This window comes from Parageobacillus sp. G301 (genome assembly GCF_030268025.1).
In the GTDB taxonomy this organism is placed as follows: domain Bacteria; phylum Bacillota; class Bacilli; order Bacillales; family Anoxybacillaceae; genus Parageobacillus_B; species Parageobacillus_B toebii.
The window spans coordinates 57,672-115,342 of sequence record NZ_BSDB01000003.1 but is presented as its reverse complement, the minus strand read 5'-3'; the positions used below and the strand labels follow the sequence as shown (position 1 = coordinate 115,342).

General features: G+C 39.5%; 52 protein-coding genes and 1 riboswitch. Of the genes, 25 read left to right on the top strand and 27 right to left on the bottom strand.

Going from position 1 to position 57,671, the window contains the following annotated elements; all coding sequences use genetic code 11:
- The first annotated feature begins 25 nt into the window (after positions 1 to 25).
- From QSJ37_RS16435 to QSJ37_RS16420, 4 genes are all read left to right on the top strand, one after another.
- Positions 26 to 640 carry an NAD(P)-binding protein gene (locus QSJ37_RS16435; protein WP_285756277.1) on the top strand — a complete coding sequence of 205 codons (615 nt, stop codon included), beginning with the start codon at positions 26 to 28 and terminating at the stop codon, positions 638 to 640.
- Positions 641 to 723: 83 nt separating this feature from the next.
- A complete protein-coding gene (locus QSJ37_RS16430; protein WP_089097463.1) occupies positions 724 to 1,098 on the top strand; it encodes a GntR family transcriptional regulator in 375 nt (124 codons plus the stop codon).
- Position 1,099: 1 nt separating this feature from the next.
- On the top strand, positions 1,100 to 1,957 hold the full coding sequence (locus QSJ37_RS16425) for an ABC transporter ATP-binding protein (protein ID WP_143416094.1): 858 nt from the start codon (positions 1,100 to 1,102) through the stop codon (positions 1,955 to 1,957).
- 2 nt (positions 1,958 to 1,959) lie between these two features.
- A complete protein-coding gene (locus tag QSJ37_RS16420) occupies positions 1,960 to 2,607 on the top strand; it encodes an ABC-2 transporter permease (protein ID WP_143416093.1) in 648 nt (215 codons plus the stop codon).
- A gap of 88 nt (positions 2,608 to 2,695) precedes the next feature.
- Here the strand turns inward: QSJ37_RS16420 and bshB2 are convergent, their stop codons facing one another.
- Positions 2,696 to 3,349 (bottom strand): bacillithiol biosynthesis deacetylase BshB2, encoded by a 654-nt coding sequence (bshB2, locus tag QSJ37_RS16415; RefSeq protein ID WP_062754881.1) that lies wholly within the window; start codon positions 3,347 to 3,349, stop codon positions 2,696 to 2,698.
- A 16-nt stretch (positions 3,350 to 3,365) separates the two neighbouring features.
- A complete protein-coding gene (locus tag QSJ37_RS16410) occupies positions 3,366 to 3,710 on the bottom strand; it encodes a YojF family protein (protein ID WP_285756275.1) in 345 nt (114 codons plus the stop codon).
- Positions 3,711 to 3,871: 161 nt separating this feature from the next.
- On the opposite strand from QSJ37_RS16410, the gene QSJ37_RS16405 reads away from it, so the two are divergent.
- On the top strand, positions 3,872 to 4,642 hold the full coding sequence (locus QSJ37_RS16405; RefSeq protein ID WP_285756273.1) for an arginase family protein: 771 nt from the start codon (positions 3,872 to 3,874) through the stop codon (positions 4,640 to 4,642).
- 212 nt (positions 4,643 to 4,854) lie between these two features.
- Here QSJ37_RS16405 and QSJ37_RS16400 read toward each other — a convergent pair whose 3' ends face one another.
- The 11 genes from QSJ37_RS16400 to QSJ37_RS16350 all read right to left on the bottom strand — a co-directional run bounded on the left by QSJ37_RS16400 (position 4,855) and on the right by QSJ37_RS16350 (position 14,856).
- Positions 4,855 to 5,127, bottom strand: coding sequence for an acylphosphatase (locus QSJ37_RS16400; protein WP_285756272.1), 273 nt, complete (start codon positions 5,125 to 5,127; stop codon positions 4,855 to 4,857).
- 125 nt (positions 5,128 to 5,252) lie between these two features.
- On the bottom strand, positions 5,253 to 5,990 hold the full coding sequence (locus tag QSJ37_RS16395; protein ID WP_285756270.1) for a sirohydrochlorin chelatase: 738 nt from the start codon (positions 5,988 to 5,990) through the stop codon (positions 5,253 to 5,255).
- An 11-nt stretch (positions 5,991 to 6,001) separates the two neighbouring features.
- On the bottom strand, positions 6,002 to 6,781 hold the full coding sequence (cobA, locus tag QSJ37_RS16390; protein WP_285756269.1) for a uroporphyrinogen-III C-methyltransferase: 780 nt from the start codon (positions 6,779 to 6,781) through the stop codon (positions 6,002 to 6,004).
- Between the two features lie 33 nt (positions 6,782 to 6,814).
- A complete protein-coding gene (locus QSJ37_RS16385) occupies positions 6,815 to 7,033 on the bottom strand; it encodes a DUF3906 family protein (protein ID WP_285756268.1) in 219 nt (72 codons plus the stop codon).
- 12 nt (positions 7,034 to 7,045) lie between these two features.
- The gene (locus tag QSJ37_RS16380) at positions 7,046 to 8,671 is read right to left on the bottom strand and encodes a nitrite/sulfite reductase (protein ID WP_285756266.1); all 1,626 of its coding nucleotides are present in this window, start codon (positions 8,669 to 8,671) and stop codon (positions 7,046 to 7,048) included.
- The gene (gene cysC, locus QSJ37_RS16375) at positions 8,672 to 9,277 is read right to left on the bottom strand and encodes an adenylyl-sulfate kinase (RefSeq protein ID WP_285756265.1); all 606 of its coding nucleotides are present in this window, start codon (positions 9,275 to 9,277) and stop codon (positions 8,672 to 8,674) included.
- Positions 9,278 to 9,290: 13 nt separating this feature from the next.
- Positions 9,291 to 10,451 carry a sulfate adenylyltransferase gene (gene sat, locus QSJ37_RS16370; protein WP_285756264.1) on the bottom strand — a complete coding sequence of 387 codons (1,161 nt, stop codon included), beginning with the start codon at positions 10,449 to 10,451 and terminating at the stop codon, positions 9,291 to 9,293.
- Positions 10,452 to 10,506: 55 nt separating this feature from the next.
- A complete protein-coding gene (locus QSJ37_RS16365; protein ID WP_285756263.1) occupies positions 10,507 to 11,580 on the bottom strand; it encodes a sulfate permease in 1,074 nt (357 codons plus the stop codon).
- A 14-nt stretch (positions 11,581 to 11,594) separates the two neighbouring features.
- Positions 11,595 to 12,302 carry a phosphoadenylyl-sulfate reductase gene (locus QSJ37_RS16360; protein WP_285756261.1) on the bottom strand — a complete coding sequence of 236 codons (708 nt, stop codon included), beginning with the start codon at positions 12,300 to 12,302 and terminating at the stop codon, positions 11,595 to 11,597.
- A 124-nt stretch (positions 12,303 to 12,426) separates the two neighbouring features.
- Positions 12,427 to 12,535: riboswitch (SAM riboswitch) on the bottom strand.
- 152 nt (positions 12,536 to 12,687) lie between these two features.
- Positions 12,688 to 14,433 carry a PAS domain-containing sensor histidine kinase gene (locus tag QSJ37_RS16355; protein WP_285756260.1) on the bottom strand — a complete coding sequence of 582 codons (1,746 nt, stop codon included), beginning with the start codon at positions 14,431 to 14,433 and terminating at the stop codon, positions 12,688 to 12,690.
- 198 nt (positions 14,434 to 14,631) lie between these two features.
- The gene (locus tag QSJ37_RS16350) at positions 14,632 to 14,856 is read right to left on the bottom strand and encodes a DUF1128 domain-containing protein (RefSeq protein ID WP_012749148.1); all 225 of its coding nucleotides are present in this window, start codon (positions 14,854 to 14,856) and stop codon (positions 14,632 to 14,634) included.
- Between the two features lie 104 nt (positions 14,857 to 14,960).
- Here QSJ37_RS16350 and QSJ37_RS16345 point away from each other — a divergent pair, with 104 nt between their 5' ends.
- The 3 genes from QSJ37_RS16345 to QSJ37_RS16335 are packed head-to-tail and all read left to right on the top strand — an operon-like array spanning position 14,961 to position 16,568.
- Entirely contained in the window at positions 14,961 to 15,431 is a 471-nt protein-coding gene (locus tag QSJ37_RS16345) for a low molecular weight protein-tyrosine-phosphatase (RefSeq protein ID WP_062754859.1), read from the top strand.
- A 16-nt stretch (positions 15,432 to 15,447) separates the two neighbouring features.
- The gene (locus QSJ37_RS16340) at positions 15,448 to 15,717 is read left to right on the top strand and encodes a YtxH domain-containing protein (RefSeq protein WP_285756259.1); all 270 of its coding nucleotides are present in this window, start codon (positions 15,448 to 15,450) and stop codon (positions 15,715 to 15,717) included.
- A 17-nt stretch (positions 15,718 to 15,734) separates the two neighbouring features.
- Positions 15,735 to 16,568 carry a YihY/virulence factor BrkB family protein gene (locus QSJ37_RS16335; protein WP_285756258.1) on the top strand — a complete coding sequence of 278 codons (834 nt, stop codon included), beginning with the start codon at positions 15,735 to 15,737 and terminating at the stop codon, positions 16,566 to 16,568.
- A 677-nt stretch (positions 16,569 to 17,245) separates the two neighbouring features.
- Here the strand turns inward: QSJ37_RS16335 and QSJ37_RS16330 are convergent.
- The 4 genes from QSJ37_RS16330 to QSJ37_RS16315 form a co-directional block, all read right to left on the bottom strand.
- On the bottom strand, positions 17,246 to 17,392 hold the full coding sequence (locus tag QSJ37_RS16330) for a BH0509 family protein (RefSeq protein ID WP_062754855.1): 147 nt from the start codon (positions 17,390 to 17,392) through the stop codon (positions 17,246 to 17,248).
- Between the two features lie 175 nt (positions 17,393 to 17,567).
- Positions 17,568 to 18,449, bottom strand: a complete 882-nt coding sequence (locus QSJ37_RS16325) for an IS3 family transposase (RefSeq protein WP_285753359.1) — start codon at positions 18,447 to 18,449, stop codon at positions 17,568 to 17,570.
- 8 nt (positions 18,450 to 18,457) lie between these two features.
- Positions 18,458 to 18,754, bottom strand: a complete 297-nt coding sequence (locus tag QSJ37_RS16320; RefSeq protein ID WP_285753360.1) for a transposase — start codon at positions 18,752 to 18,754, stop codon at positions 18,458 to 18,460.
- 64 nt (positions 18,755 to 18,818) lie between these two features.
- The gene (locus QSJ37_RS16315) at positions 18,819 to 19,964 is read right to left on the bottom strand and encodes an MFS transporter (RefSeq protein ID WP_285756257.1); all 1,146 of its coding nucleotides are present in this window, start codon (positions 19,962 to 19,964) and stop codon (positions 18,819 to 18,821) included.
- A 265-nt stretch (positions 19,965 to 20,229) separates the two neighbouring features.
- Here QSJ37_RS16315 and cax point away from each other — a divergent pair, with 265 nt between their 5' ends.
- Positions 20,230 to 21,282, top strand: a complete 1,053-nt coding sequence (cax, locus tag QSJ37_RS16310) for a calcium/proton exchanger (RefSeq protein WP_285756254.1) — start codon at positions 20,230 to 20,232, stop codon at positions 21,280 to 21,282.
- Between the two features lie 143 nt (positions 21,283 to 21,425).
- The gene (locus QSJ37_RS16305) at positions 21,426 to 22,214 is read left to right on the top strand and encodes a YfkD famly protein (RefSeq protein ID WP_285756408.1); all 789 of its coding nucleotides are present in this window, start codon (positions 21,426 to 21,428) and stop codon (positions 22,212 to 22,214) included.
- 26 nt (positions 22,215 to 22,240) lie between these two features.
- Here the strand turns inward: QSJ37_RS16305 and yfkAB are convergent, their stop codons facing one another.
- Positions 22,241 to 23,365, bottom strand: coding sequence for a radical SAM/CxCxxxxC motif protein YfkAB (gene yfkAB / locus QSJ37_RS16300; RefSeq protein WP_285756253.1), 1,125 nt, complete (start codon positions 23,363 to 23,365; stop codon positions 22,241 to 22,243).
- Positions 23,366 to 23,708: 343 nt separating this feature from the next.
- Between yfkAB and QSJ37_RS16295 the strand changes: the two genes are divergently transcribed.
- The 4 genes from QSJ37_RS16295 to rlmD all read left to right on the top strand — a co-directional run bounded on the left by QSJ37_RS16295 (position 23,709) and on the right by rlmD (position 28,507).
- The gene (locus QSJ37_RS16295) at positions 23,709 to 25,256 is read left to right on the top strand and encodes a fumarate hydratase (protein ID WP_285756407.1); all 1,548 of its coding nucleotides are present in this window, start codon (positions 23,709 to 23,711) and stop codon (positions 25,254 to 25,256) included.
- Positions 25,257 to 25,373: 117 nt separating this feature from the next.
- The gene (gene pdaA, locus QSJ37_RS16290) at positions 25,374 to 26,177 is read left to right on the top strand and encodes a delta-lactam-biosynthetic de-N-acetylase (protein ID WP_285756252.1); all 804 of its coding nucleotides are present in this window, start codon (positions 25,374 to 25,376) and stop codon (positions 26,175 to 26,177) included.
- Positions 26,178 to 26,244: 67 nt separating this feature from the next.
- Positions 26,245 to 27,111 (top strand): DNA-3-methyladenine glycosylase family protein, encoded by an 867-nt coding sequence (locus QSJ37_RS16285; protein ID WP_285756251.1) that lies wholly within the window; start codon positions 26,245 to 26,247, stop codon positions 27,109 to 27,111.
- A 13-nt stretch (positions 27,112 to 27,124) separates the two neighbouring features.
- Positions 27,125 to 28,507 carry a 23S rRNA (uracil(1939)-C(5))-methyltransferase RlmD gene (gene rlmD, locus QSJ37_RS16280; RefSeq protein ID WP_285756250.1) on the top strand — a complete coding sequence of 461 codons (1,383 nt, stop codon included), beginning with the start codon at positions 27,125 to 27,127 and terminating at the stop codon, positions 28,505 to 28,507.
- Positions 28,508 to 28,532: 25 nt separating this feature from the next.
- On the opposite strand, the gene QSJ37_RS16275 is transcribed toward rlmD, so the two are convergent.
- From QSJ37_RS16275 to QSJ37_RS16250, 6 genes are all read right to left on the bottom strand, one after another.
- On the bottom strand, positions 28,533 to 30,011 hold the full coding sequence (locus QSJ37_RS16275) for a recombinase family protein (protein WP_285756249.1): 1,479 nt from the start codon (positions 30,009 to 30,011) through the stop codon (positions 28,533 to 28,535).
- Entirely contained in the window at positions 30,008 to 30,178 is a 171-nt protein-coding gene (locus QSJ37_RS16270) for a hypothetical protein (protein WP_202614120.1), read from the bottom strand. Before QSJ37_RS16270 ends, QSJ37_RS16275 begins: the two co-directional genes overlap by 4 nt.
- Positions 30,179 to 30,593: 415 nt before the next feature.
- Positions 30,594 to 32,120 carry a recombinase family protein gene (locus tag QSJ37_RS16265; protein ID WP_285756246.1) on the bottom strand — a complete coding sequence of 509 codons (1,527 nt, stop codon included), beginning with the start codon at positions 32,118 to 32,120 and terminating at the stop codon, positions 30,594 to 30,596.
- A complete protein-coding gene (locus QSJ37_RS16260) occupies positions 32,117 to 33,505 on the bottom strand; it encodes a recombinase family protein (RefSeq protein WP_285756244.1) in 1,389 nt (462 codons plus the stop codon). The genes QSJ37_RS16265 and QSJ37_RS16260 overlap by 4 nt, the downstream gene beginning before the upstream one ends.
- Before the next feature lie 3 nt (positions 33,506 to 33,508).
- Complete coding sequence (locus QSJ37_RS16255; RefSeq protein WP_285756242.1) at positions 33,509 to 33,697, bottom strand: hypothetical protein; 189 nt, start codon at positions 33,695 to 33,697, stop codon at positions 33,509 to 33,511.
- Between the two features lie 60 nt (positions 33,698 to 33,757).
- Positions 33,758 to 33,904 carry a hypothetical protein gene (locus QSJ37_RS16250; protein WP_160299137.1) on the bottom strand — a complete coding sequence of 49 codons (147 nt, stop codon included), beginning with the start codon at positions 33,902 to 33,904 and terminating at the stop codon, positions 33,758 to 33,760.
- Positions 33,905 to 34,514: 610 nt separating this feature from the next.
- Between QSJ37_RS16250 and QSJ37_RS16245 the strand changes: the two genes are divergently transcribed.
- The 6 genes from QSJ37_RS16245 to QSJ37_RS16220 all read left to right on the top strand — a co-directional run bounded on the left by QSJ37_RS16245 (position 34,515) and on the right by QSJ37_RS16220 (position 45,175).
- Positions 34,515 to 34,706: a hypothetical protein gene (locus tag QSJ37_RS16245; RefSeq protein ID WP_080729543.1), complete on the top strand. Its 192-nt coding sequence runs from the start codon at positions 34,515 to 34,517 to the stop codon at positions 34,704 to 34,706.
- A 257-nt stretch (positions 34,707 to 34,963) separates the two neighbouring features.
- Positions 34,964 to 36,418: a type I restriction-modification system subunit M gene (locus QSJ37_RS16240; RefSeq protein WP_285756239.1), complete on the top strand. Its 1,455-nt coding sequence runs from the start codon at positions 34,964 to 34,966 to the stop codon at positions 36,416 to 36,418.
- On the top strand, positions 36,415 to 37,533 hold the full coding sequence (locus QSJ37_RS16235) for a restriction endonuclease subunit S (protein WP_285756237.1): 1,119 nt from the start codon (positions 36,415 to 36,417) through the stop codon (positions 37,531 to 37,533). The genes QSJ37_RS16240 and QSJ37_RS16235 overlap by 4 nt, the downstream gene beginning before the upstream one ends.
- A gap of 42 nt (positions 37,534 to 37,575) precedes the next feature.
- Complete coding sequence (locus QSJ37_RS16230; RefSeq protein ID WP_285756236.1) at positions 37,576 to 40,917, top strand: DEAD/DEAH box helicase family protein; 3,342 nt, start codon at positions 37,576 to 37,578, stop codon at positions 40,915 to 40,917.
- A gap of 221 nt (positions 40,918 to 41,138) precedes the next feature.
- Positions 41,139 to 42,197 carry an SIR2 family protein gene (locus QSJ37_RS16225; RefSeq protein WP_285756234.1) on the top strand — a complete coding sequence of 353 codons (1,059 nt, stop codon included), beginning with the start codon at positions 41,139 to 41,141 and terminating at the stop codon, positions 42,195 to 42,197.
- The gene (locus QSJ37_RS16220; RefSeq protein ID WP_285756233.1) at positions 42,194 to 45,175 is read left to right on the top strand and encodes a hypothetical protein; all 2,982 of its coding nucleotides are present in this window, start codon (positions 42,194 to 42,196) and stop codon (positions 45,173 to 45,175) included. Before QSJ37_RS16225 ends, QSJ37_RS16220 begins: the two co-directional genes overlap by 4 nt.
- A 216-nt stretch (positions 45,176 to 45,391) precedes the next feature.
- Here QSJ37_RS16220 and QSJ37_RS16215 read toward each other — a convergent pair whose 3' ends face one another.
- Positions 45,392 to 46,291 carry an HNH endonuclease gene (locus QSJ37_RS16215; protein ID WP_285756232.1) on the bottom strand — a complete coding sequence of 300 codons (900 nt, stop codon included), beginning with the start codon at positions 46,289 to 46,291 and terminating at the stop codon, positions 45,392 to 45,394.
- A 645-nt stretch (positions 46,292 to 46,936) separates the two neighbouring features.
- Here QSJ37_RS16215 and QSJ37_RS16210 point away from each other — a divergent pair.
- The 5 genes from QSJ37_RS16210 to QSJ37_RS16190 all read left to right on the top strand — a co-directional run bounded on the left by QSJ37_RS16210 (position 46,937) and on the right by QSJ37_RS16190 (position 55,364).
- Complete coding sequence (locus tag QSJ37_RS16210; protein ID WP_285756231.1) at positions 46,937 to 49,108, top strand: McrB family protein; 2,172 nt, start codon at positions 46,937 to 46,939, stop codon at positions 49,106 to 49,108.
- A 9-nt stretch (positions 49,109 to 49,117) separates the two neighbouring features.
- On the top strand, positions 49,118 to 51,181 hold the full coding sequence (locus QSJ37_RS16205) for a DUF2357 domain-containing protein (RefSeq protein ID WP_285756229.1): 2,064 nt from the start codon (positions 49,118 to 49,120) through the stop codon (positions 51,179 to 51,181).
- Between the two features lie 1,520 nt (positions 51,182 to 52,701).
- The gene (locus tag QSJ37_RS16200; RefSeq protein WP_285756406.1) at positions 52,702 to 53,757 is read left to right on the top strand and encodes an energy-coupling factor ABC transporter permease; all 1,056 of its coding nucleotides are present in this window, start codon (positions 52,702 to 52,704) and stop codon (positions 53,755 to 53,757) included.
- A 38-nt stretch (positions 53,758 to 53,795) separates the two neighbouring features.
- Positions 53,796 to 54,605, top strand: a complete 810-nt coding sequence (gene cbiQ, locus QSJ37_RS16195) for a cobalt ECF transporter T component CbiQ (RefSeq protein WP_285756228.1) — start codon at positions 53,796 to 53,798, stop codon at positions 54,603 to 54,605.
- Positions 54,606 to 55,364, top strand: a complete 759-nt coding sequence (locus QSJ37_RS16190) for an energy-coupling factor ABC transporter ATP-binding protein (protein WP_285756227.1) — start codon at positions 54,606 to 54,608, stop codon at positions 55,362 to 55,364.
- A 265-nt stretch (positions 55,365 to 55,629) separates the two neighbouring features.
- On the opposite strand, the gene QSJ37_RS16185 is transcribed toward QSJ37_RS16190, so the two are convergent.
- Positions 55,630 to 56,283 carry a potassium channel family protein gene (locus QSJ37_RS16185; RefSeq protein WP_285756225.1) on the bottom strand — a complete coding sequence of 218 codons (654 nt, stop codon included), beginning with the start codon at positions 56,281 to 56,283 and terminating at the stop codon, positions 55,630 to 55,632.
- 31 nt (positions 56,284 to 56,314) lie between these two features.
- Entirely contained in the window at positions 56,315 to 57,655 is a 1,341-nt protein-coding gene (locus tag QSJ37_RS16180) for a TrkH family potassium uptake protein (RefSeq protein WP_062677533.1), read from the bottom strand.
- Positions 57,656 to 57,671: the final 16 nt, after the last annotated feature.

Below are 57,671 nucleotides of genomic sequence, written 5' to 3'. Positions count from 1 at the left end.
TGTTTTTTATAAAGGGGAAATTCGTATGGGATATCCGGTTATGCTAAATATCGCAAATCAGCACGTTGTCGTCATCGGCGGCGGAAAGGTAGCGGAACGGAAAATTCATGGATTGCTTGAAGCAAAGGCAAACATTACGGTTGTGGCTCCTACGATTACATCGGGAATTCAACAGTTAGAAGCAGCTGGAAAACTTATTTGGCGACAAAAAACGTTTTCTCCTGACGATTTGGAAGAAGCATGGGTTGTGATTGCCGCAACGAATAATCGGGATGTCAACGAAGCGGTGGCGAAAGCGGCGAAGCCTTATCAGCTTATTAACATTGCCGATGATCCGGAACGGTCCAATTTTCATGTTCCTGCGGTCATAAGGCGCGGCAGATTGACGATTGCGATTTCGACAGGCGGCGCAAGCCCGACCATCGCCCAGCAAATTCGCCGCCAGCTTGAGGAACTGTACGATGATGACTACGGACGGTATATCGATTTTCTTTACGAATGCCGGCAATGGATTTTACGAAATGTGCACGATGAGCAAAAAAGAAAAGAGCTATTTAAAGCCATCGCTGATGAATCATTTCGCAAGAAGGGGAATTGGGTGGAAGATTTAAAACATCTACTTAGGCAAATAGATAAATAGAAAATATTGACATAACGAGCAATACTGTATATATTGTATATATACAGTATTGCTTTTTTATTTAGAAGGAATGAGTGATGACGATGAATATTATTATATCTAACTCATCAGATGAACCAATTTATCAGCAAATTGTAAAACAAATAAAAAACCTTATTATCAAAGGCGAACTTTCGGAAAATGAAATGCTGCCTTCTATAAGGACTCTGGCAAAGGAACTGCAAATAAGTGTTATTACGACGAAAAGGGCATATCAAGAATTGGAGAATGAAGGCTATATTGTTACGGTGCAAGGAAAAGGAACCTTTGTGGCGGCTCAAAACAAAGAGTTATTAAAAGAAAATCAGCTAAAGATGATTGAGGAAAAGTTAACAGAAGCAGTCGAAGCAGGAAAATCGATTAATTTAACCATGGAAGAAATGCAGGAAATATTAAAAGTCATTTATGAGGAGGTATAATATGGAACCTATTTTAGAGGTCAGAAATTTGCGAAAAGAGTTCCAAGGATTTTCATTAAAAAACGTTAGTTTTGCTTTGGAAAAAGGATATATTATGGGATTTATCGGTCCAAATGGAGCAGGAAAAAGCACAACAATTAAGCTAATTATGAACCTTATTCATAAAGATGGGGGAGAAATTCAAGTTTTTGGCCTGGATAATGTGAAATATGAGAAAGAAATAAAAGAACGGATCGGATTTGTGTTCGACGAAAACTATTTTTATGATGAACTAACCATATCAGAAGTGAAACGAGTAGTTGCATCTCTTTATAGAAAATGGGATAACGAGCTATTTAATAAATATGTAAAGGAATTTTCATTGCCTTTAAAAAAGAAAATTAAACATCTATCAAAAGGAATGAAAATGAAACTTTCCCTTGCAATAGCATTATCCCATCATGCCGAATTATTAATAATGGATGAACCTACTTCAGGGCTTGATCCAATTATTCGAGGCGAACTGCTTGATATACTATCCTCTTTTATACAAGACGAAAACAAGGGCGTGTTTTTTTCTACGCATATTACTTCCGATTTAGATAAGATAGCGGATTACATTACATTTATCAATGATGGGGAAGTTATATTTTCTTGCACAAAAGACGAAATATTTGAAAATTACGGACTTGTTAAAGGGCCAAAGGAACTGTTGCATAGTAATATACAGCCGCTTTTCATTGGTGTTAAAGAAAATCAATTTGGATTTGAGGCGTTAGTGAAAGATAAGCAACAAGTAAAAAGAATGTTAGGAGACAAAATTATAGTGGATAAACCTTCTCTTGAAGATATTATCATGTATTTTCAAAGGGGGATGTAACAATGTTTCAACTTATATTGAAAGATATACTACTTCTGAAAAAAATATTTTTATTTGCTGCAATTTATATTGTCGCGATGATGATATTTTTAAAACAAGATAGCACAGTCGTTTTTCTTGTTAGTATTATTGCAGTGAATTACATGCTAATACTATCAGCATGTGCGCATGACGATAAAAACAAAGCTGACATTTTGTTAAATAGTTTTCCTTTAACAAGACGGACTATTGTAATGGCAAGATATTGTTCTATATTTGTTTTTACCATCATTGCTATTGCGTATTACCTAGTGATTGCGTACATATTGCAAATGATAGGTCCTTCTATCCAAGTTCACAGTGTTTCACTCGAAAGTATAATAGTTGCGTTATGTGCTGTCATTTTTATTAACAGCATTTACTTTCCGGTACTTTTTAAAGTTGGATTTATTCACTCTAGATTGGTGATTTTTGCTTTATTCTTTGGCACATTTGCGCTTGTTCCAAAATTTTTTGAACAAGCTAATCATCCATTTATTCAAAATGTGGTTCATTATCTTGAACGTCTTTCTGATGTCGAAGTGATGGCAATCGTCATAGTGGCGATGATTTCATTGTTGACGATTTCCTTTTTCCTTTCGTTACAGTTTTACCGCAAACGTGAATTTTAACATAAAACTTGTTTTATCAGAATGTGGGGGAAGAAGTATATTTCACAAGCAGGTCTGCTTCAATAAAGATCGACCTGCTTGTTTCTTCTCAATCATCCCATTTATACGTCCAAAACCGCTCGGTCTTCAGCCATTCTAACACGTCGCCGCCGCGTTTTTTCGCCGCTTTCATCAATCCTTCCGTTTGTGAGCGGTGCGCTTGGATGGCAGCAAGTTTTTTTTCGATGACCGAACTGACATCACGGATGACATCTGGCTTGCCCAAGTCTTGCTCACAGTTTTTTGCAAATGCGACGCAGTGAACGACAGGGCGCTTGTCTTTCGGAAGGCGCTTGAGAGCGCGAATAACGGCGGCGCCGCATGCGTCATGATCCGGGTGGACGCTATAACCAGGGTAAAACGTAATGACAAGCGATGGATTCGTTTCTGCGACAATTTCTCCGATTCGATCGGCAAGCAATTCTTCATCCTCAAATTCTATCGTTTTATCGCGGTATCCGAGTAAGCGCAAGTCATGGATCCCGATGGTTTTACATGCTTCTTCGAGTTCTTTTTTGCGAATGAGAGGAAGTGTTTCACGGTTGGCAAATGGCGGCACTCCCATATTTCTTCCCATTTCCCCAAGGGTTAAGCAGGCGTACGTAATCGGTGTGCCACTTTCAGCGTGCTGCGCTAACGTTCCAGACACTCCAAACGCCTCATCGTCGGGATGGGGGAATACGACTAATATATGTCTTTCCATGAAAATCACTCCTTCATTAAAATGGCTCGTGGCTTAATTGCAGCGCAACAGCCAGCCTTCCTTCATAATCGTGCCCGGCTAACAGCAATTGTCCTTTCTCTGTCATTTCCCAGTCTGTTAATCCTTCCGCATACACCCAGCCGAAATCAAGTTTTAAGCCGACACGATACGGCCCGTTTCCAACGATTTTCCCGCGGCTGAAACGAATAAGACCGTTGCGGATATAAGCTCCGGCAGAAAAAAATCCTTCATTATGATGGGCAGCGTATGCACCATTCGTTGTTTCTAAATGTATATATACATCTTGATTGGCAAAGCGGTTTAATGCGGCTTGCACTTCGCAAACATCAATCGGCTGCAAGCGAATCCCTCCTGCTATTCATTTTCTACTTATTTTACATGAAACGAGCAAAAAAACGAAAATATTTCGTCTATCGAACTTCTTAATTATAATAAAAGAAGGTAGTCATTGAGACTCATCAAGCTTCGATTTTACGCCAAAATAGAGGAGAGGTGTTATTGATGAGTTTTCAAGGAAATGGCATAACGTTTTTAAACTTTGACAGTACGTATGTTTCGCAAAAACAGCTTTTTCATTTTCCGCATGAATGGATCGATTTTACCGATTTAGCACATACAAACTTGTATTGCGAACCCGAATCATTACGTGAGATTGAGAGACGCATACGTCTTCGTAAACAGAAAGGAGCGGTGTTCATCGGAAACGGAAACTATCACTATGTTTCTTATTTGCTTATTCAAGAAATAAAGGAGCCTTTTACTCTCGTTTTGTTTGACCATCATACGGATGTTGGAACTGGGGATGATCCTGTTATTTCGTGCGGTTCATGGGTATCGTATGCGCTAAAGCATCCTTATTTAAAAAAGGTGGTCATGATCGGTCCAAAACCTTCACAACAGTATCTTCGTTTATCTTCTAATATTACTGTCTTCCCAATTGATCATTACGATATTTCTCCAAGCATGCTTTTTTCCGTCATTCCTACTCATTGTGTATATATTAGTATTGATAAAGACGTGCTTTGCCGTGATGATGCGGTAACAAACTGGGATCAAGGAACGATGCCGCTTTCGTTTTTGCTTTCTTGTCTCCGTCATTTATTATTCTATAAAAAGGTGGTGGGTGTGGATGTGTGCGGTGAATATCCGCAAGCTTCCATTGATGTTTTTAACCCTGTTTGCCGCGAAGCGAATCGAAAAAACGAATATGCGAACCGATGCATTATTGAAACGTGTTTACACTACGCATCTACACATCCCCTTCCGGCGTAATTGCTCACCATCAGTAGCATTATAGATGTAAGTTTTGCCTTTTGATCAAAGAATCACGATGTTTTTCGACTGCGCATAAGCGTGATCGAGGTAAGTCCGTGGATTGCCTAGATCAGCCGAGAAATCTGCGGCAAACTTTTTGTCCGTCAAAAGTTGAATCTTCCAGATAAACTTATATTACAAATAAAGGAGCTGTATCTATTTGCAGCCCCTTAGTACATGATACGAAATTGCGTTTCATTATTAATAATTGGAATTTCTTGTGCGGAAACATCGGTTACTTTCGCAAATAGCGTTCCTTCTTGGATCGTGTCAATAAATAACTGTATCGCTTCTTCATTTCCTTGTACTTCAAGTTCCACTGTTCCATCGTCATTGTTTCTGACCCAGCCTGTCAATCGCCGTTTTAGTGCTTCATATTGGGTAAAATACCGGAATCCCACGCCTTGAACGCGCCCATGAACGATTAAGTGAAACCGTTTCATATTGCTCGCCCCTCGCCATCTTTTTTCTATTCTCATCATACAATAGATGGAGGTATTTTGTATATGTGGATGTAAGATAAGAGGGGGACGAAAAGTGAAAGGGAGCTTGGCGATGTTAAGCTCCCCTATTTCGCTCGTAACAATATTTGTGCGTTTTCTTTGATCATATTCTGCAAAAAAGGATGGTATCCTAAATAGTTGCATAAAATCCACTGTTTATTGGATGAAGAAAGGGAACGGAGCTGTTTTTCAATTGTTTTCATTAATACGCCAGTAAATAATAAATAAGGAACGACGAAAATTTTTTTGTAGAAAGAACGGCTTGCTTCATATAAACCGTCTTCCAATGTTGGCCGGATGGCGGCTAAAAAACATATATCAACGCGCGGGACGTTTGTTTTTGCTTGAAGCAGCTTAGCGATCGCGGTGATATCACGCTTCGTATCCGGATCGCTGCTGCCGCGTCCGATAAGTAGAATCATCGATTCATGGTCTAGCGGCACTGCTTGTTCTTTTATCCGGTCTACAACAATATCAATCATCATTTCATGCACGCCAAACGGTTCTCCAAGCACGATTTCTAAGTGGGGATGGCGCTGTTTTGCTTGCCGGATTGCCTCTGGAATATCATGTTTAGCATGTCCTGCTGATAAAAGCAGAAGCGGGAGAACAACGATGCGAGATGCCCCTTTTTGAACGCAAATATCGATTCCAGTGACAATATCTGGGTGTGCAAGCTCAATAAAACAAAGTTCTTGAATGGGAACATCAATATTTGTTTTACACTGTTCTACAAAGGAACTCGCTTCCGCACGAGCTTTGGCGATGCGGCTGCCGTGACAGACGTACAATATCGCTTGCATATTCCACCTCGTCATAATGCTGCGTTGGCGACCGTCTGTTGTTTTTGAAGCAGCTGTTCAAACCATTGAATGTTTTCGCGAAGTTTTACGACGTTCCCGACAATAATCATGCTGGGGTTTTCGATCTTTTCTTTTGCGACAACATCAACGATCGTCGATAAGGTAGCAGTTACGGTCCGTTGTTCGGACATGGTTCCCCATTGAATGACCGCAACGGGGGTTGAAGGAGCTTTCCCGTATTGGATGAGCTGGCTGCAAATATATGGGAGATTGCTAATGCCCATGTAAATGGCAAGCGTATCAATGCCTTTCGCGAGATTTTCCCATTTGATTTCTTCTTCGCTTCCTTTCCGCTTATGACCGGTGATGAAGGCGACGCTAGAGCTGAAATCTCGATGGGTGACAGGAATACCAGCGTAAGCAGCAGCGGCGATTCCAGAAGTAATGCCGGGAACGATTTCAAACTCGATTCCATGTTTCGCAAGCGCCTCTGCTTCCTCGCCGCCTCTGCCAAATACGAACGGGTCGCCGCCTTTCAAACGAACAACCGTTTTTCCTTTTTTGGCGTGCCGAACAAGGAAATGATTAATGGTTTCTTGCTGCATGGTATGGTAACCCGGCAATTTGCCGCAAAAGATGAGTTCTGCATCTTTTTTCGCATAGGATAACAGCTCTTCATTGATGAGGCGGTCGTATAAAATAACATCGGCTTGCTGGATGCATTTGAGGCCTTTTACGGTAATTAGTTCAGGGTCACCAGGACCCGCTCCAACTAGGTATACTTTTCCCATCTTTGTTTCAGCCCTTTCTCGTTTGCATGTTTTTTATGAAGAATGGCGGGGTTCGCTGTAGACAACGAACCCGCCTCCGCGACGAATCAGTTTTTTTTCATGTAGAGAAATATCCGTATAATCAGGAACTTTTAAAAAATGTTTTTCTAATTCTACTTCGACGAAGCGAAATGCTTGTTCATCATCGTTTGCGGCAATGACGACATAGATGATTTCTGTTTTTGTGGTTACTTCAAATCGGTACAGAAACATTGCTGTCACCTTTTATGCTACCGTGCTGACTTGCGCTAAAATGCTGTCTAGTTCTGTTTGCAACGCTTCTATTCCGACGCGATCTAAGTAAGCTAAGAATGTTTCACCCGGCAATTTTGTTTCTTTGAAATAGGTTAATAGCTGCAAAAGCACTTCGGAAATTCGTTCCGCATCTACTTTTCCTTTTAATTTTTGATTGTATTTGCCACCGTTAAGCAGCGTGCCGCCGACGTAAATTTCAAACGCTTCAATCATGCCTCTGTCTTTTGTTTTTGTTTTGATTCCTTGCAGGCCGATATCTCCAATTTGCCGTTGGCCACATGAGTTTGGACAACCGACCATATGAATGCGTACCGGAACGTCCAGTTCTAAATGCTGATCTAAATATTCAGCGACGCGCCGCATCCGTTCTTTCGTCTCGACGAGCGCCAAATTGCAAAACTCGGTGCCTGTGCAAGAAACAGAATAACCGGTGAATGTGTTCGGACGGATAGAAATCCGTTCAAACACTTTTTCTTGTAATACAGCGTCAACATATTTATCTGGAATATTTGGAATAATTAGGTTTTGTGAATTGCATGTGCGGACTTCGCCGTTGCCGTATTGGCGGGCTATGCGCGCGATTTCGAATACTTCATCCGCGCTCAAGCGGCCAACTGGCACATTAAAGCCGATGAAATTTAATCCTTCTTGTTTTTGGCGATGGACACCATAGAAGTAACCAGGGTTCCAGCCCTTTTGTACGTCTTCTCCTTTGGATGGGAGAGGCCCCGTGAGCTCAATTAATTTTTCTTTAAATTTATCAACGCCCCAGTCAGCGACAAGGAATTTGAGACGGGCGCGATGGCGTTTTTCGCGATAGCCGTAATCGCGGAAAATCGTTGTGACCGCGACAGCGACGTCTTTCACGCGATCTGGCGTTACGAACACATCTAACGTTTGGGCAAGGTACGGAGCAGACGATAAACCGCCGCCGACTTTCACATGGAATCCGAGCACTTCTTTGCCGTCGATCACTTTTTTCGCCGGTGTAAACGACAAGCAATGAATCTCTGCGTTAACCGTGTTGTAGACGTTGGCGCTGATCGATATTTTATATTTGCGCGGCAAGTTGGAGAAGTCTTCGTTACGTTGGAAAAACTCATATACTTCACGAACGATGTCTCTTGTGTCAAACAATTCGTCTGGGTCAATGCCGGCAAGCGGATTGCCGACGATGTTGCGAGTGATATCGCCGCAGGCGCCGGCGGTAGATAACCCAACTCGTTTTAAACGATCAAAAATATCAGGAATTTGTTCGATTTGCAGCCAGTGGAATTGAACAGATTGGCGTGTTGTAATGTCAAACAAACCGCGTCCGTAATCACGGGCGATGCCTGCTAGCGTTTCGAGTTGCTCGTTATTCAAAATCCCGGAAGGAATGCAAACACGCATCATAAAATAGCCGGCTTCTTTAGGGCGCTGCAGGTAAAGCCCCGCCCATTTGAAAAGATCCCATTCTTCTTGCGGAATGGAAGAGAATCCGTGTTTTGCATAATAAGGAATATCATCAAAAATTTTTAATCCGTCTTTTTTGAGCTTTTTTAATTCCGTTTTGTTTAAATTTGGGTTATTTGCCCATACTTTTTCGTATGCCATTTAAAATTCCCCCTTGATAAAATTTCGATTGCGCAAGTAAGCAATCACTTGATTGGCGCATTCATCGATCGTGTAGCGATGTGTTTCAATCGTTAATTCCGGAGAGACAGGCGCTTCATACGGAGAGTCAATGCCGGTAAAATCGCGAATTTCTCCGTTTCTTGCTTTTTTATACAGTCCTTTTGGATCGCGTCTCTCACACTCTTCTAGCGGGCATTTCACATAAATTTCGATAAACTCGTCTTTTTCTACTAAATTGCGCACAAGCTCGCGATCTTGCGCGAAAGGAGAAATAAATGCCGTTAGGACGAATTGGCCGCTGTCGACAAACAGCTTGGCAACTTCACCGATGCGGCGAATATTTTCCGTGCGATCTGCGGCGGAAAAGCCGAGATCCTTATTAAGCCCATGGCGGATGTTGTCCCCGTCTAATACATAGTTTTGAATGCCAAGGTCAAATAATTTTTTCGACACGGCATTGGCGATCGTTGATTTGCCGGAGCCGGAAAGCCCGGTAAACCATAAGATTGCGCTGTGATGCCCGTTGCGTTTTCGCCGGTCTTCTTTTGTAACCGCCGTTTGGTGCCAAACGATGTTCACGCTCAATTTTATTCCTCCTTTAACGTGCAGACGTGGTGACAGCCTCTTGCTGTTGCAATCCCTTAATCAATACCGCCGCGACTTCCGGACGGCTGAACGTGCTTGGCGGCACTTGGCCGTTGCGCAGCATTTCCCGCACTTTTGTGCCGGATAATACAACATGGTATTTCGGATCATGCGGGCATGTTTTCGTCGACGCCATGCCTTCGCATTTCGTGCAATAAAAGCTATGTTCGAAAAACAGCGGCGTAATGCCCAGTTCTTCCGGTGTGAAATTTAAAAAGATTTTTTGCGCATCATACGTGCCATAGTAATTGCCGACGCCGGCATGATCGCGGCCGACAATGAAGTGGGTGCAACCGAAGTTTTTGCGCACCATCGCATGGAAAATTGCTTCCCGCGGTCCGGCGTAGCGCATCGCTGCTTGGAACACTCCTAAAAACACGCGGTCTTGCGGATAATAGTTTTCCAACAATACTTGATAGCTTTCCATGCGGATGTCCGCCGGGATGTCATCCGCCTTTGTTTCACCGACAAGCGGATTTAAAAAGAGGCCGTCGACAATTTCGAGCGCGCATTTTTGAATGTATTCATGGGCGCGGTGGACAGGATTTCGCGTTTGAAAGCCAACCACCGTGTTCCAGCCAAGCTCGGCAAAACGCTTACGTGTTTCGGCCGGATCGAAGTAGAATGGAGCGAAGCGCCCTTTATCAGTGCGTTTTACTAATGTAATCGGGCCGCCTACATATACATTTGGCTTTTCAAATAGTTTTCGTACGCCTGGATGTTTGAGTTCATCGGTTTTGTAAACGAGAAGCGCTTCCTTTGTTTTATCAGGTTGATAGATTTCTTGAATGTCAATGATGCCATATGTTTCTCCATCGTAAACGAGTTTGGCCGTTTCGCCGGCAGAAAGCTCTTTTGCCTTTTCTTCGGTTACAGCAAGGGTAATCGGAATGCTCCATACGGTGCCATCGGCGAGCCGCATGGTTTCGACAACGGAATCATAATCGTTTTTTGCCAGAAAGCCGGTAAGAGGGCTGTAAGCTCCCGTCCCGATTAGCTCTAAATCGCTTAATTCCGCTTTAGACAACTCAATCGTTTTTGTAACGGTATCCACTGGATAGTCAGGGTTCCAGCGATTCACTAACGTGCCTCCATGGGGAATGCTTAAGCTCATGTTGATAACCTCCTAAATTTACTTATTTTATCGGATAAATAAGTTTTATCATTGGTTAAATGCCACCGCCGCTTTCATGCAAGGACCGCCGTTCTTCGTCGATTGTTTTCTTCAGGCTAATAATGCCAAGGGTAGCGAGACAAACGCTGAAAATGGCGATGATTGTATAAAGATCGCTGTCAAGCAGCAGTTTAACGAGACTGTACGAAATAACTAGTGAAAAAATAGGCGATACAAACCAAACTTTTAATAGCTGAATGACAATGCGCTTTTGCCAAATATAAAAGCCGTTTTTTGCTGTACCGATGCCAATGATGGCAGAGGTAGTAATTTGGGTTAACGGTACAGGCAGCCCGAAAATGGACGAAAGAATGACCAGTGTTGCGCCGGTGCCGGAAATCGCGCTGCCTTCAAATGGAGAGAAGTTCGTGATTTTTTTTCCGTTTGTTTCTAAAACGCGCCTTCCAAGCAATATGGCGCCAAGGGCGACGAATATGCCGCCGAATATCATCCCATGGGAAACGGAAATTAATCCGGCGCCGACAAGTGGGCCGACGGCATTGGCAACATTGTTCATTCCAGCCGAAAAAGCTTCAAAAAAGCCGGTCACAATTAAAAGAGTGACGAACATTTTTCCCCATCTGCCTTGTTCTAATTGCGGATATTTCCGCTTTAGCGATAAAAAACATTTTCCTATGAAAAATGTAAATGCAAAGGCGATGATAGGGATAATGATCCATATGGAAACAATAAACAGCAATTTATGAAAATATACGGTTTGATAGGCAATGCCGATGCCGACAACCGAACCGACCGTAATTTCGCTCGTAGAGAGCGGAATGCCCATGATATTGGCGGCGAATAAGGATATCGTCGCGGCAATTAAAATGATCACCACAATTTTGATGGTCAAGATGGAAGACGGGATAATCCCGGAACCGATCGTTTTGACAACCTCGCCGCCGCCCAGGCTGCCAAGAAACACTCCTAATCCGCAAAGCAGAAGGGCGGTTGATCTCCGCCTGATGGCGCCGGATCCGTACGCCACTCCCATTGCGGCGGCGGCGCCGCTAGCACCGATATTCATTGCAAAGAAAAAGGAAACGATAAAAGCAACAATAAGGAGCATATTCGTGTCTCTCCCTATGAGATATGAAGCCCGCATTCCGTTTTTCCGTGCCCGACCCAGCGGCCGGAACGCAAGTCGTTCGGGTCGAGAGCAGGGGCTGTGCATGGCGCGCAGCCGATGCTTGGATAACCTTGATCATGAAGTACATTGTATGGAAGCCTGTATTTATATACATAGCTCCATACGTCTTTCCATGTCCAATGAATGAGCGGGCATATTTTGATCGATTGGAATTTGTCATCTTTATTGATGTATTGGACGTGGCTGCGTGTCGGTGATTGTTCGCGGCGCAGGCCGGAAATCCAAGCGGTTACCCCGGTCAATACTTCGCGCAGAGGAATCACCTTCCGCAATTCACAGCATTTGTTTGGATGGTGTTTCCATAATTCGTCCCCGAATTGTTTTGCCTGTTCATCTAAGGATATGCTCGGCTGTTTCATCACAATGCGGAGGGAAGGATATTTTTCTTTTACCTTTTCGATTGTTTCGTATGTTTCACGAAAATGAAGCCCGGTATCGAGAAATACGATTTCTGCATCTGGCTTTACTTGCGAAATTAAATCGATTAACACGATTCCTTCAATGCCGAAGCTACAGGCGTACACAATATCGTCCTCATATTGGCGGTATGCCCAGGCGAGAACATCAAGCGCCCCTTTTGTTTCATTATCGTGAGGGAATGAAGGTTTTTCTTTGGCTTCCCATGTTTGATAAGTGAGCATTTTTCTCCCCCTTTGAAATCAAAGAAAATAAAGTGGATTAGTTGGTTATATAGGAATAGAAAGAGAACGAACGCTTATTAAAAACGCTCTCCCATTTTGGAAGAGCAAACCGGTCACTAATAGCGCCTTATCTTCCAAAATGGAGTCCATTTTGCTGGAATTAGCACCTTGCTTTCGGCCAAGCAGGTTGCCGGAGTTCATCGGGCCAGTCCCTCCCTCACTCTTGATAAGTCTTATATAATTGATTAAAATTTTAACACAATTCAAGCAAAAGTCAATCCTAGTTTTTCTATAGGAATTTATTTTTTGCTGATATAACACAGTAGAGGAATAAAGAAATCAGGAAAGAAAAGGGCGGTTTGTTGTCCGACCTTTTCCATGCATGTCAATCGGATAATAGGGAATTATGCAAAACAGAGGATGCAGAAACGCGGATCGGCAATGTTACTTCGACGGTTGTTCCTTTATTCACTTCACTCATAATCGACATCGTTCCGCCGTGGTCTTCGATAATTTTTTTACTGATCATCATCCCAAGACCAGTACCTTTTTCTTTTGTTGTAAAGAACGGTTTTCCTATTTTTTCTAGATGTTCTTTTGGAATTCCGCAGCCTTCGTCGATAAAGCGAATAAGAACGGAATGTTCATCCTTTTTTTGTGCTTCAATGAAAATATGTCCACCATTTTTCATCGCTTCCATCGCATTTTTTAAGAAATTAATAAATACTTGCTTTAATCCGTTTTCGTCACATTCAATGAGAGGAAGAGATGGATCAGTTTTTGTAATAATTTGGATGTTATGCAAAATACCCTGTGTTTCTAATAAAGCGGTGACATGTTGAAGCAAAACGCCAATATCACTTTTTGTAAATTTGGTTGCTTGTGGTTTTGCCAACACTAATAGTTCGCCTAAAATAAGTTCAATGCGCTGAATTTCTGATTCAATAATGTGAAGGTAAGGTTTTTTCTCGTCAAGTTCGGATTGCAATAGTTGTATAAATCCTTTTATGGCTGTAAGCGGATTGCGAATTTCATGGGCGATCCCAGCCGCTAGCTGGCCGGCAACTGAGAGCTTTTCCGATGTTCGAATGAATTCTTCTGTTTTTTTCAGTTCGGTAATATCGGTGAATGTCAATACCGCATCAACGACGGCTCCATTTTCCAAAACAGGCGTTACCGTATAGGAAACGGGGAAATGGGTACCATCTTTTTTCCAAAAAATATCTTCACTAATATGATATGTTTTCCCATCTTGAATGGCGAGATCAATTGGGCATTCATCAATAGAGTAAGGAGTTCCATCTTTTTTCGTATGGTGAATGATATCATGCGATGCTTTTCCAATGGCTTCTTCCGCTTTATATCCCGTCATTCGTTCTGCGGCTGGATTCCAGAAAACGATATTTCCATGTTTATCAATCCCACAAACTCCTTCAGCAATAGAATTTAATATGAGTGTATGTTTATGATATAAGTTTTCCAGTTCTTTTCGGTAGCGATTGAGTTCCGTCATATTTTGGCCAATCACATAAATTCCTTTCAAGCGATTTCCATGAATTATTGGAATGGTTTTAAAATGCATGTCAATAATTTTTTCATTTTTATGCTTTACTTGTAAATCATATTCACAACTTTCTCCTTTTAATGTTCGTTCAAATATTTTTTTTGCTTTTTCAATTTGGTCTGGGGCGATAAACTGAGTAAAATGTTTGCCAATATATTCGCTTGGTTTGTATCCAAGCATTTTTCTTACTTCAGGGTTGCCGGATATAAGTAGCCCATTTATGTCTAGCAGAAGAATCACATCAGGGTATTCGAAAAAAAGACATTTATGACATTGTTTATTTTCTTTTAATAAGCGGCTAATGATAAATGCGGACGCTGCCAAACAAAAGGCGCTGAGCACAGCAACGATGGAGCTGAACAAAAATCGAGTGAAAGAATCCGCCATATGGGGAAAATGTATTGACCAAACCACAAGACCGATGATGCATATGATTGCTGCTGCAGAGAGCATGTAAATAGGAAATGTGTGGGCGAATAGTATTTTCAATAATATGTAAGAAACGATTACGGTAATGAAGAATAATAGAATGATAAATAACACGTAATGAATACCGCCAGAGATCATTTTTATTCTCCTCTCCCGCCTTAAAACATTAGAACTTAGACATAATTATACGAAAATAAAGATAATTTGAGTAGAACCAATAAAAAACGCTGCCCAAAGCGAAAAGGACAGCGATAGACGTTTCCGCCTTACATTGATACGTAAGTATGGCATTGTACATAATGAATCATTGAAAAACGACGTTTCCTTCAGCATTTTTTACTTTTTGCGTAAGTTTCCTAACTCCTCGGCGATGGCCTGCATCTCGCTTGGGCTAAACGTATTTTTTCTCATCACCATTTCATAAATGTCTTTTAGCTCATCATACCATTCCTCGGAGAAGTGGGAAGGTTTAATCGCATCAAAATTTAATACTTTTAGCTTTTCTTTTATTTTTTCTACCATGTACGCTACGTTTTCTGCCGACTTTTTGGATAAATCCATTTTTTTGCTCCTTCCTTGTAAAGGTTACATGTATTTTAACATACAAGGGAATACATTGCGCTAATATTTTTGTATATAATGGGGTCGAAAGGAGATGTGAAACAATGGTAAAAGTATTATTTGTTTGCTTAGGGAATATTTGTCGCTCGCCGATGGCGGAAGCGATTTTTCGACATTTAGTAAAAGAGAGAGGATTGGAAGGAAAAATCATCGTTGATTCAGCGGGAACAGGGAATTGGCATGTCGGAGAACCGCCGCATGAAGGTACACAGACGATATTAAAGAAAAATAAGATCGATTTTTCAGGAATTTGCGCTCGGCAAATTTGTAAAGAGGATTTGCAGGAGTTTGATTATATTATTGCCATGGATGCGGAAAATGTTGGGAATCTGCGACGATTAGCCGGATACAATAAAACAGGATTTATCGGCCGGCTTCTTGATTTTGTTCCAAATAGCGAAATTGCTGATGTGCCAGATCCGTATTACACAGGAAACTTTTCAGAAGTATATGAGCTTATCCGAAAAGGGTGTGAACATTTATTAGAAGCAATTATAAAAGAGAAAAAACTTTAAAAAGGGGGAAAAATAAGTGAAGAAGAGAAATGTATGGAAAGGTGTGATGATCGGGGCAGCAGTAGGAGCCGCATTTTCCTTGCTGATCAAAAGGGAAGAAAAGCAAGACCGTCTTTCATTGCCGATGAAGCTGAAACAATGGCGCCAATCTGTAGAAGAGATGGCAGAAGACATGGCGTTTATTATGGAAAAAATAAAAGATATTGCAGAAAAAACACCGGAAGTTATCGAATTTATAAAAGAAGCATATAGCTGGAAAAAGGATGATCGTCCCCGAATAAAATAATGAAGGGGGAACGAGAAATGATGATTAATTTAACGTTTATTCGTGAAATGGTGCGGCGTTTTCAAAAGGATGAAATTCCCCGTCTGTCGGCGGAATTAGCTTATTATTTCCTTCTTTCCCTGTTCCCATTTCTTATTTTTTTATTTACGTTACTTGCTTATTTGCCAATTCCACATGAAGATATTCTTTCCATAATACGTCAATATGCTCCAAAAGAAGCGCTTCATTTAGTCGAGGCAAACATTCGTCGGGTGATGGACGACCAAAACTGGAAATTGTTATCGTTTAGTATTATCGTTGCGATTTGGTCAGCTTCAAATGGAATGAATGCGATTGTCCGGGCGTTTAACCGCGCTTATGATGTCGAGGAAAATCGCCCCTTTTTTATCGCTCGTGGAATGTCGGTATTGCTTACAATCGGAATGATTTTTGTGATCATCGTTGCATTGTTTTTGCCTGTATTCGGGAAAACGATTGGGCTATTTTTATTTTCTGCATTTGGTTTTTCCCAAACATTTTTAATGACTTGGAACGCGTTGCGTTGGGTCATTAGTTCATTAATTTTGTTTGTTGTGTTTACCGCATTATATTATTTCGCGCCAAATAAGAAGCTGCGTTGTGCGAATATTGTCCGCGGCGCAATCTTTGCGACAGTTGGATGGATTCTCATGTCGCTTGCTTTTTCTTACTATGTCAACAATTTTGCGAATTATACCGCCATGTACGGAAGCCTCGGTGGAATGATTATTTTAATGGTGTGGTTTTATTTATCAGGGATGATTATTGTTTTAGGAGGAGAAATGAACGCGATTTTTGATTGTGAACGGGAAGGAAGAAAACGCACGCGTTAATATGCACAAACTTCCTTTCATAAACAACAAATTCAGGGAAATAGTAACGACTGTAAGAGGTTTGTTGAAGATGAGAGGGGGATTGTGATGACGAAACATACGAAAAAAGACGGCGGTACAAAACAAAAAGGAAAAAACAGACCAAAACATAAAACAAGCGGAAGCGCCAACGGCCAAAACGGATATCATTAGAAAAGCGGAGGCGGCGCGAACAGCTCTCGAAGCGAAATGTTCTTCGACTGCTGAAGTGCTTGCACTTCAAGGGAGAAGGTTATTTCGCACAAGAGAGCTAGCCGCCGAGCTAGACAATAAGAAAAGCGTAAGGCGCCCGCTTATCGGCGACACGCGCTGGAGGACCCGCGAGGAGGCTGTTGCCGCCACAGCGGGGCCGAAGCGTCGCGAGCCGATGGCGCCTGGAGCTAGACAATAAGAAAAGCGTAAGGCGCCCCATTTCGCCTAAAGGCTGCCCGCGTCCTGCGGGCAACGGCGAAATGTCGCCATCCTGGCTCCGCGACACGCGCTGGAGGACCCGCGAGGATAATGCTCCAAAAAACAAAGAAAGCGCTGCAGGGGATCTACGCGAAGACAATAAGCCTCTGCAGCGCCTCAACAAAGTGTTTTTATCGGTGGCGCAAAGAGATTATAAAAAAGAAAAGGACTGTCCTATGGCGGTCCTTTTATTCTGCGATTTCTTCATGATTGTAATAGTACAACTCATAAATATATTCGATTTCTGCGTCTGTCATATAAGCAAGTTGGTCTCTTGTAATTCCTCTTACTTTTTCGATAAATTCAATCATATTTTTTCGTTCTGCTCTAAGCATTTATTATCGCTCCCCTCCAGGTTGTTCTGTTTTAAAACAGAATATCAATTTCTTGCTATTATTATATAACAGAACAAAAAGAAAGGTCAATAATTTTTTGAAAATAAACACAAAAAAGAAGGTCAGCCATGAGTGAAGTGACCCCTGTCAAGTAGACAGGAATAAAAAAGCACATTTAAGTAGCCTGAGTCCTATATTCATAAGGACTCAGGTTATTTAATTTCTTTTGGAAACGTTGATGGTTATAAAAACGAATATATTTGTGTACGGCATCCTTCACTTCTTCGGCCGTGCGGAATGAGTACAGATGAAAACACTCTGCCTTGAAATGGCTGAAGAAGTTTTCCATGCAGGCATTGTCCAAGCAGTTTCCTTTTCTGGACATACTGGCCTTTATATTGTATCTTTTTAGTAGGTTGTTGTATTGGCGGGATGTATACTGGAACCCCTGATCACTATGGAGGAGTAGTCCATTTACATTCCGTTTTTTTATGGCCTTTTTTAGCGTGTCGATGACCAGTTTGATGTCATTTCTTTCGCTGATATGATAAGCCACGATTTCATTATTGTATAGGTCTTTAATAGCGGACAAATAGAGTTTTTGCCCATTAAAAATTAAATAGGTAATATCTGTAACCCACTTCTCGTTTGGCTTTGACGCGTGGAAATCTCGGTTTAGATGATTGTCCGAAATCACATAAGGCTCTTTCTTTCCGTAATAAGGCCGTTTCTTCCGAATCACCGCCCGGATTCCCATCTCCCTCATCAGCCTTTGTACTCGTTTATGGTTGATATCCAGTTGGTATTTCCGTTTCAGCCAAACTTGAACCCTCCGATACCCGTAGATTCCTTTCACTTCTTCATGGCACTCTTTGATTTTTTCCTTTAGCTGCTCGTCTTCCAAGTGCTTCTGAGAAGGGCGTTCCTGTCGTTTTACCCACTTGTAATATCCGCTTCGAGATACGCCTGCTATCTCACATAATAGTTGAATCGAACCATAACACCCAGCCATTTCTTGAATGATCGCGAACTTTTTGTGAGCTGGTACGGCTTCCATCCCCCCTTTCACCTCTTTAAGAGCTTTTTTAGCATCTCTACTTCCGCCTCCAGACGCTTGATTTTCGTTTCAGGATCTTCCGGACGAGTTCTCGGTCTTCCTTTATTTGGTCCTTTTGCTTTGCCCCGTTTTTCCTCCAGACCTTGTATTCCTTCCTGTTCATAGCGTTTCACCCATCGACGTACCATGGAATGGCTAATTCCCAATTCTTTCGCCACCGTTTCGTATCCCATGCCCTCTTCCAAATATAAATCCACAGCTTTCTTTTTAAACTTTGTATCATATGTTTTTCGTATTTTCCCCATAGAAAAATCCCCTCCATAGTAGACAGATTAATTGGCTTTCTTTTTTCTGTCTACTATAAGGGGATCATATCAGAGTGACCTTCTTTGTTTTATTCCATAACAACGGCAAAAAGACAAGGAAGAGAAGTGCGCTTATCGTAAAGAAAAAGTTGTGATTCGCCCCGAATTGAATCATTAAGCCGGTCATAAACGGACCGATCATGCTGCCAATGCTGTATAGCATACCACATAGTAAGTTTCCGGCTGGGAAGAGCCGTTTTGGCAGCAAATCTGCCATATATGTAATCCCGAGTGAAAACAAAGAGCCGACAAACATACCGGCAATAAAGAAACAAACGGCAAGCCCGACAAGGGAGTGATGGAATAAATAAGCACTAAAAAAGCTGGCACTTCCGATCAATAAAGCAACGGAAATGACTCGTTTTCGCTGAAAACGATCACTTAATACTCCAAGAGGCAATTGAGAAATGATACCTCCAAGTGAAAAAGATGGTAAAATAAATGCTACATGTTCTATACCAATATGTTCCCGCAAAGCGTAAACAGGGAAAATGGCATGAATCGCTGCTTCCAAAAAGCCGTAAGTAAATGGAAGCAATAAAGCAACCCACGCGTATTTCCATGCATGAACGAAGCGTTGAAATGTGTGTGCCGAACCAGATTGTTCGCTTTCCTGCGGCCGTTCGTTTGGCAAGAAAAAGACGCTACACCAGCCTATAAGGCTAAGTAGCGATGATAAGAAAAACGGCAACGATTCATGGAATTGAATGAGTGACGCTAACAGCGGACCAGCTGAAAAACCGATGCCGAAAAATAGCCCGTATAGCGACAAGTTACGTCCTCGCCGTTGTGCGGGAGAAAAATCGGTAATCCATGTTTGTGTTGCGAAATGGAGCATATGGTCACCAATTCCGATGCAAAGGCGCAAGAAAAACCAAATCAAAAATGAATGAAAAGCTGGAAATAAGGCGAGCGATAATATTACAATAAAACCACCAAGGATAATCATAGGCCGGTATCCATATTTGCGCAGCGGTTTTTCTAAAAATGGAGAGATCAATAGGACACCGATATACAACGCTGTGGCATGTATGCCATTTGCAGAAGAGGAAAATCCATATTTTTCAAGCAATATAGAAAGCAGCGGCAGCAGCATCCCTTGTGATAAACCAGAAATAGCGACAATGCTGATTAAAATCCAAAAGCGCATTGCTTGATACCTCGTTTCTAAACATAACACTCGTTTAACATGGTACATAAGTGGATTGTATAAGGCAAGAAAAATAAAGGAAGGATTTTTACGTAAAGTGTTAAATACATATATTTGGGAGAATATTGAATAATAATGACGACCGTTATCCCATTGTCATACATAACATATGGTTCAAAAAATGCCGCTATTTTCTGATTGATTGTCGAACGAATATAATGAGCTGTTTTAGATAAACTGAATGAGAAAGGTGGAATTATAACGGATGAATAAAGTATTTGCGCTGATGGTATGGATCGGCGTTCCATTATCAGTAATCGGCAGTTTTCTTCATTGGCCTGTGATCTTGATGTTTGCGGTGTATTGCTTAACGATTATTGCTTTAGCAAGCTATATGGGACGCGCTACGGAAAGTTTGGCTATTGTAGCTGGACCGCGCATAGGCGGATTGCTTAATGCTACGTTTGGCAACGCAGTAGAGCTCATTATTTCCATTTTTGCTTTAAAAGCGGGACTCGTAGAAGTAGTGCTCGCCTCACTTACAGGTTCGGTGCTTGGCAACTTATTATTAGTGGCTGGTTTGTCTTTTTTTGTTGGCGGTCTTAAGTACAAGCGGCAAGAATTCAATGTATATGATGCCCGCCATAACGCGGGACTGCTTACGTTTGCCATTTTAGTGGCGTTTGTGATTCCTGAAGTGTTTACGATGAACATGTCTAGTCAAGAAAAGCTATCTCTTAGTGTCGGTATTTCGATTATTATGATCCTTTTATATTTAGCGGCATTATACTTTAAGCTTGTCACACATCGCGGGGTATATCAACAAAAGTCTGATGTAGTGGAAGAACACGAAGAACCAGAATGGACAAAAGGAAAAGCAATTTTGATTTTAGCGCTAGCAACCGCGGCTGTTGCCTACATATCCGAGAGACTTGTCCATACGTTTGAAACGGTGGCGGAATCGTTCGGATGGAGCGAATTGTTTATCGGGATTATCATTGTCGCCATCGTTGGAAACGCAGCGGAGCACGCCTCTGCCATTATTATGGCATACAAAAATAGAATGAATATCGCTGTTGAAATCGCGATCGGTTCAACGTTACAAATCGCTATGTTTGTTGCGCCTGTGCTTGTTCTTGTTTCTTTATTCTTTCCAGAAAAGATGCCGCTTGTTTTTTCACTTCCGGAATTGATCGCAATGGCGACATCTGTATTATTAACGATTGTCATTTCTAATGATGGGGATACAAACTGGTTTGAAGGAGCGACATTGCTCGCGGCTTATACGATTATGGGAATCGGCTTTTACTTGCTTTGATCCTCATGAGTATTTTCGTTTATCCAAAAAGGCTCTGCTAATCGGCAGAGCCTTTTTGTTAATAAATTTTTTTCTATACGGATAAACCGTACTTTTTTGAAAGAAAATAACGGTGAGAGTAGCAATGGAAAGGAGTCAGCATGATGAAAAAATGGAGTATTTGCCTTTTTATTAGTGCTTTTATGATGTATGCTACTACTTTCACCGCTGACGCGGCTCCCAAACAAGCACAGCCGAGCTCCGTAGTAGATATTACAAAAGAAAATACGTATCCAAATCCGACGCAAGATTTGCCGTATCTAGAACCAAGCAAATTTACAAAACAGCTCCTTGATTCAGCAAACGTAAAGATTGAGAATCCAGAACTGATCCGGCTTCTTAATGAATCTTCCGTTTCCAGTACGCCGTTTGCTATTGGGTACCGGGCAACGATTTATTTAGGGCAATGGCCGCTCAATTATCAATCGTTAGAAACGTCGACGAATTGGGAGTATCAAAAGGTCAATACCAATTTTCTCGATAATCGTGGCGGCAATGCTCTACAAAGACTATATTATAGACAGGAAACGCAAAAGCATGTGCGCGGCGGTTTAACGGCATCAATTCCAAACGAAGAAGCGGTGCAAAAAATGATGTTAAATGCGGCGATGAAAAAGACGGACTTGCCGTTAGCGTTTAGTACGGTTGTCGGGATTGGGACGAAAAAAGACCATCCATATCAAGTGCCTGCCAAAAAGCTTGGTTATTTGTATGCTTATGCGCCAGCCGTGAATGAAAAAGGGAAAGTTACCTATGGAGAAGTGTATGTTGTACTTAAAGGAAATAAAAAGAAAATTGTCGTGAAAAATGTAACAACACGAGGAATTGGCGCATGGATTCCTGTTCAGGACCGTCTGTATTTTTCATATGTTGTAAGCGAACAACCAAGATAAAACGTCAAGGTGATCACCTTGACGTTTTATTTTTTGATTCGCGCTTTTCGTTTCGTAAAATCGATATCAGAATAATAGGTGTTTTTGACAAGTACGTTCGGTCCGAGACATTGAACAGATGGGCAATGACAAAGAAGCTGTTTTGCGATAGAGGAATTTTTCCATTTTTCATATGCTTCTAGCAGCGTATGATGACGGATGTTTCCAAGCACCGGTTCATCGCCGAAGTCAGTCACAATAATATCTCCTGTAAAAATATTGACGTTTAGCCGGGAGCGGCCGTCTGGATCATTGCGGACGGTTACGTTTTTACTCGAATAAAGCCGTTTCAATAGCGCTAAATCTTCTTCGTTATCGCTGCAAGGGTAAAATGGAAGTGTTCCAAACAACATCCAAACATTTTCGTCGCGAATATCAAGAAGATGATGAATTGCCTCCCGCAATTCGTCCAAGCTCAACGTTTCCAGCGCACTTGCAAAATCACTAGGGTACATTGGATGCACTTCATGGCGTTTGCAATGCATCTCATTAACGACTTGGCGATGAATTTTTTCTAAATGTGGAACTGTCCGCTTGTTTAGCATTGTTTCTGCGGAGACGATGACTCCCGCTTTGGCCAAAGCTTTCGCGTTTTCAATCATTCGTTCAAAATATTTTTCACGTTGCGCAACGCTTGGTTTGCGCTCCATCATCGCAAATCCGCCTTCGACAAAGTCATCGATCGTTCCCCAGTTATGCGAAATATGCAACACATCGAGGTACGGAATGATTTTTTCGTAACGATCTAACTCTAATGTTAAGTTTGAGTTTAGTTGTGTCCGCACTCCACGTTCATGGGCGTACTTCAATAACGGAACGACATAGTTATTTACCGATTTTAATGATAACATCGGCTCACCGCCGGTAATGCTTAATGAACGTAGATGCGGAATTTCTTCTAGACGCTGAATTAATAAATCAAGCGGCAGCGCTTCTGGGTCTTTCGTTTGCAATGTATAACCGACTGCGCAATGTTCGCAGCGCATATTGCATAATGTTGTCGTCGTAAATTCGATGTTTGTCAGTTGTAATTCCCCATATTCTTCTATATCAAGATACGCTTCCCACGGATCAAACGATGGCGCAATAGGTTTCATTGTTAATGAACTCATATAATTCTCCTCTTTTCTTCTAAATTACAACCACCGTTCATTATGAAAAACAATTGCTCTGCTTGTCAATTGCTTTGTAATGGCAAGCAATATACTGTTTTTTCTTTTGCGATAATTATATTTGCTATAGTACGTTAATATGTTCAGACAATAGTCAATTCGATTGTCCAATTATGCCGCAAGTTGTTTGGAGATGCAATCAACTTTGGATATGAAAATAAAAATACGATGGCAACTTTTTATTTTTACACGAAAGTAGAAAAAAGGTTATAATAAATAGGACGACAATTCTAAATAGTAATACATTGGAAGAGCAAAGGGGAAGGGGCGTTGAACGTTGAACATGGAAAAATTCCAACAAAGCATGTATGAACTTATCGTGGAAACGTCCACGAAGCTGCCAAAGGATGTGCGTCGAGCGATCGCTCGGGCAAAAGCGAGAGAAAACGCGGGAACACGGGCAGCGATGGCGCTGGCGACAATTGCTGGCAACATTAAAATGGCGGAAGAAAACGTATCACCGATTTGTCAAGATACAGGATTGCCAACGTTCAAAATTAAAGTGCCTGTCGGCGCAAACCAAATGAAAATGAAAGAGGCGATTCATGCCGCAATCGTTCAGGCGACAAAAGATGGAAAGCTTCGTCCGAACTCCGTTGATTCGTTAACAGGAAAAAATAGCGGCGATAATCTTGGCGTTGGTGTTCCTGTTATTAAATTTGAACAATGGGAAAACGATTACATTGATGTTCGCCTTATTTTAAAAGGGGGCGGCTGTGAAAATAAAAACATTCAATACAGTTTGCCGTGTGAATTGGAAGGACTTGGCCGAGCCGGCCGCGACTTAGACGGCATCCGCAAATGTATTTTACATGCGGTATACCAAGCGCAAGGGCAAGGATGCAGCGCCGGATTTATCGGCGTCGGCATCGGCGGCGACCGCGCTTCTGGCTATGAACTGGCGAAAGATCAGCTCTTCCGTTCTGTGGACGATGTTAATCCAAACGAAGATCTTCGCCGCCTAGAAGAATATATTATGGAAAACGCTAATAAACTCGGCATCGGAACGATGGGATTTGGCGGCGAATCGACATTATTAGGCTGTAAAATCGGAGTGATGCACCGCATTCCGGCAAGCTTTTTCGTTTCCGTTGCGTATAACTGCTGGGCGTTCCGCCGTCTCGGCGTGAAAATCGATCCAGAAACAGGCGAAATCACGGAATGGTTATATCAAGAAGGAGAAGACGTCGATTTTGAAAAAGAATTGGAAAAAGCGAAAACAGCCGCAACGGCAGAACTTGGCGAAGTGCGTGAAATCGTCCTTGAGCCGCCGATTACGGAAGAACAAATTCGCCAGCTGAAAGTCGGCGATGTCGTGCGCATTAACGGTATTATTTATACCGGCCGCGACGCGATTCATAAATATTTAATGGATCATGATTCTCCTGTTGATTTAAATGGACAAATTATTTACCATTGCGGACCGGTCATGTTAAAAGATGAAAACGGCAATTGGCAAGTCAAAGCGGCCGGCCCGACAACAAGCATTCGTGAGGAGCCTTATCAAGGCGACATTATGAAAAAATTCGGCGTTCGCGCGGTCATCGGAAAAGGAGGAATGGGCGCGAAAACGCTCCAAGCCCTAAAAGAACACGGCGGCGTTTATTTGAATGCCATTGGCGGTGCCGCACAATACTATGCGGACTGTATTAAATCGGTAGAAGGCGTTGACTTATTAGAGTTTGGCATTCCAGAAGCAATGTGGCATTTGCGCGTTGAAAACTTTACCGCTGTTGTCACGATGGACGCTCACGGCAACAGCTTGCACGAAGATGTGGAAAAATCCTCACTAGAAAAACTTGCACAGTTCAAAGAGCCTGTTTTTAAATAAGGATTGATCACCGTCAGCTCAGTGCTGGCGGTGATTTTTTATGCAAAAAATGGCGCGGTTAAAGCGGCAATGGTGGAAAAAACTAATGGTTAGCAGCACGACAAGGAGGATAGACCGATGAAAAAATGGGCAATATGGCTGTTAGTATGTGTCATCATCTTATCGTTTGTTCCTGCTTCCGCTGAAGCTGTAAGCAATAAAGCGATTCATTGGGGGTTTAAGCGAAGCGAGAACCATAAGCCTCCTTCCGCGGGAAAAGAGTTAGATCAACTGCTTGCCAAATATGATGCATTTTATTTAGGGAATCCAAACAAAAAAGAAATTTATTTAACATTTGATAATGGCTATGAAAACGGTTATACAGTGAAAATTTTAGATGTCTTAAAAGAGAAAAAAGTGCCAGCGACGTTTTTTGTGACGGGCCACTATTTAGATACCGCTCCGGATTTAGTGAAACGAATGGTGAAAGAAGGGCATATTGTCGGCAACCATTCATGGCATCATCCAGATTTAACGCAAGTGAGCAATGAGCAGCTTCGGAAAGAGCTGGAATCCGTTCGTAAAAAAACGGAAGAGTTGACGGGGCAAAAGGGAATGATGTATCTTCGCCCGCCACGCGGCATTTTCAGTGAACGGACGATGGCGGTCGCCCGCGAGCTTGGTTATTGCCATGTGTTTTGGTCGCTTGCGTTTGTTGATTGGCAGACGAACAACCAAAAAGGGTGGAAGTACGCATACGATAACATTATGAAACAAATTCATCCGGGTGCGGTTTTATTGCTTCATACCGTCTCGAAAGACAATGCGGATGCGCTTGCGAAAGCGATTGACGATTTGCGCAAGCAAGGTTACACGTTTAAAAGCCTCGATGATCTGATGGTCGAAAAAATGAATTTGCATCCATGGCTTTTTACCCCTTGAACGTTTGGTTCAAAGGGGTGTTTTTCGTTATAATGTGGATATTAACGATGAAAAAAGGTGATTGGTTATGTGGCAACTGCAAATTGAGGTCGCCCCTCCGTATGATTTTTCCAAAGCGCTCAAGCGGCTTGCCCTCGATCCTCTTATATCGGTGGATATAGCGGAACAGAAGGTGGTTGTGCCGCTTTATGTTCAACAGATCCCAATCGCTGTTACGGTCGAAAGCATTGGGACAAAGGATGAGCCGCGTTTTCTTGTTACGGCGCCATATCCTGAACGAAAAAAGGAAATCATCGAGCGGATTTCCCATCTGTTTCAATGGAATACACCGCTTGCCCCGATTCACGAACATTTTCAGCGGACCGAATTACAACCGCTTTTTACCGAATATCAAGGAATGCCGCTTATTTTAGATTTTGATCTTTATTTTTGTTTAATGAAATGCCTCATTCACCAGCAATTAAATTTAAAAGTTGCTTACCGCCTGACAGAGCGGTTTGTGAAAACGTTTGGAACGCAAATCGATGGCGTTTGGTTCTACCCGCGGCCGGAAGATATTGCTGCTCTTTCCTATGATGAACTGAAGCAGCTGCAGTTAAGCGGACGAAAAGCGGAGTATATCATTGATACATCACGGCTTATTGCCGATGGGAAGCTTTCATTAGAGGAACTTGCACACCAAAACGAGGAAGAAGTGATGGAACAATTGTTATCGATTCGCGGCATCGGTCCATGGACGGTGCAAAATTTTCTTTTATTTGGGCTTGGAAAACCAAATGTGTTTCCGAAGGCAGACATCGGGTTGCAGCGGGCGATCCAGCGGCTGCTCGGTCTTTCACAAAAGCCGTCGATAAAACAAATGGAAGAGCTGAGCAAGCGCTGGGAGCCGTATTTAAGCTATGCGTCCTTATACTTATGGAGAAGCATCGAATAGAGGAGTGGAGAGCATGACGAAGCAGACCATTACCATCAAGAAAGGACAACAGTTTCCTCTGACAATTAAACGGCTTGGCATTAACGGGGAAGGAGTCGGCTATTTTAAAAAGCAAGTGGTGTTTGTGAAAGGAGCGCTTCCGGGAGAAGAAGTGGTCGTGGAAGCGACAAACATCCACCCGAAATACGCGGAGGCGAAAATTAAAAAAATTCGCAAGCGCTCCCCGTACCGTGTCACACCAAGATGCCCTGTCTACGAGCAATGCGGAGGTTGCCAGCTGCAACATCTTGATTACCAAGCGCAACTTCGCGAAAAGCGCGATATCGTTATTCAAGCGTTTGAGCGGCATTGCCGTCTTCCGATTGAAACGCTGGAGATTCGCCCGATGATCGGGATGGACGACCCATGGCATTATCGCAATAAAAGCCAGTTTCAAGTCGGCACAAAAAAAGGAGCGGTCATTGCCGGGTTGTACGGATTGAATTCTCATCGATTAATCGATATTCCCGAATGCGTCATTCAACATCCGGCAACAAACCGCGTTACCAACATCGTGAAAATGATTTTACAAGACTTGCGCATTCCGATTTACAATGAACGGGCACAAACAGGGCTTGTCCGCACGATCGTCGCAAGAGTCGGTTTCCATACGGGGGATGTGCAGCTCGTGCTTATTACTACAAAAAAAGAAATTCCGCGCAAAGAGCTGCTCATCGACGAGATAAAGCGCCGTCTTCCTGAAGTAAAGTCGATCGTGCAAAATATTAATGGACAAAAAACGTCGCTTATTTTCGGGGAAGAATCGTTCCTTTTAGAAGGAGAAGAATACATTCAAGAAGTGTTAGGGGATTTATCGTTTGAACTGTCGGCGCGCGCGTTCTTTCAGCTGAATCCGGTGCAAACGGTGAAACTGTACGACGAAGTGAAAAAGGCCGCCGCTTTAACGGGAACGGAAAAAGTCGTTGATGCTTACTGCGGCGTCGGCACGATCGGGCTTTGGCTTGCCAAAGACGCCGGCGAAATCCGTGGGATGGATACGATCCCGGAAGCAATTGAAGATGCGAAGAAAAACGCGAAAAAACACGGATTTACAAACGCGATGTACGTCACTGGCAAAGCGGAGGCATTGCTTCCAAAATGGGTGAAGGAAGGATGGAAGCCTGATGTCATCGTCGTCGACCCTCCGCGTACCGGATGTGATCAACAATTATTACAAACGATTCTCCGTGTAAAACCAAAAACCGTTGTTTACGTTTCGTGCAATCCATCCAGCCTTGCACGCGATGTTGATGTGCTGTCCGAACGTTACACGGTCGACTACATCCAGCCGGTCGATATGTTTCCGCATACCGCTCACGTTGAGTGTGTCTCGCAGATCGTTTTGAGAGAAAATTAAGCAGGAAACGCTTTTGTTTCCTGCTTTATTCAATTTTTGGAGCGGAGAATCGATAAAAAATTTTTGGAGTTCCATCGGCTTTAATTTCAATACGATCAATGAGACGATGCAGAATTTCCGGTGTTAATTCATCAAAGTTTAAAAATTGGGCCAATTCCTGTTTCAACTTTTGGATGTTCTCGACAACTTTATGGCTTGATAACAAAGATTCAAGTTCTTTTTTTGAAACGACAAGCTCATTGATTTCTTTGCTATTTGCCTCAATCATATCTTGATAATCCTCTTGGGTGATTTTTCCATCGGCTAGTAGCTCAATATATTTGCGTTTCCGTGCTTTTAAAGCGTCAATTTGCTTATTTATTTTATCCAGTTTCTTTTGAACGGAAAGTTGAGATTGTTTTGCCTTTTCTTCGAGTTGTTTTAAATAATATTCCTTATCAATTTGCTGCATGAGAGACTGGATGTCATGAATGATGGTTTGTTTAAGCACTTCCTCTTTGATAACATGGCTGCTGCAAGCTTTTTTGCCGAATCTGGCATATCCACCGCACACATAACCTTTACGATTTGAGCGATACCACATGCCTTTGCCGCAATCAGCGCAATAGGCAATATTCGTAAATAGGTGCCGTTTTGGAGCAGGGATTGTTTTTGAACGTAATTTCATCTGATGTTGTACAGCTTCAAATACGTCTCTTGGAATAATCGGCTCATGAGCGTTTGGAATAATAATTAGCTCCTCATCAGACGCCTTTTTTCGTTTGGTGCTTGTAACACTCACAGTCGTTGTACGCCCTTGAACCAAATCGCCTGTATAGTGCGGGTTGGTTAAAATGAGTTTGATGGTGGAATCGTTCCATTTGTCGCCCGCATTCTTTTTTCCAGCCACTTCAGCTGGTGTTGGTATCCCTTCGTTATAGAGTCTTCTTGCTATTGAATCGCGTCCATAGCCTGCCAGATATTCATTAAAAATTCTGCGAACAATGTTTGGGGTTTCATCATCTCGAATGTGCAATTTTCCATCTTTGATTGTATATCCGTAAGGGGGCGTACTTCCTTTAAAAAGCCCTTTTTTAGCACGGGTCTTGAGAGTTTCTTTTACTCGTTCACTGGTGCGTTGAGCTTCTTGTTCATACATCCAAGCATAAAGACCGAACATGTGTGTATTTCCTTGTAAGGTGTTAATAGCTCCATCTAGCGTAATGATGTGAACCCCGTGATTTTCACAAAGATTTTTGATTTGATAAGATAGTTCTCCGTTTCTCGCTAAACGCGAAAGCTCTTTGGCTAGAATAACATCGATTTTTTTGTTCATTGCATCGTCAATTAATCGCTGCAGATTTTTGCGCTTTGCTGTAGTTCCTGATTCAACATCGATGTAAACTTCATACAAATCCCAGCCTTTATCTGCGATGTAGTTGTAGAACAATTCTTTTTGATACTGTAAAGAAGCTTGTTGTTCTAACTTATCAGAAGAAACTCGTACATAAACGCCACATCTCATTTCGCATTCAATCCTTCCTTGCTAAATTGAGATGTAGCAGTGTTCACCTTTTTAGCATTATTGACAATTTCGTCAATTTTATTATTAATAATGGATTTAATAAGTTCAGAAAAGGTTACTTTAGGGTCACTGTAAACGCGTTCTATAGAATTTAATGGTTTCTTCATGATAGTTGGCTCCTTTCATTTAAAAGTAAGTCTAAAAATAAAAACCGCAGAGTACCCAGCCACATCCACATACATTAAGTGGCTTAGTAACCTCTGCGGTTTTCGCTTTTTGTCGGGTTACGGAGTCAGTATTTAATTTTTTGTTTGGAGATCTTTTTAAGGATTAATTTTGAATACATTATATCTTTGTTTTTTTATATTTTAAGGGTTTTTCTAAAAAAATTGGTGGTTTCATTTTTCGGTTTTTTACCCATCGAGCAAATTCATTATTCGGTTAATTGCCTGTCTAGGTATACCTAGACGGGCAGCTAACCGAGCTGTCCATATCAAAAAGCCTTGTGTATCAAGGCTTTTTGACGTGGTACCATGGAATGAGAATCAGAAGATAAAATTATTTTTCGGTTAGTCATTTAATTTAAACGTGTGATTTTTCGGTAAGTTGTTTAATTTCTTTTTCTAGCTCTACAAAGGGAGATAAACGGAAATCGATATCTACTCGTTTGCTTGCAAAATGTATGTCGACACGGTTAATAAACATTAGTGATAGTGTCCGTTTCTCAATATCACTGAACTGGTCGAAAGAGGTTAAATATTCAAAGCGTTGAAATACCTTGTCAATCTCATCGTTATTCAACAGTAAATCAATTTGTTCCATAGCGGAATGTAGTTGTGCAAGTTTTTTCTGCATTGTTTCTTTTGCAGAAGAAATATGTTTTAAAAACGCGCGTTTCTCATTGTTCCCCTCAATCATTCGCTCGTTGTATAATAGCAGCTCATTCTGTTTTTTTGACGACTCTTCTTCTCTGCGCAAGGCTTTTTTCCAGCGAAGAAGCAGTTGTTGAGCATGGCTTCTCATCTTGTATAACTGTTGGGTCCATTGAGTAGAGAAACGTGTAAATACAATTTCGTGAACAGCGTTCATGTCGATTCTTTGTCTACAGTTCGGACAAACATATTTCATATATTTTTTAGTTGATTGGCTAGGTGTATCAACCTTAGTTTTTAAGGAAACCTTACAATTTTTACAATAAGCAATCCCCCGTAAATAAAATGGCGTATCAAATTGTTTCGTTTGTTTTTTGAGTTCCCTCATTTCATTGACGAGATGCCAAAGATGGGGCGGCACAATAGGTTCATATACATTTTCAATGAAAGTGATTTCTTCTTTTGGTTTACGGGAACTGGAATGAGCGCTTTTTCGGACGTTCCAAGTTAAATGGCCAACATAGATATAACGATGTAAGATTGCATCGATTGTATTTTCATGCCATCCATTTCCCGATGGCGAAGGAACATTGCATTCGTTTAGAAGGTTTGCGATTTTTTCATTGCTATACCCCCAAGAAGATAGATAAAAAATGAGCAAAACAATAGGGGCATTTTCGTCGGGAATCAATGTTTTGTAACCGGTTTGTTCGTCAACAGTGACTTTTTTATAACCAAACGGTGTTCGGCTGCCCGGACGGATTTTTTTGGCTAGCAAACTATTTTGGGTATCTTTAGTCCGTTTGGATTTAATGATGGATTCCTGTCCAGCAAATAACAATTTCATTTCCGTAATCGTATTATGTGCGTCCCATTCGCCAGAAACTGTGGTGCAAAAGAACTTACAATTTGGTTTGAGAGACTTAATGGGGTTGTAAATTTGTGTTACAAAACTGTTGAATGTACGATCTATTCGGCTTTCTTCATAGAAGAACACAGCATCAGCTTCGTTATTGATAATATACATAAAAAGCTCCCGCATGCCCGGTCGATCCGTAGCGGTTTTTCGATAGGCGCTGACTGCGTCATCAATACACCAGTGAATAATTTCGTAACCTTCCGCTTTTGCCTTTATTTCAATCTCGCGCTTTTGAATCTCAATTGAATGGTTATCCAGTTGCTTATGACTGGAGCGGCGAATATAACCGACTCCTTTATTTAATTTGGGTATTGTCATGTTAAAACCTCCGATTTGAAAAATTCGTGGAAAAATAACTCACAAATTATATAATCATGGTGGACAATTAAGTTTTTAATCATCATTTTTGCTAGTAAGCGGCGCTCATGATCTTCTAGATTTTCCCGCAGCATTACTTGAATGAGCCGCACCAATTCATTGATCTCCCGTAAGCATTCATTTATTTTTTGTTCTTTTTGCACGATATTGTTCAATTTCGACTCTAATGCACGTATTTCTTCTAAAAGTTTTTGGGCTTCATTGCAAGGTTTGGATAGGTTGTATGTGGTGCATAGTTTGTATTCAATATGTCGAATGGCTTGTAAACAAGCTGTTTTATCTTGATCATTGGCTTTTTTTAATGAAGTGAGAAACGAAAGGCATTTCTTTTCCAATTCGTTTGTATTCAGGTTGTTTAATGCTTCTGTTACAATTTCATCAGTCACTTTGTTAAGTTGTTGAATTGAAATATCGACCAATTCATGGTTTCTGTTGCATAAAAAGTATCCTTCAGTTCCCACTGTGTTCATTTTCAATGACATTTCGCTGTTACAGATGAAGCATATAGGTCGAATGAATACATTGTCTTGCGTTTTCGCTTTAAGTTCATAATATTGCTTTTCTAATTGTTCCAATTTTTTATTTGCACTCTTGTATTCATCGAGTGTGATAATTGCAGGAACATGCGGCAAACGATGATATTCGTTCTGAGTCATATAGTAACCGGCGTAGAATGGTTGTTTTAATATCTTTAGCACATCTTCCACTTTTCGTTTCATTAATTTTTTATATTTGGTCAATAAGGACAGAAATTCTTCAAGGGTTTCAACGTTTGCAGCTTCAGAAAATAGCTGTTTAACCAGTTCGCCGCGCTGTTCATTGATTGAATAAGAACGACCATTCTCTGTTTTGGTAACATCGTATCCGAATATGCGATGGGGAGCTTGTTTTCTTGCGTCAGATGTGCGTTTATGAATCAGATGGCCCTCATGTTGGGCAAAAATAGCATATGCTCCTTCTAAAACAATATCTTTATTAAATTGTGGTGAATTAGAAGCTGTAAAAATCACATTTACGTCATGTTTGATTAGTTCTGAGATAATCGTTAAATACTCGTAGAAATCACGAGCTAAGCGATCACGTTGGTAAACAAGCAGTGTGTCCACTTTGTCCTCTCGTACTAAATCAAGCAATTTGACCAGTTGTGGACGTTTGTGGAGAGGAAGCTTGGTTGCTGATATACCGTGATCGCAAAGGATTAGTACCTCATCAGGGTTATATTGCTCTAAATAACGTTTTGCGGCATTGAGCTGCATTTCTTCACTCTGGTTCTCTGAACTAACGCGCATATATAACACTTTTAATTGTGCTGGTGAATCCGGCATGAATTAACTGCCCTCCTTCTCCAAAATTTTTTTGTTTTCCATGCTTCTTGACAACAAGGAAGCCTGTAATAGAACATCTGTGCTTATTTCATTTAAAAGAATCTTTTCGATTAAGCGTTCTAACCATAATCTCGACTCTTTCGGCAATTCCTCGCTAAACGTTACTTTCCCGATTTTTAAATCCGTTTTCATCAGAGATCCTCCCGTCAATTTTTGTTAACAATCATTGACGGGAGCATTCGGTTTTATACACTATTTCATATTTTTTGAGGCGTTATTTTCTTTTAAATGGAATTGCAGTTGTACACTGAGAGTTTTTTCTTTTGCGTGTGGACGTTTCTTAATCATAATCCTTGTCTTATGCCCCGGAACTTTCAATTCAGTAAAAGATGGCTTCATTTATCCTCCACCTCCAGATATAAAACTTTAAAAAATTCTATGATCCTTTGGGAAAATCCATATTTTGTACAGTTTTTCAGGCATTCTTCAAGCCAACTGTAACATTGATTTTCCTCATTCATTGATGCTTTTTACTCCTTTCGCCAATGTAAAGCATTAAAAATAAGAAATCCGCAGAACATGTGCATCAATAAATTGACAGCAACATGCAACCTGCGGATCTCGCTTGTTAGTGGTTAACATGTTATTTAGTTGTTAGGTTCTTTAACGATGTGAAAACCATTTTGTTTTATAATTAAGTTGTCTTCATAGAGAATCATCCTTTCTAAGTGAGTGAAATGCTCAGGGCTTTAATCATTAATCATCCTACTTTTAAGAAATTAATATTCTTATAGGTAAAAAGAACTATTTTTGAAATGCGAAAAAAAGCGCTCTATTTAGAGCGATCTTATTGTTGTGTTATTTGTATTTTGCAGACGTTCTCTTCTTCTTTGGCGTTTTAATCGCTGGTTATGGGTGTTTTCACAGGTACTGCGTTTTCTATTAGGAAGAAATGCCACTTCAAGAGACAAACCGAACCAAATCCAATAAGCGAAGGATGTGAACTAACATGGATGATCATAAAGAATACTGCCCGTATTGTGGCACAGATTTGCAAGGGGATCCGATTCCAAAAGAACTTCAGCATCATTATGGAAATGCCACTCATTTCACCAGAAAAATCGGTATATCCAGCCTCGAGGCAGACCGGGTCATTCGATGGCAATGTCCTGATTGTAAGGGAGAATGGGAGCGGGAGTAGCAGAGAACGAGAGACAAGGATTGGGCTGAATGGGCATGCCGTACATCGAAACAATCCAAAATACTGATGAAAGCCTATCAAGAGGCGGGTTTGGCATGTGATTGGGAGGAAAACAAGGATTGCCCTTCATACAAAGAAATTTTCCATCATCATTATTTTCCTTTTTTTGATAGTTGATTGAATCCAGCGAAATCAAAGTTTCTAACGCCGATAAAACTATGTATAATTAAGTTTGGAAATAATAAGGAGGCAGCTATATGATTACTGGAGAATTAAAGAACAAAGTCGATAAAATATGGGAAACGTTTTGGACAGGCGGAATTACGAACCCGCTGACGGTCATTGAACAATTTACATACCTCTTATTTATTAAAGGACTCGATGAAGCTGAAACCCAAAGAGAACAAGAGGCTGCTTTATTAGGAATTGAGTTTGAACGAATCTTTCCTGAAGATAAACAACACTTGCGTTGGAGCAAGTTTAAAAATCTAGAAGCTTCCCAAATGTATGAAATTGTATCTAAGGAAGTATTTCCTTTTATTAAAAGCTTGCATGGCAATAAAAATTCTGCATATGCCAAATATATGAGCGATGCGATTTTTATGATTCCTACGCCGCAAATGCTTTCAAAAATTGTGGACGGCATTGATAAGCTCCCGCTGAAAGACCGTGATTTACAAGGGGATTTATATGAATATTTGCTATCCAAAATCGCGACAGCAGGGACGAACGGGCAATTCCGCACGCCGCGCCATATTATCAAGATGATGGTAGAGTTAGTCAAACCGACACCGGAAGATATTATTGTCGATCCAGCCGCAGGTTCCGCGGGGTTTTTAGTCGCAGCGGGCGAATATTTGCGCAAACATCGCAGTGACTTATTTTTAGTGCAAAGTTTAAAAGAACATTTTAATAACCATATGTTCTACGGTTTTGATATGGACCGCACGATGTTGCGCATCGGTGCGATGAACATGATGCTCCATGGCATTGAAAATCCGAATATCGAATATCGCGACTCCTTGTCGGAACAAAACAAAGATAAGGACAAATACACCCTTGTCCTTGCCAATCCGCCGTTTAAAGGCTCTTTGGATTACGAAGCCGTTTCTAGTGACCTATTAAAAATTACAAAAACAAAGAAAACAGAGCTTTTATTCTTGGCGTTATTCTTGCGGATTTTAAAAACGGGCGGACGCTGCGCCTGCATCGTTCCGGACGGAGTGTTATTCGGAAGTTCGAAAGCACATAAAGAAATTCGCAAAGAAATCGTGGAAAATCATAAATTAGAAGCGATTATTTCGATGCCAAGCGGTGTCTTTAAACCATACGCCGGCGTTTCAACAGCGGTTATGATTTTTACGAAAACAGGCGTTGGCGGAACGGATCAAGTATGGTTTTATGACATGAAAGCCGATGGCTACTCTTTAGACGACAAGCGCACTCCGATTGAAGAAAACGACATTCCGGACATCATTGCGCGCTTCCATAACCGTGAAGCAGAAAAAGATCGGAAACGGACAGAGCAATCGTTCTTTGTGCCGGTGGAAGAAATTCGTGAAAATGACTATGACCTTTCGATTAACAAATATAAAGAGATTGAGTATGAAGAGGTACAGTATGAAGCGCCGAGTGTGATACTTGAGAGAGTACTGGATTTAGAGAAACAAATTGTAAATGGGTTGAAAGAACTGGAGGATATGTTAAAGTGAGTAACAACTTATATCGATTATCAGATATATGTTCTCCAAAACAATGGAAAACAATTAGTATGAATCAATTGACAGATGAAGGATATCCGGTTTATGGAGCAAATGGGATTATTGGTTACTACTCTGAATATACACATACTGAAGAAACTATCCTAATAACTTGTAGAGGGGCTACATGTGGCGAGATTAATATATGTCAGCCATATTCGTATGTAACTGGAAACGCAATGGCACTTGATTCCCTTGATAAAGAAAAAGTTGATCTAAAATATCTATATTATTATTTAAAATACAGAGGTTTTAAGGATGTTATTTCGGGAAGTGCGCAACCACAGATAACAAGAAATAATATTTCAAAAATAAAAATTTATTTACCGGATAAGAATAGACAAATGCTAATCTCCAGAATACTAGACAAAGCCCAAGAACTCATCGATAAACGAAAAGCCCAAATTGAAGCGTTAGATCAGTTAACGCAAAGTGTGTTTTTGGATATGTTTGGGGATCCAATTACTAACAATAAAGAATGGCCTGTTATTAGTTTTAGTCAGGTAATTAAAGAGATAAGATATGGAACTTCTACTCCGCCAAAATTTGCTGAAGAAGGATATATGTTTGTAAGAGCTACCAATATAAAAAATGGGAAAATAACTAAAGATAATATGCTGTATATTTCTCATGAGGAAGCTGAGTCCATACAGAAATGTAAACTTAATTTAGGAGAGTTAATTTTTGTGAGAAGTGGTGTAAACTCAGGTGATAACGCCGTAGTAACTGAAGAATTTGCAGGTCATTATGGAGGCTATGATATTATTGTCCAAATCGATCAAAATTTAGTAAATCCGCACTATTTAAATTCGTTGTTTAATTCTTCATATCTTGAAGTTGTTATAAAACCTTTGACTAGAAGAGCTGGGCAACCACATCTAAATGCAGATCAGATTAAAGGTTTAAAAATTCCACTTCCGCCAATTCATTTACAACAAGAGTTTACGGTTAATCTAAAAAAAATAGAGAAACAAAAAGAGTTGTTACAAAAGAGCTTGATGGATCTGGAAACTAACTTCAATTCCCTCATGCAACGGGCGTTTAAGGGAGAGTTGTTCAACGATTAGTAATGTAAAAGAAATTCGTGCTGGTCAAGGGAGGGGGATTTTTTGTTATCCAACTTTAGTTTTTTAATAGGAAAACCTCATTATGAGAGTTTTACGAATGCGTGTTTAGAGGCGGAGAAAAGTTTGGTTGTGAGTCCGGCGACGTGCGCGATTTTGACGCGCCGCGCGCTGGAGCTTGCGGTGAAGTGGGTGTACAGTTTTGACAGCGCGTTGAAAGTTCCGTATCAAGATAATCTTTCCAGTTTGATTCATGATAACGTCTTTTTGTCCATTATTGATGAAGACTTGTTGCCGTTGTTGCGTTACATTGTCAAACTGGGAAATGTCGCGGTTCATACGAACTCGATGATTACGAGGGAAGAAGCGATTCTTTCTCTCCACAATCTTCATCAGTTCGTATCTTGGATTGATTATTGTTATTCTGACGAATACACCGCTACGGATTTTGATGAATCATTGCTGCCAATCGGTGAGGAAAAGCGCGAGCGTCCGGAAGAATTAAAAGATTTATACGAACGGTTAAGCTCCAAAGACAAGCGTCTTGAGGAAATGATGAAAGAAAATGAACAGCTCCGCGCTCTTCTCACCGCCAAACGGGAAGCGAATACAAAAGAGTACCACTTCCAAGTCGATGAACTGAGCGAATGGGAAACAAGAAAGAAATATATTGATTTAGATTTGAAGCTTGCTGGTTGGGAATTTAAAAAGGACGTTGTTGTGGAATATCCTGTGGTTGGCATGCCGAATCAGGAAGGAGTCGGCTATGTCGATTACGTCCTTTTTGGAGATAACGGTAAGCCGCTTGCGGTTATCGAAGCGAAACGGACAACCGCTGACCCGAACAAAGGAAAGCAACAAGCCAAACTATATGCCGACTGTATTGAAAAAATGCACGACCAACGTCCGATTATTTTTTACACAAACGGTTTTGAAACGTATATTTGGGACGACCTTAACTATCCGGCGCGGAAGGTTTCCGGCTTTTACAATAAGGAAGAATTAAGCTTGCTTATAGACCGCCGCACGATGAAGCGGCCGTTACGAAATGTAAAAATCAATGACAATATTACAAACCGATATTACCAAAAAGAAGCAGTTTTAGCCGTATGTGACGCGCTCGAGAACAAACGGCGCAAAGCATTGCTTGTCATGGCGACGGGGAGCGGCAAAACCCGGACGGCGATTTCGATTGTCGATGTTCTCACTCGCCACAATTGGGTAAAAAACATCTTATTTTTAGCGGACCGCAAAACGCTTGTAACGCAAGCCAAAAACAGCTTTAGCCATTTGTTGCCGAACTTGACGCTTTGTAATTTGCTCGATAACAAAGACAATCCAGAGGAAAGCCGCATGGTGTTTTCGACGTACCCGACGATGATGAACGCGATTGACGAAGCGAAACGAAAAGACGGCAAACGCCTCTTTACCGTCGGGCATTTTGATTTAATTATCGTCGATGAATCCCACCGCAGTATTTATAAGAAGTACCGAGCAATTTTTGACTATTTTGACGCAATATTGCTTGGGCTTACCGCCACACCAAAGGACGAAATTGATCGCAATACGTATGAAGTGTTTGATTTAGAAAACGGTGTGCCGACCTATGCCTATGAGTTAGATCAAGCGGTTCAAGATGGCTATTTAGTGGATTATCGTACCATTGAAACAAAGCTTAAATTTCTTGAAGAGGGCATTCATTACGATGAGTTATCTGATGAAGAAAAAGAACGATATGAAGAAACATTTGATGATGAAGTAGGCGAGGATATTGACAGTGCCGCGTTAAACGAATGGCTGTTTAATGACGATACGATTGATACGGTACTGAGAGATTTAATGGAAAAAGGAATTCGCGTCGAAGGCGGGGACAAACTCGGCAAAACGATTATTTTTGCGAAAAATCATCGTCATGCGGAACGGATTGTGGAGCGCTTTGATCAATTGTTCCCTGAATACAAGGGCGGCTTTGCAAGGGTCATTGATTACAGCGTGAACTACTACCAAACATTAATCGATGATTTTTCCGACCGTAACAAATTGCCGCAGATTGCTGTATCGGTTGATATGCTCGATACAGGAGTGGATATTCCGGAAGTCGTCAACCTTGTGTTCTTTAAAAAAGTACGCTCCAAATCAAAGTTTTGGCAAATGATCGGGCGCGGAACCCGTTTATGCAAAGACTTGTTCGGAGCCGGGCAAGATAAAACGCATTTCCTTATTTTTGACTATTGCGGCAACTTCGAGTTTTTCCGCGAAAATCCAAAGGGAATCGAAGGAAAAGCGGTGGAAAGCTTAACGGAGCGTTTGTTTAACGCCAAAATTGAAATCATTAAAGAACTGCAGCATTTACAATACCAAGAAGAAGAGTATATTGCCTATCGCAATGAATTGATTGACGACGTGCTGGCGGAAATCAATAAGTTAAACGAAGAAAACTTCCGTGTACGCCAACATATTCAATACGTACACAAGTTTAAAAACCGGACTAAATGGGACTCCTTAACAGCGATAGATGTTAATGAAATCAAAGAACATATTTCGCCGTTGATTGTTCCGCTAAACGATGATGAATTGGCGAAACGTTTTGATTTACTTATGTATATGATTGAGCTGGCGAAGCTGCAAACGAAAAATGCCACAAAGCCGATTCGCAGTGTGATTCGCACCGCAGAGGCGTTGTCGAAACTCGGTTCCATTCCTCAAGTGATGGAACAAAAATACATCATCGAAAAGGTGCAGACGGAAGAATTTTGGAGCGAAGCCGATATTTTCGAATTGGAAGCCGTTCGCGAAGCGTTGCGTGATTTAGTGAAATTCCTTGAAAAAGAAACGCAAAAAATTTACTATACGAACTTTAAAGACCAAGTTTTAGAAGTCAAAGAAAACGGTCCGATGTTTAATGTCAATGATCTGAAAAATTATCGAAAAAAGGTGGAACATTATCTGCACGAACACCGCGACCAGATGGCCATTTACAAGTTGCGAAATAATAAAAAGCTAACAGTCCAAGACTTAAAAACGTTGGAGCATATTCTTTGGAATGAGCTTGGCACACAGGAAGATTATAAAAGAGAATTCGGAGACACGCCGATTACAAAGCTCGTCCGCCAAATCGTCGGCCTTGACCCGCAGGCCGCCAACGAAGCGTTTTCCGAATTTTTATCAAGCGAACGGTTGAACATCCAACAAAGCCGTTTTGTCAAATTGATCGTCGATTACTTTGTGAAAAACGGGGTCATGGACAAGCGGGTGCTGCAGGAAGAACCGTTTAAAACCGTCGGCAGCATTGTTGAACTCTTTAAAGACAACATGGATGACGCGCGGAGGATCATTAGCATTATTGATGAGATTAACAGAAATTCAGAAGATATTGTGGGGGCGTAGCAAAAGCGTTCTTTGTGGTATCTAGTTAGCCGTTGGGGTTGTTGCTAATGCTTCAATATATTCTGTTTTTCTTCGGTGTTAAGGCATCTTTGAGGGTGAAGCATCTCAAAGGTGCCTTATTTCGAATAAATAAAGTATCGAACTCGTGCTTGTCAATAAAAAAACTTTAAATGGAATTAATATCCAATCTATGCTATTAATTTATAATTAGGTGATTGCTTATGAACTTGGAATTTGATCGAGAAAAAATAAAGAATTATGTGTTTGAAACCCTTACAAGCTCTCATCCCATTTTAAAAGCATTGAAAAACGGTAAGCTTATTATTTTTGTTGGAGCAGGAATGTCTGTTCATCTAGGAATGCCAAGTTGGAGGGAATTTGCATTAAAATATCTAGAGTTTATTTACAAAAACAAACAAATGACTTTAATGGATTTTAAAACAAAGGAAAGTTTGAAAACAGAGGATACCAAGAAATTGTTATCTATCTGTCAATATATCGCTAAGAAAAATCTATTAGAGAAGGAGCTTGCTGAAGAATATAAGTCATGGTTTATGACAAATAAAAGTGATGTGTTAAAAGGAAGGTTATATGAAAAATTATATAGACTAAATGCAATATATTTAACAACTAACTATGATAATGCATTGGATTTGATTGCTGAAGATTATAATGAACCAATTGTTTCTGATAACACTAATGATAGTAAGACACACGATAATGGATTAAAAAAAGTGTATTATGATATTAGTGAGTTTAATAAGGATATTCTTAAACCCCAAAACGTAATTCATGTTCATGGAAGTATTCGTGATATTTCAACAATGGTTATATCTTATGGCGACTATATTGAAAGATACGGGAGAAACGGCAAAATAGATAACAGATTAAGTGAAATTTACTCTCAATTCATGTCGGAAATTTTTAACGAAAAGGATTATGTTGTTTTATTTATTGGATATGGATTAGAAGAAATAGAAATACTTCAATTTCTTTTTGAAGGGACAACAAAGAAAGACCATAGGCCTCACCCAAATAGTAGATATTTAATCTTACCTTGTTATTCCGATGATTATCTTAAAGTAAGTTACTTATCAGATTATTACAAACATAATTTTAGTGTTAATATTATTCCGTGCGATATTTCCGAAAAAGGTTACGATATATTGGAAGATGTGATAGATCACTTACTTGAGTTATCTAAAGGTTCTTACGAAGAAAAGAATGAGGTTGCTGAATTAAGAGAGGGCTTAAAAGCCATTGAGGAGATGTTTTTATGAGCCAATTTACTGAAAAGGAAATAAATGCTCTTGAACATGTTTTAAAACATAAGAATTTAGAACCGTATTTTTTTGAAAAATTGATTGAGAAAAGGGATGTTAAATGGCTAGAATTATTAAAAATTAGGGGTTTTTTCGATAAAACAAATATTCCAATACTCTCTGAAGCAAATTACATAGAAGAGTGGAATGTTTTAAACTATGTGATATCGATAATGGATGACGTAGTGAAAAATAATGATGATGAAAATATCTCATATATTTTGAGGATTCTTTTACAAGCTGCCGAAGTATCAAAGAACTATAGAGTTTTTTATCAGTCTATTGATATTATTAAGCGTATACCTCTTTCCAAAATTTCTGATGAATATTTAAACACGTTTTTAGATTACTGGTTGAGTTGTGAGTTTGGAATTGACTTTATTTTGGACCAAATTGAGTCAGAAGTATTGCCATATGTAGCATCTGATTCAGAAAAAGCTTTACTCACATTTGAAAAATTTTTAGAAGCAGGTATTAGAAATATTTCTCAATACAATTATGTATTAAATGATATTTTGGAAAATAAAAGGCTCTTATACAAAGTATTCTGTATAGATCCTAACAAAATATCTGAACTATTCATAAGACTATTGGAAAAAGAATCTTTTGTTCAATCTTCAACTAGAGAGATTGGAGATTACTCTGTTTCTATTCAAAATATTGATGACAAAATATTTAAGATATCTTGTAATGGCAATGCTTTTGAGAAAGGCTTTGAGTCTAGAGAAAATGATATAAATTTTATTATAAATAACTTAAAACCAATGATAGGTAATGTAAGTGATCAGCATTTGAATAGACAAATTAAACTCTTGTATGGTGATTTATTTAACAAATATGCATTTGAATCGATTTTTGATATAAAAGATTATATATTTGATGCTCATCATTACTTAATTGAGTTTATTAAGGTTTGTTTAACCGAAACTACTCTAGAAAAAGACTTACTAGTCCATATAGTAATACGAATGCTCAAAAGTAATTATGACATCATAAAAAAGCTTTCCATTTTTGTAATTGTTCAAAAGTGGAATATATTAAAATGCTCTTTCTTGAATTTGTTAGAAACAGAAGTTGATTTATTTGATTACATATTTAGAAGCTACATTTTTGATGATGAGACTAAGCATTTATTTGAATTATTAAATGACGAAATCGATATGAAGTACATTATGATATTAGATGATATTATAAATAAAAATGAATACATCTTCATAGAAAGAGACGATCAATATTATGATCTAAAATGGAGGCAGAAACGTTATCAAGCCTTACGAAACGTATCTTTCTTTCGGAAAAAATTAATTGAAACTAAACAAATCACAGGTGTGGATACTGAGCTTTATCCACCAATACGATCTACGGGCGTTCATTGGATAGAACAAATGTCTCCATATTCAAGTCAAGAAATAATTAAAATGCCAATAAATGAATTAATAACTAAAATGAAGGGGTTTAGAGAGACCGAAGTAATTTCTGATGATTTTAAAGAAATTTCTTATAGGGGATTTGGAACAGAAATAAAAAATGCTCTTATTAGTTACCCTGATTATTTTATCAATGACCTTAAAGAATTTAATGAGTTACAGTATGAATTTATTTACTATTTACTAGATGGATTTAGTGAGTTAGTGAAACAAAATGTTGAACTGGACTATAGAAAGGTTATAGAGTTTTTAATTTTGTACACTGCTGAAGAGGACTTTTGGAAAGATAAATTCCGATTTGAAGAAGAAAAAAATTATCTTATGACCCATATAGGTGTCTTAAAGAAAGGCTTTGACTTCATCATTGATCTAGTATCTAATGATAAAATTAATTTTACAAAAGCACATTGTGATTTGATCATTAATTTTATGAGTGCCTGTTTGGGAAAAATAAATTTTGCGCTTATTGAGAATCATTTATTTAGCAATAATGATATTTCGTTTTACTCTTTGAATTCTTTAGGGGGAAAGTATGTAACAGCTTTGCTTGAGCTAGCATTAAAAATAAAAAGAGTAGATTTACCTAACTATGAGTTGATCTGGGAGAAAAACATTAAATTTACTCTGGAACACCTTATGAATAATTTTTGTATTGATAGTTATATTATCTTCGGTGAATACATTGCAAATTTTTCATATGTTGATGAAAAATGGACAAAAGAGAAGTTAAAATCTATAAATCCTGATCATGAGATGTGGCAATATTTGATGACAGGATATCTTAGTTCGAGAGTGATTTATTTTGATTTTTATCAATTAATGGGAGAGAATTATTGTGTTGCTTTAGAGTATAAGAATTTTATTGACAAAAATATTAAAGAAAAATTGGGACATCATATTATAATAGGCTATATTAACGGTTTTGAAGAAAAAACAGGAAATCTGTTAATGCAAAAATCATTGGAGATATGGGATGTAGAAATTATTGAAACAATGATAAGATATTGTTCTAACATTAGGGTTGAACAACTTGCCAAGGGAGTCTCAAAAAGTGATGCTGAGAACAGAATTCTGGAATTTTGGAACAAATTAATTGATAAATACTCTAAAGGGAATTTCAAAGCCGGTAAAGAAGATAACAAATTGATTCAAGAGGCAATTCATCTTATTAATAATTTTTCCATAATTGATGAATCAATTTTTAAAAATTTGACCTTTAGTTTTAAATATTTGTTTAATTCTTATAAGTCACGTTATGTTGTTGATTATTGTGACCGTCTAATAAATAATAATCATAATCAACATAAGGAGTTGATAATATCTTTAATTTTTGAATTCTTGAATCAATTGGTTCCTTCTTATCCAAAAGAGAAAATTAAAAACTTGTTAAATTATTTAAAAGAAAACAGGGAATTCCAAAAACTTGAAGTTATTCAGTATGCATATTTAACTAAGGCTAAGAAATCTTTTGTAGTGGATTATATATCCGATATTTTAAAATCAGTTTAGTTGTTGAGTTAAGTCCGTATAATTGTGCAAAAAGAAAATTAGAAAGAGAGCCATGTTGTGTCCCTTTTTGTCCCACGTCAATGATGTTGCACAGGTGATTGGAGAGCGATCAGAAAATCGGTCCGCTGTTCAAATACGTCCTGAATTAAATCATCGAAGAAGTATTAAAATGAAAAACCGCAGCGTTGCCTCATTGGCAGCACTGCGGTTTTTCTCTTACTGGCGATGCTCATTTCCTCCGCCCCAAAGGGAACGGCCGCCTGTATGTCCAGTTTGTTCATGAATGTCTTCATCGACTAACTGTAAAAGGCCAGGTTCTTCGTTATGATGCCAAGTATAGCCTTCTGGAGTTTGTCCATTGGCAAGAGCTTGTACATCAGTTTGCGATAATTCTAATTGGTGGGCAAGGCTTGGATCCTCTTGAATCGCTTGATACAATGTATCGTTCGCCAGTTTAAAATGGACCTCATCGCTTTCTAAATACAAATCTTCGGCAATAATAACGTTGAATTTAGAATCAAAAACGGGAAATGTGCCTTCAACCACTTGTCCGTTTGGCAGTTTCACCGTTTTTTCAACAAATGGCACACCTGTTTCCGGATGCTCATACCCGTCTAAGTGATCGTTTATGGTTTCGATATCTTCCGCTTCTACAATATCAGCTCCATCTATCACATCGACCATTCCGATCGCAAGACTAGAAACAGCAACGACTTTGCCGAGATTTTTCAATCCTTTTAACGCCTGCTCCTTATCACCGCTTGTAAATCCTTTATATGCAGTCCCCACATTAGTAACGGTGTATTTTAGAGCTGTGCTGATTCCTTTCATTGTTTTACCAGCGGAATCTGTTAGATCGTGTAATCCTTTTTGTTTATAATAGTCGTCCTTTTTTATAACTCCGTATGTGCCTTGAACTGCTCCATCTATAAACTGACCGAAATGGGCCAAAGCTATTTTCGAGGCGACTTGAACGTTATCGCCCACTTCCTGCAACCACTCACCAGCACCTTGCCATTTGCTGCTGACAGCTTTGCCTACAACCTTAACTGTACCACCGATTACACTTCCACCAACCGTTCCAATTCCTTTTCCAATCGAACGAAACAACCCCATCGCCATTCTCCTCTGTGATTAAAGATTTATTCCTTCTCTTAAATAAAGAACTTCTAACGTCTAAATTTTATTTCCTTCCTAATAATACCGTATTGGCAACCTCTTCCGAAACGGTCGTGCCAATAGCTCGTTGGTCCTCGATGACGAATTTGCGTTAGTTAGTTAACATATCCACTATTATAGTCACAAAGACTTATTTGATAAACAGCATTATATTCCTAAATAAGTTGGGGTTTAAGTCATTTGCGAAAAGAGGGGAGTTTCAAGAAACATGGCAGAGGAAAATGTTTCTTTCGCAGAGACGAAGCATCTCGATCTTGTTCTCTCTTGGAACGAATCAGATGATTTTATTTGAGAGGGTGCTAAATGTGAGAGGATTTAGGAATATAGGTCGATTTGTTGTTATTGGACTTTTGTACTAAAATAGTGGTTGTAAATTATGGTAGTGATAGTAACTAAGAAATTGGTGGATAGAATTGAATAGATTAAAGCTCTACTGTTAATGGAGAAGTAAGAAAAGTACATAAATAGAAGTTATTTATACAAATGGCAGACTGAGCATTATATCAGGCAAAAGAAACATTCAAGGGTCTCAACCAATAGTTTATGTTTGTTAGGAAGAAGTAGTTATGGGGAGGGATTGTTATGACGGAAATAACAGAAGATAAAGAATTACTGAGTTATGTTGACTCGTTTCAGGATATGCAAAATTTCTTACTAAATGAAGAGAATATAATCGATATTGATGTGATTGAAAAAGTAATTTTATTTATAAGGGAAGGGACAAAGAATCGAAGAAAGAAAAACTTTAAAACATATTTTGAGAACATAGAGATGAATATTGATACGATAAAAGGTTGGGTTAATATTCTTGAAAAGTTAAAAGATGCGATTAAAAATGAGGAAATAGGCTCTATAAAGGATCTAAAGAATCATTTGATCTCGCAAGGAATACTTAAATTTAATCAAAAATATCTAGATACTTTTTCTATTAGTGGGCGTCAAAAGTATTTGAATTGGCTTAATAATCAGATCGGTGATTTAAAAAATAAATTGTTAGAAGCATATCGTAATAACTCATTAAATAGCGAATTGGTTGGCGAGTTTGTAACTGAATTTAAAAAATATCTAAATGGTAGATTATTATTAAAGATAGTAAGTATAGATACTAAACAGATCATAGGAGTACCGATTCATTTAAATAAGAATGGGGATGTTGAAATGTTACCCCATCCTTTTCTAGATTCTGAATGGGAATTGTCACGTTCGATCGACACATTAAAGGATAAGGAACGAATAAAAGTGGGGGATATTGTAGCTGCTTATTTTACTGATAACAAAAGTGAACGATATATCCATACATTGTTGTATGTAGATTTCGATGGAGCAGAAATTCTTCCACAAACATTACAGCAGGCACTCTCAGAATTTGTTGACAATGAATATATTGAACAATATATGGAGAAAATCCGTAAAATCTTTGGAATAGATGATAAAAACGGTGAACAAATCGCAACATTAATAATGCAAAAATTATTAGATATAAATAGTGATATACGTCAAAAACTGTTAGAAGAAAGAGATGAAATAAGAAAAGAAAAGGAAAAATTGTTAATGGAAGAAAAAGAACTCGATGAAAAGCGTAGAGAATGGTATCGTATAATGAAAAAAATTGATGAAATGATCGAGATTGAAGAGCAGACCACCCCAAATAAAAATGAGACTTATACAGTGATCGAGTATGAACCTGAACAATTTATCTCGCATTTACAATCATTATTTTATTATAATGATGATCAACATTTAATCTATAAGGAAGAGATTATAAAAACTTTTATTTATTCTTTACAAGCGAATATCTTAACGTTACTTGCTGGGCCATCAGGAACGGGGAAGTCCAGTATTGTCCAAGCTTTGGGAAGAGCAGTTGAAAATGTAGAAGTGCGTATGATACCAGTGCAATCTAGCTGGACTGATACACAAGATTTGTTGGGATATTTTCATCCGATAGATAAAACGTTTGTTCCCACTCCGTTTATGGAAGCACTGGCTGAAGCGGCGCAGAAACAAAATCAATCAAAACTGTTTTTAATCTGTTTAGATGAAATGAACTTAGCTCATATTGAATACTATTTTTCAGAGATCTTAAGCGCACGTGAGCAGAAAACACCAGCACTCAATTTATATCCAAAAAGGTATTTGGAAATTGCAAAGCTTATTTTAAGTGATGAAAGGTCGAGTGTTGAACAACGAAAAAGTGCTGAAGAATTAATAAGGTTGTATCCACCTGTATTTAAAATACCGGAGAATGTCCGTTTTATTGGCACGTTAAATATGGATCATACTGTAAAACCACTAAGCCCAAAAGTGATAGATAGAAGCTTTATAATTGAAGTGGGACACTTGAAATCTGATGAAAAAGAAAAAATAAAAGAGAAGCTGAAACCGTTAACTGGAAAGATTAAGATGGACTATGAGACATTTACATCACCGTTCCTAGATGATACAGCTGTAAACGATGCGGTTGAGAAGATTAAAAAAATATCAAATTTACTTGAAGATTACCCTAATGCTTCACTAAATAGTCGAGGAATTAAACATGTTCGTAACTTTTTAAAATATGCCAAAAATAAAGAGGAACAAGAAGAATTAATTGATTGTATTATTTTAGGAAAAATTCTACCTAGAATTGAAATAAAAAGATCAGAATTCGACAAGATTTCTAATAAAGTCCTAAACGAATTAAGTCCTTATTCACGATCTTATCAAAGATTAAAGGTTATGTTAGAGGCAAAACACACAGTGACGTTTTGGTAGGTGGAAAAGGTGAAGCTTTACCATGTCGCAAAGGAAAAAGAGCGATTAGTGATCTATGATGAACTTCAATTTGACGGAAGTACGTATTTTACTTGTGAGTATAACAAGATTAAGAAAAGAATGACCCAAATTGGTGTTTGTGTTGAGAACGCAAGTCGAGTTGTTGTGAAACAATTTGATGTAGAAGTTGCCGGATTAACGTTCGATGAGGAATCCGGTATTTGGTATCACAAGGAAAAAGAATGGATGGAAGACGGCTTTCCTAAAACAACAGACAGTATCTTTGGGATTAATGCAGGCGGCAGTTTTGATGTTATTGCGTATGATGAAGATGGTAATGAGATAACGAAAGCCACAGTCATGATTACTCCTGGAACCATGTCTATCGAAGAATATCAACAAATGCAACAGGAAGTTCGAAGATTATTTGAATTGTTCTCCTATGATCTTGCGCAAATTGATTATAATGATCAGAATTATTTGAGAAGAATACAAATGCCTCTTTATCCACAACAACAATTTCAAGAACTATTTGATCAATTTTTCGACTGTTTTAATGAGGTTTTAAAAATGCCTGAACAAGAATTGATTCAGGTTGAAAAGAAAATAAATCTACATCAAGTAAAAAAGTGGACGGCTTCTATGATTATTGAAAATGAAATCAAAAAAAATGGAAAAGTCACAGCGCCTATAAGTGAGAAAACAACAGATATAAAAGAACATCGTATGATTCGGTTTATGGTAGAAGAGTTTCAGCAACGAATCAACATGGAGTCAATGGCTGAACAGGAACAGTTGAATTCGTTGAAAAACGAACTGCAACAACTAGAAGAAGTCGAAAAGATGGAGCAGTCTTCCTCTTTGGTATCAAATTTTCGTAATCTTATAGAAATTGTGCGCTCCGATTGTGAGAAGTTAAAACGTAGAATTGATGCTTGGGAAAAAATGAGAATTAAGGTTGGTGAGCTACTGAACCGACCTTTATTGCAATGCGAGCCACAAGTCATAGAAGAGACGCATCTTTTTCGCATGCATCCTGTTTATAGTGAACTCTATTCCATTTATGTTGCATATGAGAATTTATCCCCTAGTTTATCGGAGACATTTCGACTTTTTATTCAGTCAATAATAAAGTCGCCAACACTTTATGAGATTTGGATTTTATTAAAAATCATTGAGCAAATGAGTCAATGGGGTGTAAATCCGAATGAATTTATTAAAGATGTGCAGGAAAAGTACATAAATCAAAAAACGATTAGCGGATATAAGAAGCGATTTAGATTAGTGGACAGGCCATTTGATATCGTACTTTGCTATGACTATAAATTCGATGACACAGGATATAAACCTGATTTTGTTATTGGCTTCTATAATAAAAAGAAAAAGAAGTGGTACATGCATACGTTAGATGCAAAATATAAATGCTACAGCAAAATGCCGAGAGGGCGAAAAGCAATTCTAGATGATTTAGAACGTTCGGGAACTCGCTATTTAAATAATTTATTTCGTAATACACCCCATATTCATTTACAATCGGCTACGTTAGTTCATACTGATGTAGACTCGTTGAATTGGAATATTAAGCATCAAACGTTAAATCCAAGTGGTCATCAACACAAACTTGCGCATTTTTATTTCACTCCATCTCAAAATAAGAATTTAAGTATTTATCTGAAAAGATTGTTGCATGAATGTAGTCATTTTGAAAATTGTTGTCCAAAATGTGGAAGAGAAATAGAAGGAAAAAGGGAAAATGAAAAGAAAAGGGGGGAAGACAAATTAAGCTGGAAGACAACCTATATCTGTCAAGAATGTGAAGAGGTTTGGGTTGCTAATTTTTGTAGTTCTTGTTTTTACAATAACAGGGGGTTGAGAAGCACTACAATTAACGGCAGGATTTACAAATATCCAAGACCTCTTTATAAATATCCAACTAATAACTATAATCTACAAGTTAAAAATAATTGGGATGTTCACTGTCCAATGTGTAATAAAACTGCAAATCATCGATTATCTTTCAGTATACAAGAAGATATTTTAAAAGGAACAATTATTACCTGGATTCAAAGTTGAGATCAGAGCCATCCCGACCAATCACGCCCATCACTGAAGAATGGTGTGAAAACTTCATTTTTCAAATCAATGGTTTCTTCGTTGTGTAAGGGACTCGCCCCGATCAACCAAGACTGAAATCAACGATCATTGCATGGACACGTGTATCCATTTCGGGGATCAATGAGCAAGAATACGGGGAATTTCTTGGTTTGCAAATCGAAGCGACACGGTAGCGTGGCGCAGATGCACTTTCTTCGCAATGTTCTTGATGTCGCCCCAAGTAGATATGTGTGGATCGTTACGTGGTGCTTGTAAAACGTCTATAACCCTTCCGATATATGAATATTTAGCAATTAAGGGTATGTACGTACTATTCCGTGCATACCCTTTTTTTCACATATTTACAAAGGTTACAACGAATGATCCGTTTTTTCTCCCTTATCAATCCGTATAGGTTTTCTTTTGCGCGATGCTTGAACATTACCGGGGGCAAAGTAACTTCCCAAAAGAACCTCCCCGGTTTTGGAAACATGTTTCAATGTCATGGCTGATTTGGCTTGTTCCCAAATGTCCCTTCCTTATCAAAAGCGAATTAGGTGAACACTGCTACAAGTCCTGATGTCTGCGATCACCACTCGAGGCATGTAGAAAGTGTGGCGCGTTTAACGTTGAAGTTGTAGAGCATAAATAAACTCCTGTCAAAATAAAGTGGCGCAAAAAAGGGGGAAAGGCTTTAGGGGAAAAGGAAGAATCGTTTTCCCACAAGCCTTTTTCTTTTTTTATCCCAAAAGATTATTTGAACAAAAATAAAGTTTTAGCAGAAAAAATCGAAGCAAAAATCGAAAAAAGGAGCGATTCGTAAATGATTTTAATATGAATGGTAGAATGCGGGGTGGAGAAGGCTTGGATAGCAAGGGATTATTATTACTGAACGAAGACACATTGCGTCCAGCGAAGCTGAAAGTTGCTAACCGGTGAAAGTCTTGTAACATAACGTTCACTTGACCATTTTTGATAAGCCGTGATACGCTCGACTTGGAATCGAAACCATGGTTTCTCCAACAATAGGGTTATTTTAATTTTTTTGTAAAGTCCTGCGGTAATATGTCAAGTACCAAAATCAAAGGAATTTGAAATTCTAATCCGTAAAAGTTCTAAAAAACAATACTAAAGAAGCCTAGTAAAATTTATGTCCCAGCGCACTTGTTGATCATTCGTTTCCATGAGCTGCCTGGAAGCTGCTACTTTCAGCACGGGTTGCCAGAGGGAACAGCCTGCGGGTCAGAAGTTCAAACAATAGATGGGAAAACACACCTTTGATAGTAGTCAAAGTTCCGGGAGAGATAAGGATTTCCCAAAATGATCCTAAGACCATTATCTAGAGACATCACGGAAAATCCAACCCTAAAGATGAGATTTTTCGTGGAGGGCTAGCTCGCACTATCTGGACGAATTCTATGAAGTTATTAAAGAACAAAAATTTAACTGGAAATCATATTGAAAACGGATTCAAAAATACTATGCGAGGTGTGAATATTATGCACATGGCTGATGCCTTGATTTCACCAGCTGTTGGCGGAACTATGCTGGCAGCCACTGTTGGAGTTGCAGCTTATTCAATCAAAAAACTCCAGAATGAGATGGATGAAAAGAAAATTCCTTTAATGGGAGTTATGGGGGCATTTGTTTTTGCAGCACAAATGATTAATTTTTCAATACCAGGTACTGGTTCAAGCGGACACCTCGGAGGAGGAATGCTGCTTGCCATATTATTGGGTCCTTATGCGGGATTTTTGACGATGGCTTCGATATTGTTGATACAGGCATTGTTCTTTGGTGACGGCGGATTGCTTGCTTATGGCTGCAACGTATTTAATCTTGGTTTTTATACCTGCTTTATAGCATACCCTTTAATATATAAATGGTTTACACGTAAAGGGTTTACTTCCAAAAGGATTTTTGCAGGTTCAATGGTTTCAGCGCTCGTTGCTCTCCAATTGGGGGCTTTTAGCGTTGTCCTTGAGACTCTTTTATCAGGAAAGACCGAATTGCCTTTTGAGAAATTCGTACTGCTGATGCAGCCGATACACCTTGCGATTGGGGTAGTTGAAGGGCTGGTAACCGCAGCAATTGTTACTTTCGTATGGAGAGCCAGACCTGAAATTTTGGAAAAAGCAGCGAATGGAGAAGCCCTTGGCAATATATCCATGAAGAAACTATTAACAGGTCTTTCCATCGCAGTAGTTGTGGTTGGCGGGTTGCTTTCTTGGTTTGCTTCCGCAAATCCTGACGGCCTGGAATGGTCTATCGAAAAAACAGCAGGTACGACAGAACTGAAAGCTCCTGATGGCATTCATAAAATACTCTCTGAAATTCAAAGCAAAACAACATTATTGCCTGATTATAACTTTAAGGCAAATGAAGGTGAAAATAAAGAAAAACCAGCTACAGAAGCTGAAAATGCATGGCCTGCTGTTAGTTCCGGAACAAGTGTTTCGGGTATAGTAGGAGGAGCATTGACACTTGCATTGGCCGTATTTACGGGTTGGATCATCATTGCGGTTAAAAGGAAAAAGGGAAAAATTACGACTTAATTGTTTAATTATTAGTTTTTTAAGAGGAATTGATTTAAATGGCGAACATGATAAATTCATTATCTAATATGAGGCTTCTGGATGACCTGGCGCGGAAAGAGACCTTTATACACAGAATTCATCCGCTAATAAAGCTGCTGACCACAGTCGTTTATTTGACTGTGGTTGTGTCATTTGAAAGATATGAAATAAGCGGTCTTTTGCCTTTTATTTTTTTTCCTGTACTAATTTTTGCCTTTGCAGAGATACCAGTTGCGCCAATTCTAAAAATGATATTGCTTGTTGAGCCTTTAATCATCGGAATTGGAATATTAAATCCATTGTTTGATCATTCTAAAGTGGTGCTTGGTGGAATTGCTGTTTCAAGAGGATGGGTTACTTTTTTATCCATTTTTATAAAATCCACTTTAACAGTGACAGCAAGCATTTTACTTATTGCAACTACGGGTATGGATCGGTTGGCCGCAGCTTTGCGGATGCTCAAAGTTCCTAAGATTTTTGTCTTACAGCTTTTATTAACATACCGATATATATCCGTGCTGATCGAAGAGGTTTCTAGGATGATGAGGGCGTATTCCCTCAGGGCGCCAGGACAAAAGGGAATAAAATGGAGCGTTTGGGGTTCTTTTGCCGGACAAATATTGCTAAGGACTTTTGAGAGAGCAGAGCGGGTATATCAGGCAATGAGTTTAAGAGGCTTTACAGGAGAGTACCATACCGGAGATATTTCAAAACTAAGCGTTAAAGATCTTGCCTATTTCACTGCATGGAGTCTGTTTTTTGTTATTGCAAGAATTTACAATATACCTGTATTGATAGGGTCATTGTTTACAGGAGTGATTCGATAGATGAGTCATCATAAAATTGAAGTAAGAAATTTGCATTTTTCGTATCCGGATGGACATGAAGCGATTAAAAATATGTCTTTTTCCATTCATCATGGTGAATCAGTAGGAATCATTGGTGCGAATGGTGCTGGGAAGTCTACGCTTTTGATGCTGTTGATGGGGGTTCTCTTTCCAGATGGCGGAGAAGTACTGGTAGGAGATGTTCGTGTAACAAAAAAGACATTACCGATGATACGCCAGAGATTGGGAATGGTTTTTCAAGACCCTGACGATCAATTGTTCATGACTACTGTTTATGATGACGTTGCCTTTGGACCACGAAATTATAAGCTTGAGGAGAAAGATGTGGAGAGACGGGTGATACAGGCATTGGAGATGGTTGGAATACCTCATTTGAAAGACCGTGCACCCTATAAACTATCAGGTGGGGAAAAGCGATCTGCCGCAATTGCATCCGTTTTATCCATGCAACCTGATGTATTGATCATGGATGAGCCAACTGCAGGCCTGGACCCAAAATCAAGACGGAGAGTTATTGATTTGTTAAAAAGCTTTGAGCATACGAAGATAATTACCAGTCACGATTTGGACATGGTGTTTGAAACCTGTAAAAGAATTATTGTGATAAAAAAAGGTGAAATAGCTGCAGATGGAACTACAGAGGAGATTTTATCCAATGAGGAATTGCTAGATAGCTGTGGTTTGGAATTACCGCTTTCACTTCAAAATTGTCCTATCTGTGGAGCTTCAAAAGGATGATTCGGATACGCAATGAAGCCTATTGAACTTTACCAGTTTTGCAAGATAAGAAAATACAAAAATGTTCTTGTTCAACTCCCATGGAAGAACGAATTAACTTTCATCATCTGTGGTGCCGCGAAGCGACGCATGGGTTGGCTAACGGTTGGCGATAGTTGACCAGCACATAAAAAAAGACCGATTGATTTCGGTCTTTTTCTCCGGCCATTTTAAAAACAACCTACTTGAAACAATAATGCTTCAACCACTTTATTAAAAACCGTTTTTAGTCAAACTTTTCAAACTGGTCCAAATCTTTATTTTCCCCGATCACGACTAATATATCTCCTTCTTTAATGATTCGATCAGGCGAAGGGGAAATGCTTACTTTTCCATCGCTGATAATAGCGATGACCGTTATATTAAACCTTGCCCTGAGATTTAATTCTCTTAAATTTTTTTCGATCATTGACGGGGGGACTTTTACTTCTTTTATACTATAATCTTTCGCGAGTTCAATATAGTCAAGCACGTTCGGTGACATGAGCTGGGTTGCAACCCGCTCTCCCATATCCCGTTCCGGAAATACAACCCAATCAGCCCCCACTTTATATAAGACTTGACCGTGCCGTTTATTAATGGCTTTTGCCACAACTTTCTTGACCCCTAATTCTTTAAGGATTAACACCGTTAAAATGCTTGCTTGAATATCATCACCAATCGCTACGATGACAGCGTCAAAATTTCGAATGCCGACACTCTTTAATGCTTCTTCATCTGTTGAGTCAGCGACAACCGCATATGTAACATGATCTTTATATTCTTCAATTCGTTCTTCATTTCGATCAATGGCCAAAACTTCATTTCCAGCCTGGTGCAAGGTCGTGGCCAGACTAGAACCGAATCTTCCTAATCCGATCACAGCATATTGTCCTTTCATGTTCTTTCGTCCCCCTTTATGATATAAATTACTATCCGATCATAATCTTTCCCTTTGGAAATTTAAATGGATCCGGTTTTCGATGTAAAGTAACGGCATAAGCGATCGTTAAAGGGCCTACCCTTCCTGCAAACATGGTTAATATAATAAGAATTTTTCCGACAGGAGATAATTCAGGCGTTAACCCCATCGATAACCCTACTGTAGCAAATGCCGACGTTGCCTCAAACAAAATCATCAAAAAGTCTTTATTCGGTTCGGTTATCGTTAGAAGCATCGTTATCATCATGACAACAAATAAGCCGCTTACTGTTACGGTCAGAGCTTTATAAATCGTGTCATACAATATACGGTTTCGGAAAAAAATTACATCTTCTTTGCCCTTTATATTTGACCAAACCGCGCCTAACAGAGTAGCAAAGGTCGTCGTTTTAATCCCCCCGCCTGTTGATCCAGGAGATGCTCCTATAAACATTAAAAAGATGATGAGAAAGAGAGTCGGCTGCGTTAAATCCGGGATATTCAGTGTATTTGAACCAGCCGTTCTCGGTGTAACCGCTTGGTATAAGGATGCTAAAAATTTTCCTAATGGTGATAATGGCTGCAATGTTTTCGGATTATGATATTCCAAAATAAAAATAAGAATAGTTCCAAAAACAACCAAGATCGAACTCATAACAAACACGATTTTTGTATGTAAAGAAAAACGGCGCGTCTGACGGTACTCATATACTTCATTCATAACAATAAAACCAATGCCGCCCAGTGTAATGAGAGTACATACGACGAGAGTCACCAGCGGATCATCCACGTAGCCGGTCAAGCTTCTGAAATCACCCATTAAGTCAAATCCCGCGTTATTAAAGTTTGAGATGGCATGGAAAAAGCCAAAATAAATTGCTTTAGGCAACGGCATATCAAAGGAAAAACGAATCGCAAGCAAAATACCGCCAATCAGCTCGATAACGGCAGTAAAAATCAATATTCTTTTCACTAGCCGAACAACGCCATCAATTGACAAATTATTTAATGATTCTTTTATTAATAACCTTTCTTTTAATGAAATTCTTTTACCTAAGATCAAAGCAAAAAGGGTGGCAAAGGTCATAAATCCTAATCCGCCAATTTGAATCAGTGCTAGGATGACTAATTGCCCAAATAATGTAAACGTCGTACCAGTATCCACGACGACCAAGCCAGTTACACAAGTAGCAGAAGTAGCCGTAAATAAAGCATCTAACCACGGAAGCCCCTTCCCATCTACTGTTGCTGCAGGTAAAGTTAAAAGAAATGCACCAATAAGAATAATGAAACTAAACCCTAATACCAATATTTTAGGTGGATCTAAATAAAACATTCTTTTCTTATTCATGTTCTTCTTCCTTACT

Coding starts and splice junctions, on each gene's coding strand:
- QSJ37_RS16355 (WP_285756260.1), bottom strand. CDS start 14,433: ATGATCTCTGGCGGTATTCATTACGTGTTATTTATCATTCTATTATTC.
- QSJ37_RS16255 (WP_285756242.1), bottom strand. CDS start 33,697: ATGAAAACGGATTTAAAAATCGGGAAAGTAACGTTTAGCGAGGAATTG.
- QSJ37_RS16210 (WP_285756231.1), top strand. CDS start 46,937: ATGACGGAAATAACAGAAGATAAAGAATTACTGAGTTATGTTGACTCG.
- QSJ37_RS16385 (WP_285756268.1), bottom strand. CDS start 7,033: ATGTTTCTGTACCGATTTGAAGTAACCACAAAAACAGAAATCATCTAT.
- rlmD (WP_285756250.1), top strand. CDS start 27,125: ATGACGAAGCAGACCATTACCATCAAGAAAGGACAACAGTTTCCTCTG.
- QSJ37_RS16245 (WP_080729543.1), top strand. CDS start 34,515: ATGGATGATCATAAAGAATACTGCCCGTATTGTGGCACAGATTTGCAA.
- QSJ37_RS16265 (WP_285756246.1), bottom strand. CDS start 32,120: ATGACAATACCCAAATTAAATAAAGGAGTCGGTTATATTCGCCGCTCC.
- cax (WP_285756254.1), top strand. CDS start 20,230: ATGAATAAAGTATTTGCGCTGATGGTATGGATCGGCGTTCCATTATCA.
- QSJ37_RS16405 (WP_285756273.1), top strand. CDS start 3,872: ATGAGTTTTCAAGGAAATGGCATAACGTTTTTAAACTTTGACAGTACG.
- QSJ37_RS16330 (WP_062754855.1), bottom strand. CDS start 17,392: ATGCTTAGAGCAGAACGAAAAAATATGATTGAATTTATCGAAAAAGTA.
- cbiQ (WP_285756228.1), top strand. CDS start 53,796: ATGGCGAACATGATAAATTCATTATCTAATATGAGGCTTCTGGATGAC.
- QSJ37_RS16400 (WP_285756272.1), bottom strand. CDS start 5,127: ATGAAACGGTTTCACTTAATCGTTCATGGGCGCGTTCAAGGCGTGGGA.
- QSJ37_RS16420 (WP_143416093.1), top strand. CDS start 1,960: ATGTTTCAACTTATATTGAAAGATATACTACTTCTGAAAAAAATATTT.
- QSJ37_RS16180 (WP_062677533.1), bottom strand. CDS start 57,655: ATGAATAAGAAAAGAATGTTTTATTTAGATCCACCTAAAATATTGGTA.
- QSJ37_RS16285 (WP_285756251.1), top strand. CDS start 26,245: ATGTGGCAACTGCAAATTGAGGTCGCCCCTCCGTATGATTTTTCCAAA.
- QSJ37_RS16320 (WP_285753360.1), bottom strand. CDS start 18,754: ATGGGGAAAATACGAAAAACATATGATACAAAGTTTAAAAAGAAAGCT.
- QSJ37_RS16425 (WP_143416094.1), top strand. CDS start 1,100: ATGGAACCTATTTTAGAGGTCAGAAATTTGCGAAAAGAGTTCCAAGGA.
- QSJ37_RS16200 (WP_285756406.1), top strand. CDS start 52,702: ATGCACATGGCTGATGCCTTGATTTCACCAGCTGTTGGCGGAACTATG.
- QSJ37_RS16250 (WP_160299137.1), bottom strand. CDS start 33,904: ATGAAGCCATCTTTTACTGAATTGAAAGTTCCGGGGCATAAGACAAGG.
- QSJ37_RS16215 (WP_285756232.1), bottom strand. CDS start 46,291: ATGGGGTTGTTTCGTTCGATTGGAAAAGGAATTGGAACGGTTGGTGGA.
- QSJ37_RS16350 (WP_012749148.1), bottom strand. CDS start 14,856: ATGGATTTATCCAAAAAGTCGGCAGAAAACGTAGCGTACATGGTAGAA.
- QSJ37_RS16185 (WP_285756225.1), bottom strand. CDS start 56,283: ATGAAAGGACAATATGCTGTGATCGGATTAGGAAGATTCGGTTCTAGT.
- QSJ37_RS16345 (WP_062754859.1), top strand. CDS start 14,961: ATGGTAAAAGTATTATTTGTTTGCTTAGGGAATATTTGTCGCTCGCCG.
- QSJ37_RS16220 (WP_285756233.1), top strand. CDS start 42,194: ATGAGCCAATTTACTGAAAAGGAAATAAATGCTCTTGAACATGTTTTA.
- bshB2 (WP_062754881.1), bottom strand. CDS start 3,349: ATGGAAAGACATATATTAGTCGTATTCCCCCATCCCGACGATGAGGCG.
- sat (WP_285756264.1), bottom strand. CDS start 10,451: ATGAGCTTAAGCATTCCCCATGGAGGCACGTTAGTGAATCGCTGGAAC.
- pdaA (WP_285756252.1), top strand. CDS start 25,374: ATGAAAAAATGGGCAATATGGCTGTTAGTATGTGTCATCATCTTATCG.
- QSJ37_RS16260 (WP_285756244.1), bottom strand. CDS start 33,505: ATGCCGGATTCACCAGCACAATTAAAAGTGTTATATATGCGCGTTAGT.
- QSJ37_RS16295 (WP_285756407.1), top strand. CDS start 23,709: ATGGAAAAATTCCAACAAAGCATGTATGAACTTATCGTGGAAACGTCC.
- QSJ37_RS16190 (WP_285756227.1), top strand. CDS start 54,606: ATGAGTCATCATAAAATTGAAGTAAGAAATTTGCATTTTTCGTATCCG.
- QSJ37_RS16430 (WP_089097463.1), top strand. CDS start 724: ATGAATATTATTATATCTAACTCATCAGATGAACCAATTTATCAGCAA.
- QSJ37_RS16335 (WP_285756258.1), top strand. CDS start 15,735: ATGATGATTAATTTAACGTTTATTCGTGAAATGGTGCGGCGTTTTCAA.
- QSJ37_RS16315 (WP_285756257.1), bottom strand. CDS start 19,964: ATGCGCTTTTGGATTTTAATCAGCATTGTCGCTATTTCTGGTTTATCA.
- QSJ37_RS16360 (WP_285756261.1), bottom strand. CDS start 12,302: ATGCTCACTTATCAAACATGGGAAGCCAAAGAAAAACCTTCATTCCCT.
- QSJ37_RS16435 (WP_285756277.1), top strand. CDS start 26: ATGGGATATCCGGTTATGCTAAATATCGCAAATCAGCACGTTGTCGTC.
- QSJ37_RS16240 (WP_285756239.1), top strand. CDS start 34,964: ATGATTACTGGAGAATTAAAGAACAAAGTCGATAAAATATGGGAAACG.
- QSJ37_RS16325 (WP_285753359.1), bottom strand. CDS start 18,449: ATGGAAGCCGTACCAGCTCACAAAAAGTTCGCGATCATTCAAGAAATG.
- QSJ37_RS16270 (WP_202614120.1), bottom strand. CDS start 30,178: ATGAAGAAACCATTAAATTCTATAGAACGCGTTTACAGTGACCCTAAA.
- yfkAB (WP_285756253.1), bottom strand. CDS start 23,365: ATGAGTTCATTAACAATGAAACCTATTGCGCCATCGTTTGATCCGTGG.
- QSJ37_RS16395 (WP_285756270.1), bottom strand. CDS start 5,990: ATGCAAGCGATATTGTACGTCTGTCACGGCAGCCGCATCGCCAAAGCT.
- QSJ37_RS16305 (WP_285756408.1), top strand. CDS start 21,426: ATGAAAAAATGGAGTATTTGCCTTTTTATTAGTGCTTTTATGATGTAT.
- QSJ37_RS16365 (WP_285756263.1), bottom strand. CDS start 11,580: ATGCTCCTTATTGTTGCTTTTATCGTTTCCTTTTTCTTTGCAATGAAT.
- QSJ37_RS16225 (WP_285756234.1), top strand. CDS start 41,139: ATGAACTTGGAATTTGATCGAGAAAAAATAAAGAATTATGTGTTTGAA.
- QSJ37_RS16275 (WP_285756249.1), bottom strand. CDS start 30,011: ATGAGATGTGGCGTTTATGTACGAGTTTCTTCTGATAAGTTAGAACAA.
- QSJ37_RS16380 (WP_285756266.1), bottom strand. CDS start 8,671: ATGGCATACGAAAAAGTATGGGCAAATAACCCAAATTTAAACAAAACG.
- cobA (WP_285756269.1), bottom strand. CDS start 6,781: ATGGGAAAAGTATACCTAGTTGGAGCGGGTCCTGGTGACCCTGAACTA.